The organism is Larkinella sp. C7 (assembly GCF_006149005.1).
In the GTDB taxonomy this organism is placed as follows: Bacteria; Bacteroidota; Bacteroidia; order Cytophagales; family Spirosomataceae; genus Larkinella.
On sequence record NZ_VBSL01000021.1, the window covers coordinates 1 to 57671 of the forward strand.

52 protein-coding genes and 2 pseudogenes (1 of these 54 running past the window's edge) are annotated in these 57671 nt (G+C 45.7%); 31 read left to right on the forward strand and 23 right to left on the reverse strand.

Translation table 11 applies throughout. The features are described from left to right. The 3 genes and pseudogenes from FH871_RS28850 to FH871_RS28860 form a co-directional block, all read right to left on the reverse strand. Positions 1–1842, reverse strand: a pseudogene (locus tag FH871_RS28850) (hypothetical protein); the annotation flags it as partial. Positions 1843–1856: 14 nt separating this feature from the next. Further along, positions 1857–2780, reverse strand: a complete 924-nt coding sequence (locus tag FH871_RS28855) for an ABC transporter ATP-binding protein (protein WP_114408603.1) — start codon at positions 2778–2780, stop codon at positions 1857–1859. Positions 2781–2952: 172 nt separating this feature from the next. Beyond that, positions 2953–3639 carry a recombinase family protein gene (locus FH871_RS28860; RefSeq protein ID WP_114408604.1) on the reverse strand — a complete coding sequence of 229 codons (687 nt, stop codon included), beginning with the start codon at positions 3637–3639 and terminating at the stop codon, positions 2953–2955. Positions 3640–3812: 173 nt separating this feature from the next. Here FH871_RS28860 and FH871_RS28865 point away from each other — a divergent pair, with 173 nt between their 5' ends. From FH871_RS28865 to FH871_RS28880, 4 genes are all read left to right on the forward strand, one after another. Beyond that, a complete protein-coding gene (locus tag FH871_RS28865) occupies positions 3813–4466 on the forward strand; it encodes a recombinase family protein (protein WP_114408605.1) in 654 nt (217 codons plus the stop codon). Positions 4467–4583: 117 nt separating this feature from the next. Next, positions 4584–5501, forward strand: a complete 918-nt coding sequence (locus FH871_RS28870; protein ID WP_114408606.1) for an ArdC family protein — start codon at positions 4584–4586, stop codon at positions 5499–5501. A gap of 292 nt (positions 5502–5793) precedes the next feature. After that, complete coding sequence (locus FH871_RS28875; protein WP_114408607.1) at positions 5794–6075, forward strand: hypothetical protein; 282 nt, start codon at positions 5794–5796, stop codon at positions 6073–6075. Positions 6076–6186: 111 nt separating this feature from the next. Beyond that, the gene (locus FH871_RS28880) at positions 6187–6624 is read left to right on the forward strand and encodes a hypothetical protein (protein WP_114408608.1); all 438 of its coding nucleotides are present in this window, start codon (positions 6187–6189) and stop codon (positions 6622–6624) included. A gap of 290 nt (positions 6625–6914) precedes the next feature. Here FH871_RS28880 and FH871_RS28885 read toward each other — a convergent pair whose 3' ends face one another. After that, positions 6915–15050 carry a UvrD-helicase domain-containing protein gene (locus tag FH871_RS28885; RefSeq protein WP_138994892.1) on the reverse strand — a complete coding sequence of 2712 codons (8136 nt, stop codon included), beginning with the start codon at positions 15048–15050 and terminating at the stop codon, positions 6915–6917. Between the two features lie 71 nt (positions 15051–15121). Further along, positions 15122–16567, reverse strand: a complete 1446-nt coding sequence (locus tag FH871_RS28890; protein ID WP_138994893.1) for a sigma 54-interacting transcriptional regulator — start codon at positions 16565–16567, stop codon at positions 15122–15124. Positions 16568–16701: 134 nt separating this feature from the next. On the opposite strand from FH871_RS28890, the gene FH871_RS28895 reads away from it, so the two are divergent. The 15 genes and pseudogenes from FH871_RS28895 to FH871_RS28965 all read left to right on the forward strand — a co-directional run bounded on the left by FH871_RS28895 (position 16702) and on the right by FH871_RS28965 (position 35882). Beyond that, a complete protein-coding gene (locus FH871_RS28895) occupies positions 16702–17946 on the forward strand; it encodes a DUF2130 domain-containing protein (RefSeq protein ID WP_138994894.1) in 1245 nt (414 codons plus the stop codon). 48 nt (positions 17947–17994) lie between these two features. Further along, a complete protein-coding gene (locus tag FH871_RS28900) occupies positions 17995–20574 on the forward strand; it encodes an N-6 DNA methylase (protein ID WP_138994895.1) in 2580 nt (859 codons plus the stop codon). Continuing rightward, complete coding sequence (locus tag FH871_RS28905) at positions 20571–21482, forward strand: hypothetical protein (protein WP_138994896.1); 912 nt, start codon at positions 20571–20573, stop codon at positions 21480–21482. Before FH871_RS28900 ends, FH871_RS28905 begins: the two co-directional genes overlap by 4 nt. 10 nt (positions 21483–21492) lie before the next feature. After that, on the forward strand, positions 21493–23034 hold the full coding sequence (locus tag FH871_RS28910; protein WP_138994897.1) for a class I SAM-dependent DNA methyltransferase: 1542 nt from the start codon (positions 21493–21495) through the stop codon (positions 23032–23034). 44 nt (positions 23035–23078) lie between these two features. Next, positions 23079–23702 carry a hypothetical protein gene (locus FH871_RS28915; RefSeq protein WP_138994898.1) on the forward strand — a complete coding sequence of 208 codons (624 nt, stop codon included), beginning with the start codon at positions 23079–23081 and terminating at the stop codon, positions 23700–23702. Between the two features lie 49 nt (positions 23703–23751). Continuing rightward, entirely contained in the window at positions 23752–24897 is a 1146-nt protein-coding gene (locus FH871_RS28920) for a restriction endonuclease subunit S (RefSeq protein WP_138994899.1), read from the forward strand. A gap of 101 nt (positions 24898–24998) precedes the next feature. Then, positions 24999–25505, forward strand: coding sequence for a hypothetical protein (locus FH871_RS28925; RefSeq protein ID WP_229317687.1), 507 nt, complete (start codon positions 24999–25001; stop codon positions 25503–25505). A 150-nt stretch (positions 25506–25655) separates the two neighbouring features. Continuing rightward, positions 25656–26162 carry a helix-turn-helix transcriptional regulator gene (locus tag FH871_RS28930; RefSeq protein WP_138994900.1) on the forward strand — a complete coding sequence of 169 codons (507 nt, stop codon included), beginning with the start codon at positions 25656–25658 and terminating at the stop codon, positions 26160–26162. A gap of 2 nt (positions 26163–26164) precedes the next feature. Further along, positions 26165–26617 (forward strand): hypothetical protein, encoded by a 453-nt coding sequence (locus FH871_RS28935; protein ID WP_138994901.1) that lies wholly within the window; start codon positions 26165–26167, stop codon positions 26615–26617. 105 nt (positions 26618–26722) lie between these two features. Then, the gene (locus FH871_RS28940) at positions 26723–30130 is read left to right on the forward strand and encodes a DEAD/DEAH box helicase family protein (RefSeq protein ID WP_138994902.1); all 3408 of its coding nucleotides are present in this window, start codon (positions 26723–26725) and stop codon (positions 30128–30130) included. 132 nt (positions 30131–30262) lie between these two features. After that, the gene (locus FH871_RS28945) at positions 30263–32551 is read left to right on the forward strand and encodes a Piwi domain-containing protein (RefSeq protein ID WP_138994903.1); all 2289 of its coding nucleotides are present in this window, start codon (positions 30263–30265) and stop codon (positions 32549–32551) included. Beyond that, complete coding sequence (locus tag FH871_RS28950) at positions 32548–33423, forward strand: hypothetical protein (RefSeq protein WP_138994904.1); 876 nt, start codon at positions 32548–32550, stop codon at positions 33421–33423. The genes FH871_RS28945 and FH871_RS28950 overlap by 4 nt, the downstream gene beginning before the upstream one ends. A 70-nt stretch (positions 33424–33493) precedes the next feature. Further along, positions 33494–34513, forward strand: coding sequence for a restriction endonuclease (locus FH871_RS28955; RefSeq protein ID WP_138994905.1), 1020 nt, complete (start codon positions 33494–33496; stop codon positions 34511–34513). A gap of 9 nt (positions 34514–34522) precedes the next feature. Next, positions 34523–35044 (forward strand): hypothetical protein, encoded by a 522-nt coding sequence (locus tag FH871_RS28960; RefSeq protein WP_138994906.1) that lies wholly within the window; start codon positions 34523–34525, stop codon positions 35042–35044. Positions 35045–35569: 525 nt separating this feature from the next. Beyond that, a pseudogene (locus tag FH871_RS28965) lies at positions 35570–35882 on the forward strand (HigA family addiction module antitoxin). Here FH871_RS28965 and nadE read toward each other — a convergent pair. The 4 genes from nadE to FH871_RS28985 all read right to left on the reverse strand — a co-directional run bounded on the left by nadE (position 35865) and on the right by FH871_RS28985 (position 41355). Then, on the reverse strand, positions 35865–37934 hold the full coding sequence (gene nadE / locus FH871_RS28970) for an NAD(+) synthase (RefSeq protein WP_114408520.1): 2070 nt from the start codon (positions 37932–37934) through the stop codon (positions 35865–35867). The pseudogene FH871_RS28965 and the gene nadE sit on opposite strands and share 18 nt — an antisense overlap. Positions 37935–37949: 15 nt before the next feature. After that, the gene (locus tag FH871_RS28975; protein ID WP_114408521.1) at positions 37950–38744 is read right to left on the reverse strand and encodes a cation transporter; all 795 of its coding nucleotides are present in this window, start codon (positions 38742–38744) and stop codon (positions 37950–37952) included. Positions 38745–38754: 10 nt separating this feature from the next. Next, positions 38755–40974 (reverse strand): TonB-dependent receptor, encoded by a 2220-nt coding sequence (locus FH871_RS28980; protein ID WP_114408522.1) that lies wholly within the window; start codon positions 40972–40974, stop codon positions 38755–38757. Positions 40975–41046: 72 nt separating this feature from the next. Then, positions 41047–41355: a hypothetical protein gene (locus FH871_RS28985; protein ID WP_133299927.1), complete on the reverse strand. Its 309-nt coding sequence runs from the start codon at positions 41353–41355 to the stop codon at positions 41047–41049. Positions 41356–41447: 92 nt separating this feature from the next. On the opposite strand from FH871_RS28985, the gene FH871_RS28990 reads away from it, so the two are divergent. The 5 genes from FH871_RS28990 (at position 41448) to FH871_RS29010 (ending at position 44984) form a co-directional block, all read left to right on the forward strand. After that, positions 41448–41777, forward strand: coding sequence for a helix-turn-helix transcriptional regulator (locus tag FH871_RS28990; RefSeq protein WP_114408523.1), 330 nt, complete (start codon positions 41448–41450; stop codon positions 41775–41777). Between the two features lie 62 nt (positions 41778–41839). Beyond that, positions 41840–42703: an arsenite methyltransferase gene (locus FH871_RS28995; RefSeq protein ID WP_114408524.1), complete on the forward strand. Its 864-nt coding sequence runs from the start codon at positions 41840–41842 to the stop codon at positions 42701–42703. Position 42704: 1 nt separating this feature from the next. Next, positions 42705–43133 (forward strand): arsenate reductase ArsC, encoded by a 429-nt coding sequence (locus tag FH871_RS29000; RefSeq protein WP_114408525.1) that lies wholly within the window; start codon positions 42705–42707, stop codon positions 43131–43133. Then, positions 43126–44184 carry an ACR3 family arsenite efflux transporter gene (arsB, locus tag FH871_RS29005; RefSeq protein WP_114408526.1) on the forward strand — a complete coding sequence of 353 codons (1059 nt, stop codon included), beginning with the start codon at positions 43126–43128 and terminating at the stop codon, positions 44182–44184. Before FH871_RS29000 ends, arsB begins: the two co-directional genes overlap by 8 nt. Beyond that, positions 44181–44984 carry a metallophosphoesterase gene (locus FH871_RS29010; protein ID WP_114408527.1) on the forward strand — a complete coding sequence of 268 codons (804 nt, stop codon included), beginning with the start codon at positions 44181–44183 and terminating at the stop codon, positions 44982–44984. The genes arsB and FH871_RS29010 overlap by 4 nt, the downstream gene beginning before the upstream one ends. A gap of 180 nt (positions 44985–45164) precedes the next feature. On the opposite strand, the gene FH871_RS33300 is transcribed toward FH871_RS29010, so the two are convergent. The 3 genes from FH871_RS33300 to FH871_RS29020 are packed head-to-tail and all read right to left on the reverse strand — an operon-like array spanning position 45165 to position 46011. Beyond that, positions 45165–45320, reverse strand: coding sequence for a hypothetical protein (locus FH871_RS33300; protein WP_165841014.1), 156 nt, complete (start codon positions 45318–45320; stop codon positions 45165–45167). 24 nt (positions 45321–45344) lie between these two features. Continuing rightward, positions 45345–45749 (reverse strand): PIN domain-containing protein, encoded by a 405-nt coding sequence (locus FH871_RS29015; RefSeq protein ID WP_114408529.1) that lies wholly within the window; start codon positions 45747–45749, stop codon positions 45345–45347. Between the two features lie 13 nt (positions 45750–45762). After that, positions 45763–46011, reverse strand: coding sequence for a hypothetical protein (locus FH871_RS29020; protein ID WP_133299928.1), 249 nt, complete (start codon positions 46009–46011; stop codon positions 45763–45765). A gap of 155 nt (positions 46012–46166) precedes the next feature. Here FH871_RS29020 and merTP point away from each other — a divergent pair, with 155 nt between their 5' ends. From merTP to FH871_RS29035, 3 genes are read left to right on the forward strand one after another with little or no spacing between them, the layout of a single operon-like run. Then, positions 46167–46754, forward strand: a complete 588-nt coding sequence (gene merTP, locus FH871_RS29025; protein ID WP_114408531.1) for a mercuric transport protein MerTP — start codon at positions 46167–46169, stop codon at positions 46752–46754. A gap of 2 nt (positions 46755–46756) precedes the next feature. Continuing rightward, complete coding sequence (locus tag FH871_RS33835) at positions 46757–46966, forward strand: GDCCVxC domain-containing (seleno)protein (protein WP_114408532.1); 210 nt, start codon at positions 46757–46759, stop codon at positions 46964–46966. A 6-nt stretch (positions 46967–46972) separates the two neighbouring features. Further along, positions 46973–47704 carry an ankyrin repeat domain-containing protein gene (locus FH871_RS29035; RefSeq protein ID WP_114408533.1) on the forward strand — a complete coding sequence of 244 codons (732 nt, stop codon included), beginning with the start codon at positions 46973–46975 and terminating at the stop codon, positions 47702–47704. Between the two features lie 28 nt (positions 47705–47732). Here the strand turns inward: FH871_RS29035 and FH871_RS29040 are convergent, their stop codons facing one another. Next, on the reverse strand, positions 47733–48185 hold the full coding sequence (locus FH871_RS29040; RefSeq protein WP_114408534.1) for a MerR family transcriptional regulator: 453 nt from the start codon (positions 48183–48185) through the stop codon (positions 47733–47735). 81 nt (positions 48186–48266) lie between these two features. On the opposite strand from FH871_RS29040, the gene FH871_RS29045 reads away from it, so the two are divergent. Together FH871_RS29045 and FH871_RS29050 are read left to right on the forward strand one after the other, a co-directional pair. Then, positions 48267–48539 (forward strand): hypothetical protein, encoded by a 273-nt coding sequence (locus tag FH871_RS29045; RefSeq protein ID WP_133299929.1) that lies wholly within the window; start codon positions 48267–48269, stop codon positions 48537–48539. A 1-nt stretch (position 48540) separates the two neighbouring features. Then, positions 48541–48879 carry a YnfA family protein gene (locus FH871_RS29050; RefSeq protein ID WP_305036584.1) on the forward strand — a complete coding sequence of 113 codons (339 nt, stop codon included), beginning with the start codon at positions 48541–48543 and terminating at the stop codon, positions 48877–48879. 63 nt (positions 48880–48942) lie between these two features. Here FH871_RS29050 and FH871_RS29055 read toward each other — a convergent pair whose 3' ends face one another. From FH871_RS29055 to FH871_RS29070, 4 genes are all read right to left on the reverse strand, one after another. Continuing rightward, positions 48943–49560, reverse strand: a complete 618-nt coding sequence (locus FH871_RS29055; RefSeq protein WP_114408537.1) for a thioredoxin family protein — start codon at positions 49558–49560, stop codon at positions 48943–48945. A gap of 23 nt (positions 49561–49583) precedes the next feature. Continuing rightward, positions 49584–50075 (reverse strand): TlpA disulfide reductase family protein, encoded by a 492-nt coding sequence (locus FH871_RS29060; protein WP_114408538.1) that lies wholly within the window; start codon positions 50073–50075, stop codon positions 49584–49586. A gap of 64 nt (positions 50076–50139) precedes the next feature. Beyond that, on the reverse strand, positions 50140–50595 hold the full coding sequence (locus FH871_RS29065) for a hypothetical protein (protein ID WP_133299930.1): 456 nt from the start codon (positions 50593–50595) through the stop codon (positions 50140–50142). Then, positions 50570–50920, reverse strand: a complete 351-nt coding sequence (locus FH871_RS29070) for a hypothetical protein (RefSeq protein WP_114408539.1) — start codon at positions 50918–50920, stop codon at positions 50570–50572. Before FH871_RS29070 ends, FH871_RS29065 begins: the two co-directional genes overlap by 26 nt. Before the next feature lie 1014 nt (positions 50921–51934). Between FH871_RS29070 and FH871_RS29075 the strand changes: the two genes are divergently transcribed. Continuing rightward, complete coding sequence (locus tag FH871_RS29075) at positions 51935–52384, forward strand: LexA family transcriptional regulator (protein ID WP_114408540.1); 450 nt, start codon at positions 51935–51937, stop codon at positions 52382–52384. Continuing rightward, the gene (locus FH871_RS29080) at positions 52381–53652 is read left to right on the forward strand and encodes a Y-family DNA polymerase (RefSeq protein WP_229312280.1); all 1272 of its coding nucleotides are present in this window, start codon (positions 52381–52383) and stop codon (positions 53650–53652) included. The genes FH871_RS29075 and FH871_RS29080 overlap by 4 nt, the downstream gene beginning before the upstream one ends. A 416-nt stretch (positions 53653–54068) precedes the next feature. Here FH871_RS29080 and FH871_RS29085 read toward each other — a convergent pair whose 3' ends face one another. The 6 genes in view from FH871_RS29085 to traM are tightly spaced (at most 41 nt apart) and all read right to left on the reverse strand, a layout consistent with a single transcriptional unit that may run on beyond the window. Beyond that, positions 54069–54692, reverse strand: coding sequence for a hypothetical protein (locus FH871_RS29085; RefSeq protein WP_114408541.1), 624 nt, complete (start codon positions 54690–54692; stop codon positions 54069–54071). Positions 54693–54733: 41 nt separating this feature from the next. Next, a complete protein-coding gene (locus tag FH871_RS29090) occupies positions 54734–55717 on the reverse strand; it encodes a hypothetical protein (protein WP_114408542.1) in 984 nt (327 codons plus the stop codon). Positions 55718–55728: 11 nt separating this feature from the next. After that, positions 55729–56169, reverse strand: coding sequence for a TraQ conjugal transfer family protein (locus tag FH871_RS29095; RefSeq protein ID WP_114408543.1), 441 nt, complete (start codon positions 56167–56169; stop codon positions 55729–55731). Then, positions 56166–56753: a conjugal transfer protein TraO gene (locus tag FH871_RS29100; protein WP_114408544.1), complete on the reverse strand. Its 588-nt coding sequence runs from the start codon at positions 56751–56753 to the stop codon at positions 56166–56168. The genes FH871_RS29095 and FH871_RS29100 overlap by 4 nt, the downstream gene beginning before the upstream one ends. Continuing rightward, positions 56750–57610: a conjugative transposon protein TraN gene (gene traN / locus FH871_RS29105; protein WP_114408545.1), complete on the reverse strand. Its 861-nt coding sequence runs from the start codon at positions 57608–57610 to the stop codon at positions 56750–56752. Before traN ends, FH871_RS29100 begins: the two co-directional genes overlap by 4 nt. A 4-nt stretch (positions 57611–57614) precedes the next feature. Beyond that, positions 57615–57671, reverse strand: partial view of a conjugative transposon protein TraM gene (traM, locus tag FH871_RS29110; RefSeq protein ID WP_114408546.1) — the final stretch only. Its footprint extends 1188 nt past the window's final position; 57 of the gene's 1245 nt are visible here — the last part of the coding sequence; the start codon falls outside the window, past its right edge — the gene reads right to left on this strand; it ends in the stop codon at positions 57615–57617.

Below are 57671 nucleotides of genomic sequence, written 5' to 3' on the forward strand. Positions count from 1 at the left end.
CTGGTTCAGGACATTGGTGTTGTAGAAAATGAATCCGCCGAGTGCAAGGATGAGCACCACCGCCGTCCCGGCCATCCAGGGCGTTGAACCGACGAAACGGCGTCGCGCCATCAGAAGCCGAAACCGGAGGGCCTCTTCCCTGCCGCGTACCCAGAGGAGTCTCGCCACGACGGCCAGAAGCCCCGCCCAGGCCGCCCAGTAGAGCTTGAACCAGAGCCAGGGACCCAGCGAAGGGCCGAAGCCGCGCATCTCCGTGTACGACCACCCCGGACCAGCTCCGTAGACGAATAAATCATGATCGACTCCGAAGAGGGAGGAGAGGGTGATGAATACGTAAGTGATCGTCGCCACCAGGTGACCGACGTATTTCTGGTTCACCAATACGTGAATGACCAGAACGAGAAACGCGAAAAGGAGGTATTCGGGAAGTTGAAGTCCGAAGAGAATTTTCAGGTATAACGGCACGTCAAACGTATTGTAACCCAGTATCGCCTGAGCGAACAGGCCCGCAAACATCTGCAGCGTGGTGAAGGCGACGAGCAGGAGACCGAGCCCCAGGAATTTGCCCAGGAACGGCGCCCATTCAGACCCAGGCATTGCGTCGGTGATCTCGCCGAGTCGGGCTTCCCGTTCCCGCCAGATCAGTTCACCGGCAAAGAAAATGAGGAGCGCCGGGATGATCACCCAACGGCTCAGTTCGGCAGACAGCGGAGCGGTCAACTCGTTGATGACCCGCGTGGTCGTGGGAACCAGGGGAACGCCGTTGGATTCCATTTGATCGACCACCACCGGAATGGTCAGAAGTGGGATAACCGTCAGCAGGGCAAGTCCGGCCCAGCTCGTCGCGATCGTTTGGAACAACGTCCACGCAAGGGTGAGCGTCTGGCGGATGTGCATGCCGAAGCCGAATGTCCGTGGGATCACCGGAACCCAGATTGGTGTGCTGGCCCTGATACCGATCACCGGCGAATTAGTGGCATCCTCTCTGACCACCTGTGGTCTACGGAACAGAAGGCTCAGGCGTGTCCACCGCGACGTGCTCCCCAAACGATGGGTGAATCGAAAACCCAGATAGGTAACGGCGACTGAGACCAGACCGATGCTGAGCCACATGAGACGGTTCGTCAGGACAATACCCTCCAGGTTAAGCAGTCGCTCCTTCTTTTCAATGGTTGTCCACAAATGCGCAATGTCTTCTACGATGAACCGAATTCCAATCGGGTCCACTAGTGTCCCTAGACCCAGCTTGTAAAGTAGGAAAGACGCCACGAAAAAGCCCATGAAGAAGAGAATGAAACTGCCGAAGTAACTGGCCATGGCCCTTCCGCTTTGGATGGCAAGCCCGAATTGGAGTGCCGTCGCCACGAATGCGTTCGGCAGTGACAGAAAGGCGTAAGCGGTCAGAAAGGCAGCCGGTCGGAAGGGGCCAATCAACTCAGGATCCACGCCCGGCAAGTAGATCCCCAGCAGGATCCCCACCTGCACGGCCAGCAGGAGCAGGGCATTGAGAACGAATGCCGCCAAAAAACGCCCGCCGAGATACTGGGCCCTGGTGATGGAAGTGGTATAGATCAGTGGATGCATTCGGCTCCCGGCGTCCCGCGCGGCCGCATCGCCGGCTATGGCCGCGGCCATCATCAGCCAGATCAGGCCGCCAAATACCGTGGTATTTGCGATGAGAAATGGTGAGTTGATAAAAAATTCCTCGAAAAGAGCCTCGGAGACGGCCCGGTCTCTGGTCATCAGGAAATTCAAATAGACCAGAACAATTAAAAAGAGCCAGATATAAGGACGGCGGACCTGGTAGGCAAACTCAAAGCGAAAGATTTCCCGGAACTTCATGGCTATGGTTAGGCTTATTTCGGTTGGAGGCCGGCTCGTTGGGGATAATGACCTGCCATGGCGCTGAAGTAAACATCCTCGAGGTCAGGCGGCACCGACTCAAAACCAACCGGCTCTTCCCCGCTGTACACGTGGACGACCGTGCTTCCGCCCAGGAGTTTGGTGGAAATGATTTTATGCTCCAGCTCCACCTGCGGCAAGAGACTTTTTTCGATAATTTTCCGCCAAATCTTTCCTTTGAGTCCTTCTATGGCCTTCAGCGGTTCGGCCTCATGTATGATTTCACCTTTGTTGATGATGGCCATGCGCGTGCACAACTCACTCACGTCTTCAACAATGTGCGTGGAGAGAAGCACAACACTGTTCTCGCCCAGTTCACTCAATAAATTCAGAAAGCGTACGCGCTCGGCCGGATCCAGCCCGGCGGTAGGCTCGTCCACGATCATCAACTTCGGGTTACCCAGCAGCGCCACGGCGACACCGAAGCGTTGACGCATCCCCCCCGAATAGCCACCGAGTTTCTGTTTGCGGACGTCCCAGAGATTAGTTTGCCGCAGCAGTGCCTCGACGACCACCTGGCGGGACCTGCGGGTCGTGATGCCTTTCAGGATGGCGAAATGATCCAAAAGACTTTCGGCGCTTACCTTCGGATAGAGGCCAAACTCCTGGGGCAGATAGCCCAAAGTCTGGCGTACTTCGTCTTTCTGATTGACTACATCGATGACATGCCCTGAATCCGGGCTAGAGACTTCCAGGCTGATGGTCCCTTCATCGGGTTCCTGTAAAGTGGCCAGTATGCGCATGAGCGTTGACTTACCGGCACCGTTCGGTCCCAAGAGACCATACAGGCCATGGGGGATGGTGAGGGTTACGTTTTTAAGTGCCTGTACCGCACCGGTGGAATACGTTTTGGAGATGTTCGTAATTTTAAGGGTCATAGTGCCTGCGAATTATGGCTTCAGAATGCCGTTGAAAGAGCCCTGGAGGTTTTATTATCCAGCCGTCGTAAAGGTATTCCAAAGAACTTTGAATAACAAAGTAAGTTGTTAAAAAAATAGGCCTTTATCAACTGGAAACCCGCAGGGTTACGATGCAGATTATCTTTTAGTCCTAAGTCAATTCCGTTTTAACGAAACCTGCCCGTTTGGCTAATCGCATGACTTGCGTAGTTTGAAAATTTCCACCCCGTGCCGTTTGGAAGCCGGCACCGTTTAAGCGCCGGGCAATTTCGCCGTAACTCAAGTTGATCATCACCAGCGCGCGGATCAACTCGGTGGCCTTCCGGTTGTTTTCATTCGTTAGGCCTCTCTTTCGATTCGATTCGGCCGCTTTGGCCGAGACTGATGGGTGCAGAAAGGACTGGGCACCGTTACGCCATTGACCGACCTGGCGTAACTTTTGATCCAGTGCCTGTTTGGTACGATTACTGATCAGCTTACGTTCCTGCTGGGCCAGGGCGGCCAGCAGGTGAATGGTAAATTCATTGGCATCGGGCATATCTGCGCAAACAAAGCTAACCTTCGAATCCATCAGCGACGAAATAAACGTCAGGTTGCGGCTGAGTCGGTCCAGTTTGGCAATGACGAGCCGGGCCTGGTGAGTCTTGGCGTAGTGGATGGCTTTGAGTAGCTGGGGTCGCTGGTTGACCTTGCCCGATTCAATGTCGGTGAATTCCGCCAGGATCCCAGACGGATTTTGAACAAACCGTCGGACGGCCGACTGCTGGGCATCCAGTCCTAGCCCCGACTTTCCCTGCTGTTGGGTACTGACCCGGTAGTAAGCGACGAAGGTTTCCATGCGGCAAGATAGAAAAAAATACCATTACATATCTATTACGACCGTTGTGAAAACGTTATAAACATGAATAATTTGCTACTTTTATCCGTGGAACACCTTCAAGAGTCAAATTTTGTTGGAAAGGGAAAGAAGGGTTCATTTCCTCTCCCCATTCCAATACCTATATCTAAAGAATGAAATACGTACCATACTACCGGGTCTCAACGGCTGGCCAGGGAAAAAGCGGCCTAGGTCTTTCGGCTCAGCGCGAGATCGTAAACCGGTTCCTCAAAGCGGATGATGAACTCTTACCCGAATTCATCGAAGTGGAATCCGGCAAGAAAGCCAACCGCCCCCAACTATCGGCCGCTATTGCTTTTGCTAAACAACACCGGGCGCGTTTACTGATTGCAAAACTCGACCGGTTGAGTCGCAATGTCTCTTTTATCTTTTCCCTGCGTAATTCCGAGGTCGACTTTGTGGCCTGCGACATTCCCGATGCCAATACCCTCACCGTAGGAATCATGGCAGTTCTGGCCCAACATGAAAGGGAATTGATTGGGGAAAGGACCCGGGCCGCTTTACAGGCCAAGAAAGCCCAGGGACATAAATTGGGCATGCCCAATATCACACCGGCTATTACGCAGAAGGGTTTGGAAATCCGCCAGCAGAATGCTCGCAGCCATCAGGCCAATTTGCAAGCGGCTGAACTCGTCCGGTTGTACCGTAAAGACGGACTCACCTATGCTGCTGTTGCTGAGCGCTTAAATGCCATGGGATATCGGACCCGAAGAGGTAACAAATTCTTTGCCATGAGTGCCCAACGGTTGGATTCAAAAACGAATTAATCGGTTTTGAAAATTACCATATTACCATATTTTATGTGTAAAAATATTGTATTATATGATATAAATGTTTATATTTATATCATAATCAATGAGTTGAATACGTAAACATTGACCCCTATGCAACCCCAGAAATTAACCTCCGCTCATGACATTGATGTGTTTCAAAAGGTCACCAACCTGTTTATTGAAAAGCTCGAACACGGCGTAAACCCCTGGGTTAAATCGTGGTCGACGGTGGGTGTGGTTCCCCAGAATTATTTCAATAAAAACATGTATAAGGGGATTAATTTATTCCTGCTGTCGCTCAGCCCGTATGATGTGCCTTTCTTTTGCACCTTTAACCAGGCCCGGGAAAACGGTGGCACCATCAAAAAAGGGGCGAAATCATTGCCGGTTATTTACTGGAATTTTGTGGACAGCAAAACCGAAACGATCACGGGCCCCGATGGAACCGAGCAACCCAAGAAAAAGGCCTTTATCAAGTATTACAACGTCTTTAACATCCGCGATGTCGAAGGCATTGACTTTGTGTTGCCCGCCCACCCAACGAATCCGAATGAACCTATTCAGGTTTGTGAAACCATCGTTGCCCAGATGCCGCAAGCCCCCGCTATTCGGCACACCAACAAAGCCCGAGCCTATTACAGCCCATCGGCTGATTTGGTCAATATGCCGGATCAAGAACAGTTTTCCAGTTCAAAGGCGTATTACAGCGTTTTGTTCCACGAGTTGACCCACAGTACTGGCCATGAAAGCAGGTTGAACCGGGAGGGGGTCACACAGCTTTGCCCGTTTGGTTCGACCAATTATTCCAAGGAAGAATTAGTCGCAGAATTGGGTGCCGCCTTCTTGAATACGTTTACTGGCATCGCTGATGAAACCTTACTGGATAATTCAGCCGCCTACCTAAAAGGCTGGTTGAAGCCGCTACGGGACGATAAGAAATTCATTTTCTGGGCCGCTAAAGAGGCTCAGAAAGCGGTTCAGTTCATCGCTCCTGTCCTGAGCGATCTACAGCCCGAACCCCTTGAATAACGCCCGCCGAAGGCCCGCAGCAAAGCGGGCCACTTTTTTTCATAGTGCCCCGGCTTCGCCGGGAACCCTAAAAGAAGCAATCGGGTGAAAATTAGCGAATCGAGGGGAAAACCACTTGATTTGTTAGGGGTTTTGCCGATTGATCAGCAACCGACAGGACGCTTACATGGTTTTACGATTGCTGATGAAGAGCACCGTACGGACCGTAATACCGCTTACCAAACCGGGTAGCAAGGATTGGCACCTTTGTATCATCTTATGGGAAACCTAAATTTTTACCAGTAAAATCAGTATGGAGCAAACCCATTCAAATCACGCATTGCCCGTAAAAAAGCAACACCTCTGGCAAGTGGGCGACCTTGCCCGGAGTTTCCAGAAAGTGAACCAAACCGTTGCGATACTACTCGAACCCACTCGTTTTGTTTGGGTTACCATGGACGGTGCTTGTTGTCATATTCCACCGGATGAAATGGAATTCGTTCATAACACCGAATTACGATATCAGTACTCGGGAGAAAATGAGGTTTTGATCGATTTTGAATTAGATCTTTTCGCCCCCTACTTTAATCGGTAAAAAGGCCTTCCGAAGGCATTTAAAGGTTTATTGATATTCTGAAATTTGTGTTCAAGTACGGAATCGGTTTAGAAAACCAATTTGGTTAAACGGCAATTTCCGGTCAACACTATGGAATCACCCATTAAGCAGGCTTATATTGATTATCAGGAAAAATTACAGGCATTAGCGCAAACCATCAAGGCACAGGTCCGCGAGAATGCCAGCCTGAAAGCGGTGCAGACAGCACTGAAAATTACCGCATCGATGTACTACCAACGCTTGAAATATCCTCAGAATATCCCTGAACAGGAAATTGGTGCGTTGACAAAACTGGTGCAAAATGACACCATCGCACAGCTATATAAGGAAACCATTGAATTCGGCCAGCAGTTAAGTGAATCTATTGCCGAAAGTCTGAGAAACACGGATATTACCGTTACCTTCCTATGTAAGAAGTTAGGTATTGATCCATCGAGTTATCACCGGAAACAAAAAGATCCACGTTTGTGGAATCAGGCCGAAATCGAAAGAATTGCCCAAGTTATTGAAACCATTGAAAGGCTTTAAAAAAAGTAGAAAGTTTAGATTCACCTAAGCCGCTTTGGCTGAACGATTAAATGCCTTGGGTTATCGAAACCAAATAGGCATAAAATTATTTGCCATAAATGCATAGAAATGGATCTAAAAAAACTAATTATTTAGTTTCATAATACATTAATTTACAGCGATTTATGCCTATTTTTTGTGTTTTATAAATTTAATTATGTTAACCTAAATTTTATTAGCTCATACTTTAAAGAAATTCATTTATAATGCAAAATACTTATGAGTTGAAGTTTATATTGACTGATAAATTACTAATCTACTGGAACTCCAAATCCAGCAAAGTCTACCAAATAAATGTAACCTTGATTCCTTGCTTCCTGACACCAATCTCTTGCAAAATTTGTATCATTATCTGAATCGAATTTGCAAGTGTCCTCATATGACCAAACCACCACTTCGTTCACAACAAATCCTGAAACAGTTTGGTGGTCTCTGACAATATTGGCGTTACCCGCTAATTCTCCGATGGGTCTTGTTGTGTTTTCCTTTAGCAGTTCATGAACAATAAATTGTGTGCCGTTGTATGGAACAACTCTCCTTCTTACAAAAACAAAATCACCACTTTTGACCGAAGTATTAATATAACTGTTTACACCGCCATTAAAATTAAATGCTTTAGCAGCCCAGCCTATTTTTAGTTTTTTAATTTCCGGCTGTACAGGGATGCCAAGGCCCACATTTGCATTTTCAGGAATAACATAGCGGTTATTATTTGCTAACGCGATTTCTCTGAAATGTTTGAAGATTAGCAAACGATACCTTGCTCTTGTATAAGCTACAAATGCCAATCGTTTTTCTTCGTCTAACTGTTCATCAAGTTCAGCTTGAGTTAACAGGTCGTTGATTTTTAAAGGTAGATTTGAGAATGATGGAGGGATAATAACGCTATCAAATTCGAGCCCTTTAACCTTGTGCATTGTAGTTAAAACTATTTCCGTTTCATGAGTTGCAGCCGAAATTCTATCTAAATATTTTTCATATATTTTATACAACTGACCATCATCTTTATAGGTCAATTCGGTTATAAACTCTAATAAATTATCGAATACCTGACTTTCATCTTGTTCTTCCAAGTATTCCAAAACAAGTGCATGAATTACCCTAATGTAAAAATGATTCCAATTTTGGTTGTTGTTTATCAGGTCGTTTATAAATACACGAAAAGTTTGCTTAAAATCTAAAGGAATTTGTTGGCCTATTTTAGATTTTAAGAACAATATAACTGCATGACATTCTCTTATACGAGTGAACTCATAAGGTAAGCTACCTTGAATTCGGATTCTAATTTTGGGAAGATTAAGTCCTTTTATTTTTTGAAAGCCTCTATATACTTCGTTGTTTGTTCTGAAAAGAATTGCTATCTGCTTATATGGCCGTTGCCCAACTCTTTCTTGCATTAATATTGAAATCTGATCCCACCAATCAACCCTTTGCTGTGTCCTGTCTATGATTTGAGCATAATTAGCAATGAAATTCTCATCAGGAACTCTTGTTGGTCTTGGAATTAAATGTTGGTGCTCTTCCGGAAGTGTCAATATCTGACTTGCTAAATTCAAAATTGCCGGATAAGACCGGTGATTGTCATACAATTCAAATTGAGTTGGATTGAATATCTCATTAAAATCAGCATAATATGGCCAAGGGCTCATCCTTCCACCTTCTTTTATTCTTTCATAGCCATATATGCTTTGATTTGGGTCGCCTATAATAAACAAATGAGAATAGGTTAATTCATGCAGTTTGTTTAAAAGCCTAATTCTTACATTATTAATGTCCTGAAATTCATCTACCAAAATATGCTTTAATGGGGCTAATTGATTCATTATTTGCCCAGGAGCATTATTCAGTTGATCAAGTAAAATTGTTTCCCATTCATCAAATGGTTGACCTTTAATTTCATTTTGGCAATATCTTTTAGCCAAACCATGAAAGGTAAATATCTTGATTCTCTTAGCTAAATTTCCGTAACCCAAGTCGTTGAATAGGCGGCCTAACCTTTCTTTTAATTCAGAAACAACTGCTCTGTTATATGCCAGCACCAAAATTTCTTCTGGATTAGTCCCAATATGATGTACTAATCTTGCAACACGAAGAGTCAAAGTATGTGTTTTACCGGAACCAGGCCCTGCCATTACATTAATATGCTGGTTTATTTCGGCATCATAAACTTTTCGTTGTTCCTGATTCAAACGGTCTTCTTCAGTTTTTATCGCATCACCCCTCCATTTAACAAGCAATGGGTCATTCGGTGGAAGTTCATCCTGTAATAATTGCAATAAGCTTTCCAATGAATTACATCCGAAGTATCTCCTAATAAAAGTATCTTGCTTTTTTCTGACTGTACTTGCATCATTACCCAATCCACCTTTTTGGAATCCAGCCAACACCTCTAATGCAATCAATTTAAGTTCTCTTACTTTTCTGGTTTCCTCAAATTCTTCAAATATTTTTTTATCAAGTGATTGCAAATCTGTTTCGTCAATATTCTCGATTGAGGTAAGGTAAATCTCAATACCGGTAGGAAGTAAGCCTCCTGTTTTACTATATCCTAATACAGATAATATAAAGAGCAAGTTAGATAAGTATTGTACGTTCCCTTTGAAATCCAAATCGGAAATAATATCCGGCCAGTTGAAATTCTTTATGTTTTTATCAAAGTATTGCTTTGCTACATAATCCAATAGTTTTATGCAGTCTTTCTCTAATTGTGTGATTTTATTTGACCATTCTTCCTTTTTGTGATAGCCATTAAATATTGACTGCTTTATTCTGACTTTCCGGTTACCATCAGTAACCTTTTCCATTTTGGTTTCGTGTTTAGTCTTCCCCAACAATCGAATGATAGTAAAGGCATGTTTGCTTCTCTTTTTGAAAATATCCTTGATGTAATTGTTATACTCCTTTGTTTGAACTTCTGCATTGTCTTTCTTTGTCCAGGGTAGCTTCTTAAAGTTTAAATTTTCATTTACAGATTCTTTTAAGAAATCATCTAGTTCTTCTCCTTCAAAAAACTTGGAGCTGTTAGAAGGAACTGAGCTCAGTATTTTAGATGCTAATGAAAATACCACCTGCAGTGCTGGGTACTTTTCATTATCGTAATAAATATTCTTGCAATGATTTGTTTCATCTAAACGAATTTTAGTTGGCTCAATAACTACATCTTGCAATAGCTTTAATATACCCGCAGCATGATTTTTTAATAAAGCAGTAAATAGGTTTTCAAGACTTAGCTTTGAAATGCTTCGTAACGATGCAATAGAAAGTTGTACTACTTTATTAGATTGAGCATCACTTGGAAGTAATTCAAGTATAGCATGACATACTTTTTCGCAATCCTTATCCGGACATTTATTTATACGTTCGGCTAATTTGCTTAATGATGCAGAATCAAATTCTAAATGAGTAATTGTGAAATACCCTAATTTAATTCTTTCTAATCGTTCCAGCCAATGCAATGCAATTCTGAATTTGGTATCAAGGTCATCATTTACAGAACCTTTTTCATTTGAATATAGATTGAACGGCACTGCCACTGGAATTTCAGTATCCGGTGTCAAGTGTTTAAACCTTGCGATATATTCTTCCAATACCTGTTTAATATCCTTTACCTCATGCCATGAAATTCTGCTTTCATGTAGTTGGTCTTTTAATTTTGCGAAATCATTATTGGTGGTAAGGCAAAGTGTCTTAATCGGATTTTCACTTTTATTAAAACCTGCTTCTAATCGTTGTTTCTCGTTTCTACCAGCCCTTCCAACTTCTTGAAGAAAATCCTCAAACGTACTAGGTGGTGAATAATGGGTTACAAAATGAATATTTGGTATGTCCATTCCCATACCAAAAGCTTTTGTTGCAAAGAGTATTACAATCTCTTTAGTTTCAGAAAATTTTTCATATGTGTCCTTACGATCTTCTGCATCCATCCCAGCATGAAATGCTCCCACCTTATCTGCAAAAGGACAATCTGCTCCAAATACTTCTCTTAAAATATCCGACATTATCAATGAACATTCTTCAACCTTTTTTCGGCTCTTAACAAAAATGATTGCCCGGCTTAATTTTGGATTGAATTTGCCTGATTTTAAGTAATTCGCTACTTCAAGAAGCCTATCATCTTCAACCACATTATGTTTGAAATCCATTTTGATGTGGTCTCTTACCGGATTGTAACTTTTCTCTGTGCCTTCTACAGTTACAACGCCTGGCATGAGAATACTTATCTCTTCAAAAACCTGTTCGGAAATTGTAGCGGAAAATAGCAACTTACGCATTTGATAGACTCCGGAATAACCTGCAACTTTTCTGCCTGCATTCAAATAATCAGGACGAAACTCCTGACCCCATTGCGAAATACAGTGTGCCTCATCGAATACAACATATTCTAATCCACTATCAGCATCCAATCTTGTAAGAAGACAATTTTCAAATGAACGAGACCTAAACCGTTCTGGTGTTATATAAAGAAGAGTAACCTCGCCACCAGAAATCCTTCGATAAATATCTCTAATTTCTACATGAGATTTGTCTCCACTTAGGAACTCAACATTGCTATAAAAGCCCTTATTCCACAGGGCATCTACCTGATCTTGCATTAAAGCACGAAGTGGACTAATAACAATTGAAAGCTTACACGAAAATGCTGAACGGAATAAGGCCGGTCCTTGAAATAACAAAGATTTACCTGCTCCAGTTGGTAAGGAAATTAGCAAATCCTTTTTTGCCGGTAAAATTTCATTTAAACATGGGTGCTGGTAATCATGCCACGGATATGGAACACCCCCCTCTTCTGGTATCAAAAAGATTTGTCGTAGTATTTCTTTCGCTTCATCAATATTAAAGTCGGTGTCTGCATTCTCATGAGCTGATGAAAAGAACTCCGCTGCAATTTCCTTATCTGTATCGTAATCTGCTTCTTTAAACCACATCTGAGCACTTTTAGCATTAAGATTTAAACTTTTCTCAATACCATAATAGTCAGTCAGTCTTGTATCACAAAGAAATAGCTGCGAATCCGGATTATTATCATAAAGCATTTTATAGTAATAATCAATAAGTGGTTTGTGCAGTTTTATTAGCGAAAATAAATCGTAATCCTTTTGAACAGCATTAACGTCAGCCTGATAGTCATCTTCCTTTTGTTCTTCATTAGTTTCAAATTCTACCGGTATCTTTCCCTTCAACATTTGCAATTTCTCCTGTAGCAAAAAACTATCCCATATAAAATCTAATGGGCCAGTATAGTTGCTTGAAATTATTTTGTCTAAGGTTAGGAAAGAAGCTATTAAAAGTTTGTTAGGTGATCTATGTGTATGCAGTAATTCTACCTGTCTTGCCAATGAAGCCTTTGTATCAGGAATAAAATACCCTTTACGCCTTGCATAAGCCGACAGCTTTTCAGTTTCCAATTCATCGTTTACAATTAAAACTTTAGGATTATTTGTATTGCCAATACCCTCAAATAATTTGAATTGATATACCCAATATATTTTCCTATACAACGATTCAGGATTAACCCTTTTTTGTTCAGCTATATAACCAGACTTCCTGGCATCCGGCCTTATAATGAATGAATTTGTTTTTGTAAAGGTTTCATCTACCCAATCAATATAATGAGCCTCATTAATAGGCAAATCATTTATACAGGCCTCGAAGTTGAGATTACACCATACTTTGAATTTGCCCTTACCAATTTTTTCTAACCAAATATTTTGAACAAATTCTGGAAACTCTGTTATACCCAATTGCCTGCAATGACTTTGTTTGAGACTAATGAAACTTTTACCACCAGACATTTGCAGCCATATAGGTTCATTTTTTAATCTGTCGAAAATTGTCGCAAAATCAAAGTCTTGACCTAATTGTAATTTACTTGTTAGATTGTATAATTCATTTCCAACTACAATTACTTTTAAATCTGAAACTTGTTTACCATGCTGTTTTAGGATTTCTATATCAGTTGACTTAATGCAGATAGGCTTGTGATTAATATTTCCAAAGCCAACATTAATGTTGTCACATATTAACGTTGCTTGCTCACTGTTTAGCTTTAAACGTATGGCTATTGGCAGGTGCTGAAAATAAGGCTGCAACCCTTTTGAAATACATGAATCCACAAATCGAAAAAGGATAGCCTTGAGCAACTTATCAGCACCAAGAGTTGCTTCTATTTTTTCTTTATTTAAGCAAAAGCCTAAAGACTTATAATCCGAATAAAATGTGAGGTCAAACTGATGGGATAATGTATTCCAAAGAAATTCAGGAGCAATTACAACTTTGTTCCCCTCTTCGTTTAATTTTTCTGTGAGTTGATTAAATGTTTGTTTAGAAATATTCTGGTTCGTGGGATTAGGACGGAAAAACTCATTGGACTGTTTTACAAAATATTCATAATCCAATAATGCCCAATTTGAATTACTGCTAATTTGATTAATTGCTTCGATTGCTTTTGCAGGCAATAATTCTTTAAGACTATCTAAATTACGTTGCGAAACTATTATCCTTGATAATTGATTTTTGAATAAACGATAAGTGAGTTCCGTATCTGATGCTGCACTGTGTTGTGTTTTAAGTCCGTAACTAAATCTTTCTGGGTTAAGCAACATTTCAACATCGAGAGTATCCCAAATAAAATCAGAAGATGGCGAAGCCCCATGATTTGATAATACAGATAAGTCAAACTCCTTAATGTTCTGACCAATAATTAAAGAACCTGAATTTATAAGAGTTACCAGTTCTGCAATACCATCTTCCAACTTTTTAAAATCTGATTCGCTTTTAACGCCTAATCTGCTTTTCCAGGCAAACTCATTTATTTTCTCACCATCGGATTCTAAGTCGAAACACAAAAAGTCAATTTTTGAAAATTCGCTTTCAAGTATGCCAGCAATGTATTTTTCTTGATAATTTGACAGGGATGGAAAAGAAAAATAGTAAGATAGAATTTTATCAGACGGCAGCTTTTCTATGAAGCCAGCTTTTTCATCATCAGTCTTTAACTCTTCAATGTATTGCTTTGTACGAGCTTCCGAAAGCTCTTTTATTGAACCTGAATTATATAGTTCTATATAAAACTGATTGGCATTGCATCTATAATTAGTTTCTTCCAATGGGATGGAAGGGAAGGCTGTTTTAAATGCTTCCAGAAATATAGTAACAGCTTGCAGTTCTTCTTTACTGTTAATCTCCCAGCCTTGGCCAATTAAATACTTATATGATTCTTCAACTTGCTTTGTTGGACCTTGTTCAGAAAGAAGTTTTGTTAATACCTGTTGTAATGTCTTCCAATCTAATGATGGTAACACTTCAAATCGCCAAATGTCAACTTCTTCTTGCTTAGAGGGATTGGGTAACTTTTCAACTTCGCCCAGTGCCCACAAAACGAAGCTAATTTTATTTAGTGTTTTCTTCTTTTCTTCTAAGTATATTTTAAAGAATGAAATGTCCTTGATGTTCTTTATTTCCTTATTTATTTCAGGAATTGTCTTCTGCTCAAAATTGTTAATTACATCAATGTATATTGAATTTATTTCGGCTTCTTTGAGTTCTGTTTGTAACAATGATGTTAGCCATTCAATTGTGCCCTTATATTCATTAAGGTTGGGTAAAAGTTTTACAATTATGGCCTTACCAAATAAAATTGATTCTGCTTTTTGAATTATTTCAGAAGGTATAACCGAAGCCCTCCAACTTGATGTCCGATAATGAGCAGTCACTGTAGCAAAGCCAGTCTCATATTTCTCTGTTAAAGCAATTTCTTTTTCTAATTGATTATCTAAGAGTGGATAGGCAAAGGATTTTGACGAAGAATCTTTATTGAAAATAAAAACAGGAATTTTGTTAGAAACTTTGATTGCATCTAATTCTCCAGGCTTTTTTCTTGAGGCAACTGTTTCAAAAATTACTATATCATCCTCATCAATACCTGAGGTAATAAGTTTTGATACATGGATGAAACAATCTTTGTTATCCGTGAAACTATGGACATACCCAAATCCTTTTGTAGAATCAAAAAATTTGACTTTGCCAAGCTTTTTATTTATTGGAAGTTTTGGGCTCCGTAATTTAGGATTTAGTTCTGTAAGTTTATTTCTCAAATTTTCATTGGTACTATCTATTGCCTCTAAATTTTCAGTTCCGCTATCAGGATCAAGGTTATATAAATACTGTTTTTTTAAAAGCTTTTCAAGTTTTAGTCGAAGATCCATTTTTGTGAATTTACTCGTTTGTGGATTGATTTCAACTGCAATCTTAAATAACTCTATAAATTCTAAAATATTCCTCTGTTGAATGTTATCAAATTTGGATAAAGTAAATCCTATATGCTTCAAACCAACTTGAAGTTTTTCAATATTAATATTTTCACTCAGTAAAGAATTTTCAGTTAGCATTGCAATTGGGATTTTTGGTTTTGGCCACTTTGACTATTTGAACTTTTTTTAGACAAAGGAGAAGTCTCACCTTAATCATAGGGCAATAAATTATACTCGGCCAATTTTTTCTGTAAAGTATTAATTGAACCAAATCCTAATGCTTGATATGTCTTGTTTTTATTGCCATTGAATGCTTTTAATGCTCGTTGAATTAAAAGCTTTTCATGAAAACGCCAATTGTATGAATTAGAGGCTTCCTTTGGCTCACGCACCCACTCAGGCAAGTCAGCAACCTGGACTTTCTCCCCAGCGAAGACATAAAGTGATTCAATGAGATTTTCTAATTCACGTACATTTCCGGGAAATAAGTAAGTCTCTAAAAAATGCCAGGCTTCGGTTGTTATGGAAATCGGCTTTTTTCGCCGGAACTCCTTGAACTTACTCTTAAGGAAAAAGTTGATGAGATCGCGTTTTTCGGTTATTCCCCTCTCGGTGACGGTCGGTAATTTAATTTCGGTAGTTGAAAGTCGATAAAATAAATCCCATCTAAAAAGATCTCTAGCACATAAGCTACGTAAGTCTCGGTGCGTTGCTGAAATCAGTCGAAAATCAACCTTCTTAAGGCTTGTCGAGCCAACAGGCATAAATTCACCTTCCTGCACTACGCGTAACAGCGATTGTTGCATATAGGGCGAAATATCCCCTATCTCATCTAGAAAAATTGTGCCTCCATGAGCTTCTTCAAAAAGACCTTTTCGATCATTGGCCGCACCAGTAAAAGCCCCTTTCACATACCCAAACAATCGTGATTCCAATAATTCATTTCCTAAAGCTGAACAGTTAATAGCAATAAATGGTCGATTTGAACGCGATGATTGTTGATGTATATAGCGAGCTAAATGCTCCTTTCCAGTACCACTGGCTCCTTGAATTAGGCATGTGACCCGGTCAGCCTCAGCTACTTTGTCGGCTCTCAAATAAACGGGCTTCAACGAAGGTGTTATCAAATAATCGCTTGTGACACCTTGTTGACCTTGTAATTTTTCCTTAATTATTGCAGCTACAGGTTCGGGCCACAATTCAAGGTCAGTGTATACTAGCTTCGGAATACCTTTATTAAACTTGGGTGGTCGTGTTTGTAAAAGCTTAGTACGTAGGCCAAGTGATGCATGGCAAAAGTACCAGACCACCTGCATCGCCGGTGTGCCAGGTGAAATAAACAAGTCAATATCATGATCAGAAAATTCCTGAAGCAAGGCTTCAATTTTCGGTCGAATAGCTGCCGGGTTAATCACGTCATTATTACTTATATCCATATACCGTCCTTGAATGATCTCTCGGCGGTCTGGAAAATCATGAGCTAAACGGTTTAATAGTATATCAAGACGGGTATCTTCAGCCACTGCACTGGACAGAATCAGATGACGATCATGATGAAAAAAATTTTGATGAAATTGCATCGTGGGGCTATCATCTGAAATAGCTCCATCACGGAAATCATGTTGTAAAGCATACCAGGATATCAAAATTTTCATGTCAATATTTGATAAGTAATTTCATTTATTGCAAATCTCTCGAACCCAAATGTACCGAATTTGCGCTAAATTCGCACTGGCATGGTATTCGCCCTTAAGCTCGTATCGTTCAACCCTCCAAAACCCATACCGATATGATGGCTACACTTACCTGCCCACACTGTTCCGAAGCAATTGATTTCGAATCGACGCTGGTTCATCAAATAAAAAATCAATTAACAGAGCAACAAACAAGACAGTTTGCTGGACAACAGAAGGCTCTCGATCAGCGTGCAGAGGCATTGAAGCAGCAGCAGGCTCAATTAAATCAACAGTCTACAGCTCAACAGGAGGAAGTGGAGCGACTTCTCAGGGAGCAACGGGTTCAACTAGTTCAACAACTGAAAAAACAGCTTCAAGCCGAGCAGAATACCGAATTAGACCAATTGAAAGACGAACTTCGCGAAAAATCAACCCGTATTCGCACCATGCAGCAACAGGAGCTGGACCTTCGTCGGCAGCAGCGGCAACTGGAAGAGCAACGTGATGCAATGGGTCTGGAAGTGGAGAAACGACTACAGTCGGAACGGCAAACTATTGAGCAGAAAGCAATAAAGAAGGCACGCGACGAAAGTCAGTTTCATGCTGACCAACAACAGGGAATCATTGACAGTATGGCGTTGCAGTTGAGCGAGATGAAGCGCCGGATCGAACAGGGTTCTCAACAGGTTCAAGGCGAAGTTCAGGAAGTAGCCCTTGAAAAACTATTAGCGGATGCCTTCCCCTTTGACCAGATTGAAGAAGTCAGTAAGGGTATCTCTGGAGCCGACGTTGTACATACTGTTCGAAATGAATTTGGGCAGATTTGTGGACGTATTATTTATGAGAGTAAACGAACGAAAGCGTTTAGCCCGGCCTGGATCGGTAAACTAAAAAGTGATTTACAGGCGCATAAAGGCGATATTGCCGTGTTGGTTACGGAGACCATGCCCAAAGGCTCTTTGCAATTTGGCGATCACGAAGGCATTTGGGTATGCTCGTTTCAGGAAGTACGGGCGCTGGCGTGTGTACTCCGACAGGGCGTATTACGAGTAGCCGAAGTACAGGCTCTACGACAAAACCAGGGCGAGAAAATGCAGGTACTCTATAATTACCTGACCAGCACTGAATTTCGGCAGTGCATGGAAGGGATCGTACAAACGTTTCGGGCGATGCAGGATGGACTGGAAAAAGAAAAACGGGCTACAAAGCGGCAGTGGGCCGAACGCGAAAAATTAATAGAAGCCGTTATCGATAATTCAGCCTGTATGTATGGTTCCATGCGGGCTATTGCGGGTGGGGCTGTAGCGCAAATTGATGGTTTCGAGATGGAGGCTGAAGAAAATCCACTCCTACTTTGAACAAATTCTCTCATAATACAGAATCACTTTTACTCAATCATTGAATAGATGACTATAACAGATACAGTAGAACACATATTATCAGACAGCCGCCGTAGTCTTTTTGCTGAACAAATTGTAGAGGAAGCCATCCGAAAACATAGTATTTACATAACATCTGAGCAAGTTAACGCTGTTGTTGCACAAGAGCCTGAGCGATTTGACTACCAGTCAAATGGTAGTATAATGCTCCACTATGAGAAAGTGTTTTTAAGCATTGCCAATAGATTGCGAGATATAAATAGAGATTGGAGTCGCTACCAAAACGATAACGTGGCTTTAATTCTTTTTATAATTCGCCTTATAGGTCATCCTGAATTAATTAGTAAACTTGGCTTTCAGCCAGAAAAATACACAGGTATGTCTTTTGAGGAGGCTGCTAAAGACCTTATACAAGACCTTGTTAGGCATTCCGAATTGCCAGTAGATCAGCTATATAATTTCAATAAACAGGAATTACGTTTTAGCTGGAAAGATCTTGCAGGTTTTGAATCGGATATTCGATCTATTCCGGACTTCTATTTCGGCATTTACTTTTCAAACCTCTTTCGTTCAGGTGATCGTTATCACAATCAATACTTAGAACCAAATTCAACTTGTGCTGAATTAATAGCTTCTCTGGCATCCACTTTACCCGGTAATCATGTATTAGACCCTTTTGCTGGTATTGGCTCATTTATAATTGAGTTCGACAAACAACGAGATTTTACTAAGAAGAAAAGTTATTGGTTGGCGGATATTAATATAAATGCGGCAGTCTATGGAAAGATTAACCTTTTTTTAAATGGAATAGATGAATTTGTTTATATAAATACTGATTCTTTCCTCGAACCATCTATTGTTTCGCCGGATCTAATTATAACGAATCCGCCTTTTTTTCATAGTAGTGACCAAAGAGACGTTGTAGAACTTGTTCTTAATCAGTTAGCAGATGAGGGCCAAGCACTTATAATTGTACCCGACGGATACCTTTTCCACTCAAAAAATAAACGGCAGCGAAAGATGCTAATTGAGAGTGGGCAGATACGATCCATTATATCCTTACCGTCTAGTCTTTTTATGCCCTTTGTGACTGTAAAGACGTCAATCCTACATTTAGTTAAAACTTGTACTCAAAGTCAACCGGTCCTATTTATAAAGACGGATGACTTAACAATCGAAAATCTTCGAGAAAAAATACCAAGTCTTACTCAAGTATTCAGTGACCGTATGGCTCAAGAGGGTATTTCTAAGCTTGTATCGGTCGAGGAGATACTAAATAATGATACGAACCTAAGTGTACCTCTTTATTTTACTGTTTCATTCCGTGATTATGGGAATAATGAGCTTGGTCAGCTATTAAAGCCAGTCAAGAAAGGTGTGAGTTACCGCACTGTAGGCAAGGATTTACTTAATGAGGAAAGAATTGGCTTACCAGTAATTCGAACCAGTAGTTTACCAAATTCTTCTGAAGCAATTTATCTAAATATTGCCAACACAAAAAGTTATTCTAGTCAGCTTCCAGGGGTAAGGCTACCTAACAAAACTCTGCTTTTATCATTAGTTGGCCCAACACTTAGGCCGACTCTAGTTGATACAACTCAAGAATTGATACTCGATGGACGTTCTGTAATTGCCCTACAAGCAGACTCTGAAAAGGTACTTCCAGAATACTTAGCATATCACTTAAACGATGAACCAATCCTTGAACAAGTAAGGTCTTACTACCAAGGCCTTACCTCTCAGTATATTAGAAAAGAAGACTTGTACAAGATTAGGGTTAAAATTCCTGATCTTGATGCACAACGCCTTTATGTTGATGAAAAGCAACGTATCTTAGGTAAAAGTCTAAATCAAATTCGCGAGGAAATCTCTTATGAACGCTTTTCAACCCTTCAGCACAGCATGTCTCAGCCATTGCGAAACCTACGTGGTGATTTCGATACGCTGTTAGCCTATTTACAGGAAAAGAGTGAAGAACAAAGCGCTATTAGTTTCCTAGACTACACTGCTCCTGTCTTTGAGGATGAAACACCTGAAGAGTTGGACAAAACTCGGTTGATAAGTGTAACAAACCGACTGAACACAAGTATAAAGTATCTCCAAAATTCACTTAGAAAGGTAGATGCGCTTATCAAAACAAGTGAGCCTTTAGAGTCTAGCCCTGTGCAGATTCGTGAACTACTAGAGAGGGTCTTGGATATGAACAATAATAATACGTATTCATATAGGACGAAAGGGCCGGATGTTACTGTTCAGGCTGATCAATTTCTGTTAGATGCAGCATTTAGCTATTTAATTGAAAATGCCGTTAAGCACGGATTTGATTTCAGACAAGACAGTGAAAGAAATCAGATCGTCGCAGAAATAAGTGTGCGTAGATTTCAGAATGTCGAAATTATGTTAATGAACAATGGACGCCCAATGGCTGACGGTATTGGGAGTGAGCAAATCTTCGAAAAAGGGCGTACCTCGCATAAAAGATCTGGAAGTGGATTTGGTGGGTTTGTCATAAATGAAATTATCAAAAAGCATCAGGGTACAATTGAGCTAATCTCTAGACCTAGTGACGCTTACCCAGTGCAATTTAGAATCACTTTACCAATATGAAGACTGAAAACAAACCAATTAACGTACTCTTCATTGATGATGAATCAGCTGTTCGCGACTCCCTTTACACGGAAGCGAAGCGAAGGCAAATCCTTATTAAAGGAGTCGATAATTTGGATGATGGACTACTTGAAATAAGGAATAACCCTCGTATCAAATTTATTATTTTGGACGGTAAAGCCTACCGTCATCGTGGGCAGGTAAAAGGAACAGAAGGTGGTAACTTCGCAGTAAAAGCCGTTCAGGATATACCTCGCTTAGGCCACGAACTAAATCGTTACTTACCATTTTGCTTTTATACAGGATTTGCGGATTTAGCAGGCGACCTGAGTGGTGCAGACCACAAAGTGATTAATAAAAATGAAGTAAATGCTTCCACTAAGCTTTTTGATTACATCTGGCAAACCTATTATGATTCAGAAGAAGCAAAATTAAGGAATAGCTATAATGACCTTTTCGAGGCTGTTGAACTGATGAAAAGTCAAGAAGCAGAGGAAGTATTAATTAAGCTCTTAAAAAGCAACGAAAAATTACAGGTAGCTGATTATAAGTCTATACTGGTCAATGTAAGGAGCCTTCAAGAACTTGTCTATAAAGCTATTTATTCAAAAAATCAGTCTGTTATTGGCGATCATCATTTTAAGAATGACGGAATGGTAGACTTCACGGCGGTCAAAAAACAATTGTCTGGAAATAAAAACAAAGACAAGGATTATAAACCCGATACACAGGTGTATCAAAATAGCACGATTGAACATCTTACAACTTCGATATATCGGGGTTGTGGGGAATATATTCACGCTGATTTACGTCGTGATTATTACTTATCACAATATGGCCTCAGTTCGCTGGTAAACGGCGTTTTTGAGCAATTAATGTGGTTCAGACAATTGTATCCAACGATTTAAATAGTTTATAATGCTTACTGGCGAACTACGCACAAATATCGACCGTGTCTGGAATGCGTTCTGGACGGGCGGCCTTTCGAATCCCCTGACGGTTATCGAACAGATTACCTATTTACTCTTTCTTCGTCGGCTGGATGAACTGCAAACGGCTAAGGAAAGCTTGGCGAATGCGACACAAGCGCCAATTGATAATCCAATATATACCCCCGAACAGTACGATCTTCGTTGGAGCCATTTCAATGGCAAAGACCCGGAAACGTTGTACCGGCTCTTTACCCAGCCCAACGGCGTGTTTGAGTTTATCCGGTCGATGGGGAAAGAATCTGCCTTTGGGCGGTATATGAAAGGGGCTACGTTCATGATTCCAACGCCCCGACTGCTGGCTCAGGTGGTGGACCTGCTCAATCTGGTGCCCATGCGCGACCGCGACACCAAGGGGGATGTGTATGAGTATCTGCTGGCCAAGATAGCCACAGCCGGGCAGAATGGACAGTTTCGCACACCACGCCATATTATCAAAATGATGGTGGCTATTCTGGCCCCTCAGCCCGACGATATTATCTGTGACCCATCCGCAGGTTCGGCCGGATTCTTGGTGGCTGCGGGTGAGTATGTAGCCGAAACTCATAAGCAGTCATTGCTCAAAACGGCTACGCAAGACCATTATCGGCACCGGATGCTCATGGGTATGGAATTCGACCCGACCATGATCCGGATTGGGGCTATGAATTTACTGCTGCACGGTATTGAACCCGAGCAGTTAGCCGATGTCGATGCCCTTAGTAAAAGTAACGCCAGTTTTGCTGATTCGGCCACGATGGTACTGGCTAACCCGCCCTTTAAAGGGTCGCTGGATGCCGACCATGTAATGCCCGACCTGATCAGGATGGTAGAAACCAAAAAAACCGAGCTACTATTCCTGGCACTTATCCTCCGGGGACTTCGACCTGGTGGCCGGGCGGCTGTTATTGTACCGGATGGTGTCCTGTTCGGCAATAGCAAAGGGCATCGGCAGATTCGGCGCGAGTTGGTAGAACACCATCACTTACAGGCCGTGATCTCCATGCCGAGTGGGGTGTTTAAGCCCTATGCCGGGGTTAGTACGGCGGTATTGATTTTTACCCGTACCAATACGGGCGGCACCAATCAGGTGTGGTTCTACGACATGCGGGCCGATGGCTACAGCCTCGACGATAAACGAGCAGCTACAGGGCCCGATTTTGAAAAATTTGCCGATCTCGAACGGCTTATTACCCAAAACGAAGAAACGCCCATCACGACCACCGACATACCCGATATTATTAGCCGATGGCGTAACCGGGCGGCCGAAAGTAGCCGGGCGCGTACCGACCAGAGTTTTATGGTGCCGGTGGACGAGATTCGTGAAAACGCCTATGACCTGAGCATTAACCGCTACAAAGAGGTGGTCTATGCGCAGAAAAGCTACGACACGCCCGAAACGATTATCGCTCAAATCAACGCGTTGGATGCTGAACGGCAGGATGACTTAAAAGCCCTGGCGGAGTTACTAGCAGAGCCGGTGGCCGTTTAGCGTCGCCAGTGGAGGCAGGTTTTTCCCTGAACTTTAATAATTACATGGACTCAACGATTCTAGAACCCTTCAATAGTACGTATGATGACGTTGACCGACAGGCCGACGCACACGTCGAGAGTTTGTTAAATCTAATCAGAACCGATTTACAAGACATAAAAATTACGCTTTCTGGCGAGGATAGCCCCCTGGAGAACTGCTGGGACGAAGTTTGTGCCCATTGGCAGGGCGAAGAATTTCTCATTTGGGAACCCTATAGAATGACGATCGAAGGGGTGATTGAGGGGTGCTTTGACGACTTACCGCACAAGACACAGCTGTACATAAACTTTGCTGCGCTGGTAGCATCCGATTACCGTACGGAGGAGCATGACTATGAAGCAATTTATGAAGAGAGAATTCTGACCTTTCTTTACGACAAGGTGATGGAACTGGCCCTAAAAGATACCAACCCACGTATCGAAGCCTATCTCGACCCCTACACACCTGAAGAAGAAAGCCAGTATAATGCCGACGAATACCTGCTGTTGCGCATTGATCCGGCCCGGCGTGATGACTTTCTGGCCGCGTTAGACTTGTTTGGCTTTGTAAAAAACATAGCGATAGACGATGAGGGAATACCTTATCTGTTTGATCTGCTGGACCATGTCGATATACCTGAAAACTAATGAACTTCTCTCGCTAATGGTGCGAGAAATTCAATAACCCACACAACCCATGACCAAAACCGTTTCCTTAGGTGAAATTTGTGTAAAGATTATAAGTGGAGGAACACCGTCAACTGAAAAACCTGAATTTTGGGGTGGGAATATCCCTTGGATAACCAGTGCTGATATCAAAGATCATTACACCGCAAAAGCACGAAAGTTCTTGACCGAAAAAGCAGGTGTCGACATACTTCCTGCTGGTAATATATTAGTTGTCACCAGAGTTGGGTTAGGTAAGTTGGTTGTAAATCAACAGCCGCTAGCCTTTAGTCAGGATTTACAGGGGTTGATTTTAAAGCCGAATGTTGATCGTAACTATCTGGTATATGTTCTTTCGCAAAGGGTGAAGCGTTTCAAAGAAATAAGCAGAGGGGCAACTATCAAAGGTGTTACTAGAGACGATTTAGTAAAAATAAAACTTCCCCTTCCCTCCCTCGCCCGCCAACGCCAGATTGCGGCCATCTTAGACCGTGCCGATGCTCTGCGTCAGAAAGACCGCCAGCTTCTGGAGTATTACGAACAACTCGCCCAAAGTACGTTTCTGAATTTATTCGGCGACCCAATGAATAATGAGAAGGGGTGGGAGCGGGTAAAAATTCGGGACTTAGTGCGAGAAGTAAAATATGGAACCAGTAAACCGGCCGAGGATAAAGGTTCTTTTCCCTATCTGCGTATGAATAATATTACTTACGAAGGTCACTGGAACTTCACAGATCTGAAATACATCAATCTGACAAAAGCAGAAGAACCTAAGTATCTTCTCCAAAAAGGTGATTTGGTTTTCAATCGTACAAATAGCAAAGAACTAGTCGGTAAAACGGCGGTATATCAACTAGATGATCAGATGGCAATTGCAGGCTATCTAATACGTTCACGTGTAAATGAGAAAGCCATTCCTGAATATATTTCGGCTTATCTAAATTCAAAACATGGCAAAGCAACGCTGAGAGGTATGTGCAAGAATATCATTGGCATGGCCAACATTAATGCCCAAGAATTACAAGAGATTGATATTCTACAGCCACCCCTTCTTCTCCAACAGCATTTTGCCACAATCATTGAGCGCATTGAGCGTCAAAAAGCTGTAGTACGGCAGCAAATGGCCGCTAGCGAGGCCCTATTTCAACGGCTATTGCAGGATAGTTTTGGCGATTAGACCCCTTTTGAGCTAAGCGTTTAAGAACCTTTTACTATATATTTTACTTATAAGTAAAATCGGCACCGAACTTGCTTTAACTTTGTAGACCTAAACCCATTGTGAAACCGATCAGACGATTTGAGATTGTCGAGTTAAACGAATTTGATGGGTCAGGGGCAACTATTTACAGTATTGCGCTCAACGATGACGAAGAAACACTGTATGACCGGTTTCTGGCTGAATACAACGAGCAGTTCCCTGATGAACTTAAAGACATTGTGGACAGGCTCTACACAATCGCTGAACTGGGCGCACGGGTTAATTTCTTCAAAGAAAACGAAGGAGCTCTGGGTGCGGGTGATGGACTGGTGGCTTTATTCGATATACCAGGTAAAAACCTGCGGCTGTACTGCATCCGGTTTGGCACGTTCGCATTAATCATCGGTGGAGGAGGCCCCAAGGCGAAAACCATCCGGGCCTTACAGGAAGATCCGAAGCTGACAGCCGAAAACTACCTGTTACGGACGGTATCGGCTCAAATCAACCAGGCTATTCGCGACGGCGAAATATGGTGGGAGGGTAATCGGTTGGCAGGCCGATTACAGTTTGATGATGACAATGATTGACAGCAAATCTCCTGACTTATAACGGCTTGCTGTACGGTATAAACAAGGATTGAAACCAAGACCATACCTATCCGAAAAACTTAATTAGAAACCTGTGAAGGCCATTTCGGAGTAATTGATGCGTCATATATATAGGGATTGAAACAAAGTATGGAACCTAAGAAACGCAAACGCGGGGAGCTTAGCCGTCAGATTCTGGCTAGCATTACGCCCCAAGAACACGCCCGCACATTTAAACAAATGGCCATTGCGGCCCGTATTGCCGATGCTTTAGAAGCGAAAGGCTGGAGTAAGAGTGAGTTTGCCAGCCGCATGAATCAGTTACCATCGGTTGTTACGCGCTGGTTGAGCGGAACACAAAATTTCACGATTGACACATTATCTGATATTGAGGAAATGTTGGGTGTTCAATTATTAGTAACGGATGTAACGCGGCCAACTGCGCCAACCGCTGGCACGCCATTATTGAGCGAAGTGGTGGAATTAGGAGCCGAAACGCCAGCGGCTGTTGAACGGCTCCGCGAGCGCGTTATAGAACACCATTACGTTCCCGTATTTTACAATGCCGAACCTGTTGTGGACTCCTGCCAATGGACCGAAAGCCCCGGTACGATCAAGTATTGTCGAATTATTAACCCATCTCCTTCACTAAATTAGCCATGTCCGATACCACCGAATCGTTTAGCGTACATTTTCAAGGTATCGAAGTGCTGAACTATCGGTTAGAGCCGTTACTGCCTACTGAAATTAAGCCTTCGGTCGGTTTCTCTATTAATCTAACGCACCGTTTCGATGGTGAAAATAAACGTGTACAGGTTGAGCTTGATATTCAGATTGTCAACGTCGAAAACCAACAATCGGTAGGGGAGCTAAAAACCTGCTGCACTTTCGCCGTACAAGGCTTACAGGTTGATGATGAACAGCAAACCGTAACAGTCGATGAACAGCTAATCGACATGGTCAATTCGATTTCGTTATCAACAACGAGAGGAATTCTCTTTACATACTTTGCTAAAACCCATTTAAATCCATTAATACTACCCATTATCGATCCAAAAGACTTTAGACCACAACCAGAAATGCCTGGTACAGACGTGCCCAAAGAAAGCTAAATAATTGATTGCCTATGTATACTACAATCGGCGGGACTTCCGAATGAGCAGAATCATCGCTACTATATAAGCTGTTAATGTACCTTCCACACTGAACGTTTACTGATGAACTCGAACTTTACCTTTTTGAATGCTGAAACCATCCCTGCGGTGGGCGAAACTGCGCGATTGGCCGAACAGTTTACCGTATTACAGCCCTTAGTAGCCACGGGTCTATGCCGAAAGGCACTCGAAGAGTTGGTTATGTACATGTATGCCAATGACCCACGGCTCAACCCGTTCTTTCCTTCCGATCACAAAGAGCGGAATCTGGCCAGACTCATTGGCCATTACGAGTTCAAAAAAACGCTTTCACCCGCGCTGAAAGACCAGCTTTACCTGCTGAAGCAGTACGGTAACATGGCTCTGCACGCCAACGACCCTACTCAGCCCGCTACCGTACCCCTCACAGCCAACGAGTCGTTGATAGCGCTAAAGGCATTATACGGCGTAACGGCCAATGCCGTCAAAACATATTTCGGCCCGTCGGTACCTGTACCTCCCTTCGATTCGGCCCTGTTGCCGACCAAAGCGGTTTATCTTACAGTTGACCAGACGGTCGAATTGGATACCCGCCTGAACGAACAGATTTTGCTGGCCGACCTCCGCGCTGAGCAATTAAAGGAACAGGAAGCCGAGCTGAACAAGCTACGCGCCACACTCAACCAGCGTACGGCCACCCTGCAAACCTATACAGGAGCGTTCACGGAAGCCGAAACCCGCGAGTTATACATCGACAAGCTACTGCGGGAAGCCGGTTGGCTAGTGGCCAAAGAGCCGGGAAAAAGAAAACCCGGAGAGAACTGTTCTATAGAAGAGGTTCTATCCCCTTCGGACAGGGCCGACTATGTGCTATGGGGAGATGACGGATTACCATTAGCGGTCATTGAAGCCAAACGAACCAGTCGCGACGAGGAAGCTGGCCGTAGCCAGGCCGAACGGTATGCTGATGCACTTGAAAAACGATATGGTCAGCGTCCCCTGCTGTACTATACCAACGGCTACCACACTCAGTTTTACGACGACCTGCGATATCCGCCCCGTCTGGTGCAGGGTTTTCATAAAGCTGATGAATTGAAATTAATTATCAGTCGCCGAACCAGTCAAAAACCCTTTAGTACCGAAAAGCCGAAAGAAAAAATTGTCAATCGTTATTATCAAAAAGCGGCTATAACGCACGTAGGTGAAGCGTTTGATAAGAAATTACGTAAAGCCTTACTAGTGATGGCTACCGGAAGCGGGAAAACGCGTACGGCTGCGGCTCTAGTCGACGTAATGGTTCGTGCGGGCTGGGTTAAGCGGGTGCTCTTTCTGGCAGACCGGCGCGCGCTGGTCAACCAGGCTTGTAAAAATTTCGGTGAGTATGTAAATCACCTGACCGGCATAAACCTGGTTAAAGAAGAAAATATAGGCACCGCCCGCATCGTATTTTCAACCTATCAAACCATCCTCAATCGAATTGACAGCGACTGGCAGGGGGATGTGCGCAAGTTCGGGTCGGGTTACTTCGACCTGATCATCATCGACGAAGCCCACCGGAGTATCTACAAAAAGTACGGGGCCATTTTTGAGTACTTTGATGCACTCACAGTTGGCTTAACGGCTACACCCAAAGACGAAACCGACCGTGATACTTTCCGATTCTTTGAGCTACCTACCGACGAGCCAACGTATAGCTACCCACTCACTGATGCCGTAAATGATACGTACCTCGTGCCTTATAGAGGAGTAGGCGTGTCCCTCAAATTCCCGCGTGAAGGCATCCGCTACAACGACCTGACCGACGAAGAAAAAGCGGAATACGAAGAAACATTTGATGATGGAACGGGAGAAATGCCCGATGAGATTGATGCCGATGCACTCAACACCTGGCTTTTTAACCAGGACACCGTCGATAAGGTAATCCTGTACCTGATGGAGCGGGGGCTTAAAATTGAAGGGGGTGATAAATTGGGCAAGTCCATCATCTTTGCCAAAAACCATGAACACGCCAAATTCATTGTGAAGCGGTTCAATGACCTGTTTCCCCATTACCAGGGGCGTTTTTGCCAGCTAATCGACAATACGCTTCACGATGAAGCGGAACGGGTCATTTCAAACTTCAGCGACGAAACCAAAACGGAATTTCAGATTGCCGTTTCGGTCGATATGCTCGACACGGGCATCGACATTCCTGAGCTGGTCAATCTGGTTTTTTTCAAACGAGTATTATCGAAAGCTAAGTTCTGGCAGATGGTTGGACGCGGCACCCGGCTTCGGCCTAATTTATTCGGTCCCGACCAGCACAAAACCTATTTCAACATCTTCGACTTCTGCGACAATTTTGCCTATTTCGCTCAGAACCCCCGAGAAATCGACACGCCGGGACCGCCCAGCATCAATGAGCAAATTTTTGTAGCCCGGCTCCGCTTATCCCAGACACTTGACAACGAACATGCGGATGCCAATACGCTGGCCCTCCGCGCCGACTTGCTCGATACATTACACGGGCAGGTGCAGGCGCTAAATGAAGATAGTTTTCTGGTTCGGCGACAATGGGAACACGTCACCAAGTTCAAGGACAAAGCTATTTGGCGAGCGTTGTCAGTGGCAGATCTGGCCGAGTTGACCCAATATATTGCTCCGTTACTCATTGGGGAAACCGGTGGGCACCCCGAAACACGGCGGTTCGATTTGTTGGTTCTGAAAAACCAACTGGCACAGGTAACTGGAAACTCGACTGCGTTTGCCTCTACGGCGGATAAAATCAGGCGGGTGGCTAAGGGATTGCAGAAAAAGGGAAGCATAGAGACGGTTTCCCGACAAATGCCCGTCATTGATGAAGTAGCCACACCGGCATTCTGGCCTGAGTTACCGGCATCTTCTCTGGAACCGGTTCGGCTGGCTTTGCGTGGATTAGTAAGATACCTCGACAAAGAAACCCGCCCTGTCATTTACACCGATTTTACGGATGAGTTCAGCGGGCCGGAGCAAGTGTATGACCACCTGGTAGGGTATATTAGTAGTGAAGCCTACCGGGATCGAATGGAGCAGATCATCCGCAAAAACCTGAGTCATCTTACCATACGTAAAATACGGAGTAATGAATTAATCACGGAATTCGAACTGGGTGAGCTGGAACGAATGCTGTTTGATGAGGCTGCTCTTGAAACTAAAGAGCAGTTTGTATCTGCCCTGGGAGAGAAACCATTAGGAGTATTTGTGCGTCGCCTTGTAGGCCTGGACATTGGGGCCGCCAAAAGTGCGTTGTCTGCCTTTCTGGACAATGGCCCCCTTACCAGTACGCAAATTGCGTTTATGGATACGCTGGTCAATTACCTCTGCGAAAACGGTACCATAGAACCGAAGGTCTTGTATTCACCAATATTCACCGACATTGATAGCAGTGGAGTCGAAGGGGTATTTGGCAATCGGTCAGGCCAGCTGTTTCAGGTACTGAATAGCATTAATGAGAATGCTAAAATAACGGCCTGATGTTCCTATGCAGCTATATTAAAGTAAAAATGGCTCTACTTTTCTAAAAGGGAGCTGCCCAACAATTTTTTAGTAGTGAGCATGTTGTTGGTTATAATTTCTGTAAAACATCCCTAAACCAAATCTGTGTTGATGTTGACTAATTTCTATCCAATCAAAATTACTTTTGATGAATATGATGTTTGGCGAATCCCTTTCAAAGAGGGCCGCCTTAATAAATTAAGGGAATTGTACAACTCAACACATTCCTTCTTCCGGCATGAGGACTTCATTTATTGTTCTAATATGGAAGGAGACGAGATAAGAGGGGGACACTTTCACCGTGCAAAAACATTTGGGGATGAAAAAGTTACATCATCCCTTATTAAGCATATTTTCTTCCGCACGTTCAGAAAACAATTCGACGTAATTCCGCTCCAGTTTTATCCATTCTTAATTCAGTCTCGTAATAAAACGGATGACCTGATCCGTCATTTATTACCAAATGAACTTCAAGATCGAGTCGCTTTCAAGAAGCAAATTGAGCTTCAGCTTCGCTTGATTGAAACTCTAGAGGGGCAGCAATTTGGCTTTGTTATTAATTTGCCGAGAAAATGGGTATTTGATATTGATTGCGAAGAACTAGCTAATGAAGGATTTAACCTCATAGGGATGGAAGTCCTCCATTCAATGCCACTACCAGGATTGAAACACGTTCTGGCACCAGATGCAACGTTGGTTGGCAGAATACTATCGATCGAGGATCAGTGGGCTTCCATAGAAACTAATGAGGGGGTTCAGTCATACCCGCTGGTTGAACTACTTCCTCATAAAACTACGCGGAACATTTCTTCATATCTATCTTTCAAACTTGGAGCCGGTCAGGCAGCTGATATTGTTGAATACGTCAATGAAAGTAAAGAGACTATATATAATACAAAGCATATCCAAACTGAAATTCAGCAATTCGCAAGGAGGATTAGTTTAACTTCAGCACCTGAAAGAGCGACGATAGGTTATCTTAACAAGGACGGATTTTATTTTACAATATCCTCAAATTCAGAAGTTAAAGGAAAGAGTTATACGTTTAAAAGTCCATCATTTGTATTTGATGCCGCCAGAACCAAAGTATCTACTCAAGCCGATTTTGGTTTAAGCGATTATGGACCCTATGATTCCGATCTTTTTAGTCCCAAGGATCTTAAAGTACTTGCTATATGTAAGAAAGCGAATCGAGGGTTCTTTACGCAGCAATTGAACGCCTTATTCGATGGGATTCCAACATCGAAATATTTTAAAAAGGGGCTTAAGCGTAAATATGAATTTCAATCGATTCAACACACAATTGAGGAAGTATCTGAATTTAGATTTGAGGAATATGACAGGATAATCTCCCATTTGGACGAAAAGCCGGATATTGCATTTATTGAAATACCGGCAAGTTTTCGTCAGTATCGAATTGAAGACAATCCGTATTATTTAATAAAAGCGCGTTTACTAACGAAAGATATCCCGGTTCAATTCATAACCACCGAAGTTTTCAAAACTGCGAATGAGTACGTTTTAAACCAGGTTGCGCTTCAGATGTACGCCAAGTTGGGTGGAATTCCCTGGGTTCTTTCCTCTGCTCAGTCTGTGGATAGGGAAATTGTTGTAGGGATTGGCAATAGTTTTATATACAACAATGCCTATGTTGGCAATAACCAAGAACGTGTTGTTGGTATAACTACATTTTTCTCTGGTGATGGTCAGTACTTACTGTCTGACCGCGCTAAAGATGTACCCTACGATGAATATTTTGATGAGCTTTTGAAAAGCCTAAAGAGCTCTTTTAATGAGTTACAAAAACAACAAGGTTGGCGTGTGGGTGATACAATAAGACTCATATTTCACATCTTCAAGCCTATTAAAAATACTGAATTTGACGTTGTTAGTAATCTGATTCGAGACTATAGTGATTACAAAGTTCAATTTGCATTTGTCACAATCAGCAAGCAACACCCGTTCTTGTTATTTGATCCTGCCCAAGAGGGTCGTAAAGACAACTGGACTAAGAAGACTGTAGGCCAATATGTTCCATTACGGGGTACTAATATTGTTCTGAATTCATCTTCATGTTTAGTGCAGATGCTAGGAACAAAGGAAATGAAGACAGGAAAGCATGGGAGTAGCAATCCATTACTTATAAAAATCAGAAAACCGGAGGGCAATGCTAACTTTCAAGACATAGAGGAGCTATTATTTACTGACTTACATTATGTTGTTCAACAACTATATCAGTTTACTTATTTGTCGTGGAGGACCTTTATGTCAAATGAGAATCCGGCAACATTGTTGTATTCTACCCTGCTGTCTGATTTACTAGGCAAACTGAGACGCATCAGTTTTTGGCATCCTGATACAGTTAATACCAGTCTTAAACGCAAGAAATGGTTTCTGTGATTGACCGTCTAAATTACCGTGCGAAACTGTTGGGGACACCCAAAGTGAAGGCATTCTTGGATCTTATCGAGGTTGATACGCTGGAATTACCGCAGGTAAGCGAACAGTCAGAAGCAGACGCTTTGTATTATAGCGGGTTGTATGCATTATCAAGTGGGCACGGGGATGAATTTATTAACCTTTACAATGATTTTTCAAGAAGAGAGCCAGATGAAAGGGCACCATATATCAGAGATGATTACCTGTTATTCATTCTTATATGCTGCGCAGAGAAATTTTCTACCGATAAGGTGTGGCTGAATAAAGTACTCAACTGTCGGCTTTGTTCACAAGCGGAGTGCACACAAACTATAGAGACATTTAAAGCTGTTCTGCGTGGCGATACTCAGAATACGTCAAACTTGACAGCTATTGTCGTTCTTATTCAAGATATATTAAAACGTTCCTTACCTAACTCACAGGCACTAAAGAAAATGTACACGGAGTACATGAAGGAGGAGTTTCCCTTATACAGATCAGATTTTTTAACCATTACAGCTTTGCGGGCAATTGACATTGTAATTTCAGAAGCTGATATACCTGGGGATGGGAAAAATGCAGGGCTAAAACGATTTGAATCCATGTTCCTCAAAAGAACGGAATACGGAGCTAATTTTTTCTATTATTCAGCAATGTTTCTGATAATCGGTCTTGCGGCTTCCCTATACATACGGTATAAAGACCAAATGGATACTTTAAATACAATTGTTGGCTTGCTTGGCCTAGTCGGCTTAAGTGTACCCGCAGTATTTAAAAAGGAGTTTATTGTCAGCTATTTACACAAGAAAATACAAAAGCTATTTGGTTATTCAGCGGTGTTCAAAGAGGACTAACATTCCAGCGAATTTTGACCAAGATATGGATTGAGAAAGTAGAACAAGCTAGACTGTTTCAACTTCCTAAGTGAAATTTTCATTGCTTAATGAACTTTATAAAAATCAGATTAATAGAGCTATGCCCAATGTTTACTGTGTTCGCGCCATGTATGGCCAATATACAAGCCGCTTTCTCAAGGGTCATTATGCCGCGATAGGCTGGCTTGATGGTCGAGATCTTACAAATATTCAAGACCGAGAATCGATCAAACAGCTTTATCGTAACGCTAACCCTTCGGTAACGAGTAATCTTGTAATTGGCCAACAGGTTGGTCAGATCGCCCGCTTTCTTTTTGACATTAAGCCTGGAGATTACGTAATTACTCCAGCAGCCGATACCAACATATTACATTATGGGCAGGTACAAGATGATCCTTATTTCCTTGGAACTGATGCTGACGGGTGTCCATTCACACAAAGAAAGAAGATTAGCTGGTCCTTAGATATGCTACGTCGAGGCTCGTTGTCAATTCCCATGCAGAACACACTTGGGTCTAGCTTAACAGTTTTTCAGATTAGTAATGATACCGAATTCTTTGAGGCTATTATGCGACCTGAACTTGCTTCGCCGGTTGTCATCCAACAAAGCCATAATCACACAGAATTGGTTTTGAAGCGACTCTTAGAGCTTGATGCGACTGAATTTGAACTACTAGTTATGCATTTGTTAACCGCTGTTGGCTTTGAAGCCCAACATACAGGTCAGCCTCATGATGGCGGAGTTGATGTAAGAGGTCACCTTAACATAGCTAATATGGCAAAAATTCAACTGATAGTTCAAGTCAAACGATACCAACTTAACGCTCGTATAAACGCAAAAGATGTAAAAGCCCTACGGGCTAGTATTCCAGCTGGAGCACAAGGAGCATTTGTTACCACGGCTGACTTCCAAGCAGCAGCTCTTGACGTAGCGACTGAATCTGGTTATCCACGAATAGGTACCGTCAATGGTCGCCAGCTTGTTGATTTACTGACTGAACACTGGATTTCCATACCGGAGGACTTTAAAGACCGTCTTCAATTGAAGCCGGGATTGATTTTAGCCTAACAAGAAGCATTGAATTTAAGAACTATTGATTCTGCGCAAGACCTTATGACCAATGATAATAATGAGACTGACTCTTTAAAAATTGCTTTCAATAATTACTTTGAAGCACTTAAATCGCTAAAACGATTGGGTGTTGTTCCTAATAGTAAAGATTTCACCTCCCAGCTTGGAGAATGGTTGGTATCCACTCTTTTCGATGGAGAGAAGGCGATCAGCGGCATTCAAAAAGATTGGGATGTAAATGTCAATGGAAAACTGTTCCAAGTAAAAACGCATGCAAAAGCAAGCACGACCTCGGCTAGATGGACATCAATTAAATATAGGCCCAATGCAACCATTGATGAACTGGTAATAATTGTGTTCAGTGCTGAATATAAATTGAAAGAGTATTATTCAGTTCCATGGCCTGATGCTTTAGAGCACATCAGACAAAATGAAAGTGGGCATGTAATCTATTGGGACCATTTAGGTAATTACAAGAAGATTCTAGATTCTTTACCTAAGCAGAATATAGTTTCAGTGTTTAGATAGATACTTATATTAAAACACATACGACTAGTTAAAGGTCGTATGATGAGAATATCTGGATCATCAATTAATCGTCCAGATAAACCTTAACCCTGTCAAAAACCGTAAAGAACTAAACGTACGGATATATTGAACGTCTAAAAGGGTGTTTTAAGGTACTTCCCTCCTGCTCGACTTGCGTTCATGAAAATGTTTAATTTTCTAAATGGTGTAGACTGAAGCATTTTAACCTTGGTAAATTAAAAAACTCTGTATAAAAGAACACTGATATATATTGGGTTCAACAAGTTAGTATCATAAAAAAAATTGCAAAAATGTTCTGGTCCTACTTTTTGACCCTGAATTTTATGAAAAAAACGGATGAAAAGCTGGATTGAAGGGATGGTTCAGAAAGTTATAAGCTGACGGGCGATATGGCGGAATTTTGTCAATCACCATTACCCGAATTATCGGATCATTATCCGCTTTGAGGGTGGAGACATTTGCAACGTGGATTATGTCGATTATCATTAAAGAAAGGAATCAGCCATGAAGCGTAATTTGGCCCCCGTACATCCCGGCGAGATTTTGCGGGAAGAATACATTCAGGAACACGGCTTGACGATTACCGAGGTAGCGAAAGGCTTGGGCATTGCCCGGGCTGATCTGTCGGCTATTGTGAACGAACGGGCAGGTTTACCCAGAACTGGCCGTGAAATTGTCCGAGGCGTTCGGCAATACCGCGCAGTTCTGGGTAAACCTGCAAAAAAATTATGAATTGTGGCATGCAGAACGGAAAGTAAACCGATCCATAGTGCGTCATTTTTTTGCGTCCGCTAATCCATCACAGCAACCCGCTTGAGGCTTGGATCGAGGCAAACATTTCGGCAAGCTCTCGCTCGAAACCACCTGACAGAATCGGGAAACGGCACCAGGAACGCGGATCGAGATTGTGATCGTCCAGCATGAAGGAGGGCGCATAGCGTTCGCGTTTCCACTGATTGCGGCTCCACAGTTTGAAAAATCGTTCCACCCACACCGCCAGCATTGCCCGCTCGTACCGATCCGCGTACCGGGTTTCCAGCAGCGAGAGTACATCCAGCGGGGCTTGCTTGTCTCGAATAGCTGCATTCTCAATGGAATTGAGCACATCGTAAGGCATCAAATCATCTTCGTCGGTTTGCTTTTTGTCCAGTGGGCGTAGTTCCGCCGTGGGTTGCAGGTTGTTCACCGCATGAAGTCCCTTCACCCGAATCAGCTCATCGGCCCCGACCGGTCCCGTTCCCTGGCTGGTGCGATCCGTGGGAATGGTCTGGTTTTTGACGTTCAGCCCCACCGTTTCCAGCCAGCGCAGCCAGCCCCGGAGAAAATGCTTGTCGATGCCAGTAATCGGCGAAATGCTGCCCGCTGTATCGCCATCCATCGTGGCATAGCCTACCGCTGCTTCCGAGCGGTTCGACGTACTCAGCAGCAGCGCATTTTTCAGATTGGCGATCAGCCAAATGCCCGGAGCGCGCACCCGCGCCTGAATGTTTTGCAAAGCAATATCGTCCGTTTCCCAGGAGAGCACCCGGCCAAATTGCGCTTCGATCAGGCCGCGATAGGTTTCCACCAGGCCGTTGATGTTGATGCGCAGGAACGTCGCGCCAATGTCATCGGCGAGCTGTTTGGCCGAGTTGAACGTATTATCGGAGGAATTTTCTGTGCCCTGGTACATGACCGTCAATAGTTGGCCCATCATCGCTTCAGGCGAGTCGCAATCCTGAATGGCGCGTATGTAGGCCAGCTTTTTCTTAACCCCCTCCAGGCCGATAGTTTCCACCGCCATGCGGATCATCAAATACACCGTGGCGGCAATAGCCGAGGAATCGGCCCCGCCACTGAGCGACAGCACATAGCCTTGCGACCGGCTTTTGCGCAGGTAATCGAACAACCCCAGCGCGACCGCCCTGGCAAATTCTTCTTCTTTCAGATAGCCGCCCTTTTCCCAGGCTTCCAGCTCCGCTTGCTGCACCAGCGGGGCCACCCGTGGCCAGCCGAACCGTTCGACCACCCGCAATTCAGGGTGCATCCGGGTCAACTTGCCCCGGTTCTGCACCTGGCTCAACCGGGTTTGTTCGACATCCACCACCGCCGGAACAATCACAAAATCTTCGTAGCTGAGCCGTGCCCCGGACACCAGCAGCACCCCATTGGAAGCTACCATCGCATCCCCGTCATAAATCACCCGCCCGGCCTCATTGCCGAGCAGATTGGTATAGATGTAGCTCACGCCAAAAGCCCGCGATGCATCCACCACCAACCGTTCCCGCACTTCGGATTTGAAGAAGGCAAAATGGCTGGCCGAAGGATTGAGGATAATATCCACCCCCCGATCATAAAGACTTCGCCCCGGTCGCCCGGCGATCCAGGCATCCTGGCAAATTTCAAAGCCAATGCGGATACCGGAAACATCGAAGAGCAGATCACCAAATGGATAGGCCGTTGCTTCGTCCAGTAGGGTCAATTCATCACGCACTCCAGCGGGCCAGGGCTGAAACCACCGCTCTTCGTAATGAATGCCATCATTGGGCAAATGCTGTTTGCCCACAAATCCCAGGATGCGCCGGTTGCTTATCAGGCAAGCCGTGTTGATGGTTCGGTTGCCGTGGCGCATGGGCAGGCCGACCGATACGATTATATCCGCCGTATGCGGTACAATATCGAGCAGCGAGCGAATCGCCTGGTCGATGGTGTTTTGGGCATAGAAGGCATCTTCGCAGCCATAACCCGAAATGCAGAGTTCGGGCAGGCAAAGCAGGCTGATATGCTGAGCGCGGGCCGCGTCAATGGCATTGATGATGTTTTGGGTGTTGTGCGCCCAATCGAGCGGGGTTTGATTCAGTGCGCCAGCGGCTACTTTGATCAGTTTCATAACGAAAGAGTTTTCTTATTTGGCCAGTTGGAAAATACGCAATGCTCCCCGCGCCACGACCCCGAAAATCGCCAAACCGATAATCAAATCGGGATAAGGCGAATGGGTCAGATAGACCAGGCCACCGGCCAGAATGACGCCCATATTCACGACAATATCGTTCGAGGTGAAAATTTCACTGGCTTGCATGTGGACTTTGTCACTCTTTTCCCGGCGTAGCAGATACAGGCAGATCGCATTACCGATCAGGGCCAGCAGGGAAACCCCCATCATCAGCCCGAAGTCGGGCAAGGCTTCGCCCGTGATGAACCGGCGCACCACTTCCACCAAGCCCCCAGCGGCCAGAATCAATTGCAGATAGCCACTAATTCGGGCCACCTTTTTTTGTGAGCTTACGGCCTTGCCTACGGCATAGAGGGCTAGGCCATACACCAAGGCATCGGCCAGCATATCGAGAGCGTCAGCCACCAGACCCATCGAATCGGCCAGGATACCCGCCAGCACTTCCAGGGCGAAAAAGAAGCCATTGATGGCCAGCACCGTTAGCAGCAAACGCCGGTCGCGCGGGGCTTCTTCCGTCAGTTCGGCCAGGTCCGCATCTTCGGTTTCCAGCAACCGGCTATCCAGGCGCAAATCCGCCAGGGCGCGCGTAATGGATTCGGCATCCCCATCGTGCAACACCGTCACTTTGCGGTTGGGAATATCGAACTGAAGCTGCTCAATACCCGGCTTATCGGCCAGTTTCATACGAATCAATTGCTCCTCGGAAGGGCAATCCATCTTGGCCACGTTGTAGGTTGTTTTGTTCATGGTCTGATCGTCACAACATGAGTTTTATTCCACCATTTGCCACAAAGCCTTCCAGCGGTGCCCAGACTTCCCGGAAGGAAGGTTGGGCCACCGGAGGCAGCACTACCGGCTCAAAGCGATCCTGCCGGATATTGCCGATGTTTTCCAGGTTGGCAAAGATGCTGAAATGCTTCCACCGCCGTTCCCCCATAATACCCAATAACCAAAACGGACTTGAATATTCCCCGGTGGAAAGGGCTTTTCGGCCAATGTAATAGGCTTCCAATCCCAACCGAAACTTGCCTTCCAGTTCATACACAGCCACCAGGTTGACCCGGTGTTTGGCAGTGAGTGGAATCGGGCTGTTGTACGCTTCTCCGGCATATCTCCGGCGTGTATCCACCAGGCTATAGCCTGCATACAGCTTGAAGGCTTCATAGCCAATCCGCACGTTGGTTTCCAGACCCCGGCTGTCAATTGGGCCGTTGGCATTGGAAAACTGGTACACCGTTGAATTTGGCCCCGTGGGAATAATGGCCGGAATATCCAGCACCAGCGCGTTATTAAGCTGGGTGTAGAAGAATAATTGATTGATCGACACATCGAGCAAATCAAAAAGCCGGGTGCGGTAATTCACATCGAAATTGCCACCGATGGAGGTTTCGGCCTTTGCCGTGGCCTGATCAATCGGGCGCACATTGCGAAAGGCGACGCTTTCGGCATCTTCGGTGAAGATGGTTGGAGCCTTATAGCCCAGGCCACCACCCAGCCGGGAAGTCAGCCGGTCGGAGAGCTTGAACAGGGCCGACACACGCGGCAGCGCAAAGAAGCCGAAGCGGTTGTGGTAATCGCCCCGCAGACCCGTTTCCAGCGTCAACCAGGGCGCAAGCTGGGTGCTGTTCTGCACAAACCCTCCCACCGTCACATACTGATAATTGCGGCCCCGGCTGGATGGTCCATTGCTGGCCCCGGTTTCGGTGAATTGCTCCGTCCACAGATTGCCCCCGCCGATCCATTCGGAGCGTTCCCCGGTATGGCTGTAACTGGCTTCGGTGAAGCTGGCTACCTGGTGCCCGGCAAAGCGGTAATCGGGTTGGGTGAGCGTTCGGTTGAAATAACTCACGCTGTTTTTCAGTGTCAGCACCGAGCGTTCAAAGCGTTTATCGAATTGGAGCTGCGAGGCCACCCGATCCGAGCGGTTCCGCTCGAAATAGAGGTGGGTGTTGTCGGTGTTGCCATCGAGGACGGCCATATCTCCCCCGATCCGGTTTTCGGTATTGCCGATCACGCCCACCGTGAGCGTTGCCGTGGGATTGAGATAGAAATAAAGCCGGGGATTGACGGTATATCGCTCGTAATTGGGCAGAGCCGAAAAACCGATTTTGCCAGGGTCATATTCGCGTTGCGTGTTGCGAGCTGCAAACAGAGTCACACCGACTTTTTCCCACTTTTGCCCCCAAAAACCGCTTAGATCGAGGCCCCCCGCCGTGGTGCCGTTGGCCATGAAACTCAACTCGCGTTTTTCGCTCGGTCGCTTGGTAATCAGGTTGACCAGGCCCGCAATGGCCCCGCCCCCGTAGAGCGTTGAGGCCGAGCCTTTAATGACTTCGACTTGCCGCAGATTCAGCGGGGGAATTTGCAAAATGCTCAGACCAGCAGCAAAGCCGGAATAAAGCGGCAAGCCATCCTGCAAAATCTGTGTGTACCGCCCATCCAGGCCCTGAATGCGAATGTTCGCGTTTGCGGAAACGGGCGAGGTTTGTTGTACCTGAATACCCGTGCTTTCGTTGAGCTGCATCCGAATATCGCCCGGTCGCATGTTGGATTTTTCTTCCAGCTCTTCGCCGGTAATGGCTTCGATGCGGGTGGGAATGTCGTCAATGCTGCGATTGCTTCGGGTGGAAGTGACCACCACTTCTTCCAGCTCTTCACCTTCGGTTTCCCGGAGCTGAACCACCAGCGAATCAGCCGAAGCTTCGGACCGTCCCGGCAGTGTCAGGCTGTCGGTTTGGGACAGGTAGCCCACAAAGGAACAGGTGAGCGCGTAGCGGCCCGGATTGGGCACGGTTAGCACCAGCCGCCCGGCAGTGTCCGCAGCGGCCCCAATCCGTCCAGGGTTGAGCAAGGCGGTTGCACCGATCAACGGTTTGCCAGTTTCGGCATCCTGAATCAAAACGCGCAGGGAGCTTTGCCCCCAGGCTATGGGTAGTATGGAGAGTGTCAGCCAGAGCGACACAATAAGGGTTTTCATGAAAAGAATGTATTTTGGTTAGCAATAGCCGCCCGGCCAGTCAGAGCCGACCAGGAGCGAACAAAAAGAGAGCTAACCCAAACGGGGAGGTTGCCAGATCCGCCCCGATACATCGAGCGTATGCGGAGTCTGGTAGGAAGGCAGCACCGCCATAATAAGGGGATTTCCAGATGCGGCAACGCCGATCAATTGCGGAGCGTGCGTCAGCGTGCAGCCAGGACAGGTCGCGCAAAGGCAGAAGGGCGAACACCCCGCATCGTGGCTGTGATCGTCCGGGCGCGGGGCTTGTTGCATGGTAGGTTCATCGGGGCAAAAGGCTTCACAGGGTAGCCCCGAAAGCACCAGCACATACATCGCCCATATAATTCGCCACCATTTCACGATGCGAAGATACGAACGAATATGAGAAAGGGAGAAGGTTTTAATATTAATCGTAATATTGCAATGGATAATTATTCTGCTACCTTTGTGGCATGGGACTGACAAAAACTGAAATCTTCACCGACGAGCAAAATCGCATCGCGGATTTGGCCAAAGCCTTTGCACATCCCGCACGGGTGGCCATTCTGCAAATGCTTATAGCCAAGAAAGCTTGTGTCTGTGGTGATCTGGTGGGCGAACTGAACTTGGCCCAGGCAACGGTTTCCCAGCATTTGAAAGAGCTAAAACGCATTGGCATCATTCAGGGCGAAATCAACCCGCCCCGCGTGTGCTATTGCATTAACCCACCCGTATGGGAGGAAGCCCGCCAAGCATTTGGTGCCTTGATCGAGTCGTTCGATTCCGCAACCTGCTGCGCCTAAAAGAGCAGGTATTTTTTTGCCCTTATCAATCGTAATATTACAATAAATCAATAGGAAAAGTTATGGAAACCGCAGAGCAAATCAAAGAAGTCGTGCGCCAGAAATACGGCGCGATTGCCGAACAACCAGACGCCAATGGTTGCTGTGGCCCAACCTCATGTTGTGGCCCGGAGATCGACGCGAATGTGCCGATTGTCATGGCTCAGGACTACCAGGAGCTAAAAGGCTATGTGGCCGATGCCGATTTGGGGTTGGGCTGTGGCCTGCCCACGCAATTCGCCCAGATCAAACCCGGCGATACGGTCGTGGATTTGGGTTCAGGGGCTGGCAATGATTGCTTTGTGGCGCGTGCCGAAACCGGAGAAACGGGCCAGGTGATTGGCCTGGATATGACCCCACCCATGATCGACCGCGCCCGCAAAAATGCGAAAGCGTTAGGCTTTACCAACGTCGAATTCGTCTATGGCGACATCGAGGAAATGCCATTGCCGGAAAATCTGGCTGACGTGGTGGTAAGCAATTGCGTCATGAACCTGGTTCCCGATAAGCAAAAAGCCTTCTCGGAAACGTTCCGCATTTTAAAGCCGGGTGGCCATTTCAGCATTTCCGATATTGTGCTGAAAGGCGAACTGCCCGAAGGCTTGCAGCGCGACGCTGAATTGTATGTGGGCTGCGTATCGGGAGCCATCCAGAAAGACGCCTATTTGCAGCTCGTGCAGGATGCCGGATTCACCAGCATTCAAATCCAGAAAGAGCGGGAAATCACCCTGCCCGACGATGTATTGCAAAACATCCTGTCAGCCGCTGAGATAGCCGAGTACCGCCAGCAAGACCGAGGCATTTACAGCGTAACCGTGTTTGCGCAAAAGCCAACCGAAAATAACCAAGCCACTGACGCCTGCTGCGCGCCCGGCTGCTGCAACTAACATGAAAAATATCCTAGTGCTTTGCACGGGCAATTCCGCCCGTTCCCAGATGGCCCACGGCTATCTGCAACATTTCGCGGGCGAGCGCGCCCAGGTCTACAGCGCGGGCGTTGCTCCCCACGGGGTCAATCCCCTGGCAATTCAGGTCATGGGTGAGGATGGCATTGATATTTCCCATCACACTTCCAACCATGCCGACGAATATACCAGCCTACCGCTCGATTACGTCATCACGGTTTGCGATAATGCCCGCGAACAATGCCCGTTCTTCCCATCCACGGCCAAGAAGGTGCATCAAAGCTTTACCGATCCATCCCATGCACCCGGCGATGACAGGTTGGCGCAGTTTCGCGCGGTACGCGACGAAATCAAAGCGTACAGCCAACAATTCATCGAGGAGAATGTAACGAGCCAAGCCGCCCATGCCTAAACTTTCATTTCTCGACCGCTTTCTCACGCTATGGATTTTCCTGGCCATGCTGATCGGCGTGAGCATCGGGTATTTCTTCCCGCAGTCGCAGACCTTCATCAATCAGTTTAATTCCGGCTCGACCAATGTACCGCTGGCCATTGGGCTGGTGTTGATGATGTATCCGCCTTTGGCGAAGGTGCGTTACGAGGAATTGCCGAAGGTATTTGCCAACACCAAGATTCTGGGGCTTTCCCTGCTGCAAAACTGGATTGTCGGCCCGCTGCTGATGTTCTTTCTGGCAGTCATTTTTCTGCCCGACAAACCCGAATACATGACCGGCCTGATTATGATCGGCATTGCCCGCTGCATTGCGATGGTGATCGTCTGGAACGACCTGGCCAACGGCGATCGGCTCTATGCGGCCGGATTGGTAGCCTTCAACAGCATCTTTCAAGTGCTGTTCTATTCGGTCTATGCCTGGCTTTTCATTACCGTTTTGCCGCCTTTGTTCGGGCTAAAAGGGTACACCGTCGATATCACGATCGGCGAAGTAGCGCAGAGCGTGTTTATTTATCTGGGCGTACCGTTCCTGGCCGGGCTGTTGTCGCGGCTGGTCCTGACGCGCGTTTTCAGCCGTCAATGGTACGAGCAGATGTTTTTGCCCGCCATCAGTCCCATTACCCTGATTGCGTTGCTGTTTACGATCGTCGTCATGTTCAGCCTGAAAGGGCAGTTGATCGTTTCCATTCCGCTCGATGTGCTGCGCATTGCGCTACCGCTGACGATTTATTTTGCCATCATGTTTTTTTCGGCCTTCTACCTGTCCAAACGGGCCGGAGCTGATTATGCCAAATCCACATCACTGGCTTTCACCGCAGCGGGGAACAATTTTGAATTGGGGATTGCCGTCGCCATTGCGGTTTTCGGTATCAATTCCGGCGCGGCCTTTGCCGCTGTCATTGGCCCGCTGATCGAGGTGCCGGTGCTGATCCTGATGGTCAATTTTGCCCTGAAACAGCAGAAGAAGTTTGCGCCCCACTACAAAAAGACCTTTCAAAACCACCCATGAAAATTGCCCTGTTTTCCGACATTCACGCCAATCTGCCCGCCCTCGATGCGGTACTGGCCGACATTGACCGCCAAAAACCGGATGCAGTGTACTGCCTGGGCGACTTGGTGGGCTATAACATCTGGCCCAACGAAGTGATCGCCGAGATCCGCCGACGCAATATCCCCACCATCGCCGGAAACTATGATTTCGGTATTGGTCGATCATCGGATGATTGCGGCTGTGCCTACAAAACCGACGAGGAGAAAGCCAATGGCAAGGTTTCTATTGCCTACACCAATGCAACGGTGGGCGATGCAGAGCGAGCCTATTTGCGCACCCTGCCCGCCCATATCCAGGTGGATTTTCATTTGTCCAATGATCCGGAGCATTTATGGACGAACACCGAAACGGTGAGCCTTTTGCTGGTGCATGGTAGCCCCCGGCGCGTCAATGAATACCTGTTTGAAGACCGGGGAGATCGTAGCCTGGCGCGCGTTCTGGAAGGCGCGTCGGCCGATATTCTATGCTTCGGTCACACACACAAACCCTACCACAAGGTGGTGAATGCCTTGGGCGAAGGAGAAACACCTTATTGGCGACATGCCATCAATATCGGTTCCGTCGGCAAACCCAAAGACGGCGATCCGCGTGCCTGCTATGTGCTGCTGACCCTTTCCGAGACCGCCCGGCCGGGTTCGGCCGAAGGCGTGAGCGTCGAGTTTGTGCGAGTGCCTTACGATGTGGAACGCGCGGCCGTAGCCGTCGAGCAAAGCGAACTACCGGACGCCTATGCTCAGGCATTGCGTTTAGCCAAATAAACAACCGACGCGATGAGATCCGTTGCGCTGATTCTCTTCTTCGTCTTGCTGATTGCGAGCAAGAGTGCGGCAATCGGTGGAGCACCCTGTTTGAAAATCCGGCCCGCCCTACATCAGCAACTTTCTCTGTTGCTGACTTCCCCAAGGTTATCGGAAAAAAGCATTTCGGGAATCGTCGTCTTACAATTTCAGGTAAGCGAGGATTCCCGTATCTGTCGCGTCCAGGTGTTTAGTGGGAATGCGGTCATCGATGCGCATTTCATCCGTCGATTGACCGGCCGAAAGCTGCGGCTCTCGAATCCCGGTTTGGGCGAGGTCCACACCATCAGAGTGCATTTTCAACCGGTCGAACGTCCCCTTTTATAGGATGGTGACTTTAAGGCGCGTATGCTTCTGGATGCGTTTGAAATCGGCTTTATTGAAGGTGACCAGCTCAGTACAATGGGTTTCGGCGATGGCTGTGTGCAGACAATCGCTAATGTTTTGAAAACCGATCAGTTTGGCTAAAGCCAGGCCGCGTTTCATTTCATCGTGTGTTGATGAAACGGGTTCATAGGCCATCAGGGCATCAACCATCGCTTCAATGTCCGACGTTGGTTGGCCGAGCTTACGCAGGGTAAAGGCTGTTTCCAGAATGCAAAGCTGCGAAATGAAAAAACGCTCTTGATCAACAACCGATTGATAGAATTCTTTCGTGAATTGATGCTTGGCGGGATCTTGAGGGATCAGAAGATTGATCAGAACGTCCGTATCGAAATAGATCATGGGCGGGAGCTACTCATTCGCCGAACATCTCATTGGCTAAAGCGGACAAATCCAAGTTGGGATCGACCTTTACATGCGCGAACCGGTCACGTAGTGCCAACACGTTCTTTGCCAATTCTTTTTGGCTGACCGGTGCATCTGCTTCCATGTCCTCGATGGTCACACGCACCTTACGGCCAGCGCGCTTCGTGATTTCTGAAGCGATCCGTTGGGCGTCGGCCTGGCCTGCGTGGATTTCAAAGGTCTGTTGCATGGTTTCCATCCTTTCTACAAAGATACCACATTCCCCGCAATAACGTCAAAACATACCCATCAGATCCATTTGGGACTAACTTAGCGCTTTCAATTGTGCTGAATTGGAGCGTCTGTTTAACCCAAAGAGGGGTTTGCTCGCTCAGATTTTGTACCTTAGTGACTATGAAAACTGCATCGTTATTTGTCGGCATTTTTGCGGCTGTTGCATCATCGCTTTGTTGTATTGCCCCCGCGTTGGCCCTGTTGGCTGGGACCAGTAGCCTAGCAGGCTCATTTGCCTGGCTGGAACCATTACGACCCTATCTGCTGGTGTTCACTATCAGCCTGCTGGGATTTGCCTGGTATCAGCAATTGAAATCCCAACCCGTGGATTCCTGCGGCTGTGAATCACAAAAAAAGACCTTTATGCAGACGAAAATATTTCTAAGCGGTACGACCCTGGCCGCTCTGTTGCTGTTAACCTTTCCCAGCTATTCCGGGTTAATCTTTCAAGACAACACACCCAAACTACAATCAATCACATCGGCTCCCCAAACGGCCTTTGTAAGCATCAAAGGCATGACATGCGAAGGCTGCGAGCATCACGTCAAACAGGAGGTCAACAAGTTAAAAGGCATTGTCTCCGTGGATGTGTCGTATCAAAAAGGGAACGCTACCGTGAAATACGACGGGAGCAATACATCATTGTCGGAAATTAAAAAGGCTGTCGATGCGACCGGCTACAAAGCCACGAGTACTAGAATTCTTTGATTATGTTCGTTATCACCGAAGCCGTTATCACTTGCCCAAATTGTGAACATCAGCAGCAGGAAACGATGCCCCTGGATGCCTGCATGTACTTCTATCAGTGTCCGGGCTGTACCGTCTTATTAAAGCCACTGGCGGGAGATTGCTGCGTGTTCTGCTCGTATAGTCCGGTGAAGTGCCCTCCCCTACAGATCGGGAAAAGTTGCTGTGCTTAAATAATCATGGTCTATATCGATACCGAGGAACCACTAGCCATTGCGGTAGTCAAAGCCATTCAAACGGGCAATCTTCAGGAACTCAGCCGTTTGTTAGTTGAACATCCAGGACTATCCCAAGCCTGGCTTGGCGATGATGATTCTTGCGGTATGTCTCGTACACTCCTTCATGTCGCAACGGATTGGCCCGGTCACTTCCCCAATGTGGCGAGAACGATAGCCATGCTGATTGAAGCTGGGGCGGATGTAAATGCTCAGTTTATTGGCCCTCATATTGAGACGCCGTTGCATTGGGCAGCCAGTAGTGATGACATTGAGGCCATTGATGCATTGATTGATGCTGGTGCCAATATTGAAGCACCAGGGGCAGTTATCGGCGGGGGAACTCCGCTGGCGGATGCCAGAGCTTTCGCACAATGGAAAGCCGCGCATCGTCTGGTTGAACGTGGAGCACAAACGACACTTGCTGATGCTGCGACACTAGGCCTAATGGATCGCGTTGAAAGCTATTTCAATGGAGATTCAAAACCAGAAGCAGAAGCCGTAAATCATGCTTTTTGGGGGGCGTGCCACGGCGGCCAAAAAAGCACCGCTGCATATCTTCTTGGCCAAGGGGCTAACTTAAACTGGATACCGGAATGGGAAAATCTGACCCCTTTAGATGCCGCTCAGCGTCAGGGAGCCAATAGTTTGGTTGATTGGCTGCATACGAAGGGCGCAAGACCAGCACAGAACTAAGTCAGGTTAAAAGCTCTTTCAGTCTTCCTCAATACCCAACGCGCATTGACCCGTTTTTAACCTGACTTTGTTCAGCGAAGGTATCGGACGTTAATATGGGACAATTTTCATCCGGATTGGCTGGAGCGCAGTCTTGCAAACATTTTTCCACACTATTTGTCATGAGCGTTTTAATTTCCTGAAGCTGAGCAATTTTCTGATCGATCAAAGCGACTTTATCCGCAATCTTCTCTGACACGTTTCCGCAGGAAGCCTGGTTCATCTCGATCATATCCAGAAATTCGGCCGTTTCATTCAGGGTGAAACCAAATGCTTTGATCCGCTTGATTTGTTGCAGTCGCTCGACGGTGATGGCTGTATATTCTTTGTAATTATTGAACCGTCTTTCTTTCCGGCCCACCGGAATGAGTCCCTGTTTTTCGTAGAACCGGATCGTATCGCGGGATAGGCCGGTTTGCTTGGATAATTCGCCGATCAACATGATGAAATTTTTTTGGTTCTGGCTACTAACCGTGGCCTATACTCCACGGTTTAGCTTTGCTAAAATTTAAAATAAGAACCCATGAAAAATAGAAAAAGTGTCTGGTTAGGCGGGTTGAGTATCTTTGCCTGCGGTGTCTGCTGCTCGTTGCCGATTCTCGGCCCACTGATTGGTGTTGCCGTGCTGGCGTCACTGGCCACTTGGTTGGAAAGCCTTGCCATCCTATTGCTGGGCGTGGGCGTCGTGTTTTTTTTGCTGGTGCGGCTGAGAAAAAAGACGACTGGAGCGGTCTGTTCCACCGCTTGCAATTGCAACCCTAAACAAATCCGAGTCGATCAAACGACTGTTGGCTAAAATGTCCCTTATGATCGTTTTAAAATCCTTATCAGTTTTCGTTTTGGCGGGTCTCTGTGAGATCGGCGGGGGCTATCTGGTGTGGCTTTGGCTGAAAGAAGACAAGCCACTTTGGTATGGGATTTTGGGCGGTATCATCCTGGCACTTTATGGAGTCGTCGCTACCTGGCAACCAGCGGGATTCGGCCGGGTGTATGCCACCTATGGCGGAATCTTCATTGTCATGGCCCTAATCTGGGCGTGGAAGGTGGATGGTTTCAAGCCGGATAAATACGACCTGATCGGCGCGCTGATTGCCCTGGTCGGGGTCTGTATTATCTACTATGCCCCCAGAAAATAGCAGAACCACAAAAAGCGGAATGTCCCGTCATTAGGACATTCCGCTTTCCAGAGCGTCAATGATTTAAGCCTGCTTCCATCGAATACCGCAGCCGATGGCTTTAACGGTCGGTGTTTCTACTGGTTTACCCGCCAGGAGAGCATCCACAGCCTTCTGGACGTATTTTTCGCCCGCTTCGGATGGATTGTCCCGATTGTTATCGATCGCTCCAATGTAGCTGACGATAAAATCAGAGCCGGTACGCTTCACCACGTAAACCGTGGGTGTGCTGCGAGCGCCATAGGTTTTGGCAACTTCCTGCGTCTCATCGAGCAAATAGGGAAAAGCGTAGCCCTTGCTGGCACTCCGCTTTTTCATTTCGTCAAAGCTATCACCTGGTGAGAGCGTCCCGTCATTGGCATTGATCGCAATGACCGGGTAGCCCTTCGCGGCATACTGGTGGTTCAGCGCCATCATGCGATTTTCATAGGCTTGAGCGACCGGACACGTATTGCAGGTAAAAACGACAATGTACCCTTTCGTTGCCGAAGCATCACCCAGGGCCACCATTTTGCCGTCTACATTCTTGAGCTTAAAAAGCATGGCTTTATCGCCCACCTGGTAACCTTGTGGTGGTGTTACAAAACCCGACAGGGTCAATAATATCAGGCCGATGACACTTAAAAAAAATGGCTTTCTCATAATGAATTTGATCGTTTGATAATTTATTGAATGAACGGCCGCAATTCGGTTTCCAGCTCGGCCAGGGTAAGCCCTTTTTCAAAGGTTTTTCGCTGTTTCCGGCTGGGATCGATAATCAGCGTAAAGGGTAATGCACCCGACCAATCGGGCGAAACTTTGCCGATCCAGCTATTGTAGTCAGGCTCATCGAGCAAAAGCATTTCCGGCGATTTTATGCCGGTTCTGGCAATGAATGGTTGCACCTTTTTGACGAGCTGCCCGATCCCATCCAGGTTGACCAGAATCACTTTTACTTTGTCGGTGGCATGAGCCGCCGATAGCTGTTCAAAATACGGCAGTTCCGCCACGCAGGGAGCGCACCAGGTAGCCCAGAAATTAACCACGAGAACCGTATCGGTCGGTCGGGTCAATAACCGCTCCAAAGCGGGATATTTTATGACCGGCATGCGCTGGGCAATACTGGCCTGCCCTATCACCAATAAGGATAGGAGCAGCCACGTATGAATTGATTTCATAGGTCAGTGTTGGGAAAATATGCAAAGACATACCAGGCACCTAATCAAAGGTGGTTAAGCTGGTTTACGATATGACTAATGCCGTTTTTGGCGGGTGCCAGAAGTCAAAATGAGGGGCTGTGTAGGCAATTGCTGACTGCAAGATGGGTAAAGTACGTGCCACAGCCTGGGGAAAGAGCAGAAACACAAACCCTGCCGGTACAACCGACGCAGCACATTGAGAGCAGCCGTAAAACGGATTAACCGCCTGCGCGGTTTCCGCTGCCTTTTTGGGAGAAGATGACTTTTTAGGGCAGCAATGCGAGCAGCTTTTTTTAACGGATACCCAGCCCGTTGCTCCTGCCGCCGGTAAGAGCGATAAAAGCAAAACGTAACAGGCCAGTATGAAGGCGATCCGTTTCAAAATTGCGGCATGGATAGAAGGATAAAGGTAGAAAAAATACCCGAAATCGAAAGGATACCCCAAGCGGTAACCGTCCGGGGAAATACGGAATTCAGCGGGGTTTTCCGATTTTATCAATTTCCATCACCAGATTGACCATTTCCTTGGTTTCGGCCGAGTTGCCCATTTCCAATGTAATTGGGCCATCCCCCGGCTGGATGTTCAGTTGAAAGTTTAGCCAGGGGCAGCATAGCTGTTCAAATTTGATGAACTCAAATAGCTGGCCGCTCAAACTGCTATCCGGTTCCTGGAACACCAATTTGTAACTGTTCTTATTCTCGAGGGCTTTATCCACTTTTCTAAAAATGGTCTGATGCAGTTCGTTCATGCGTTTAATCTGCTCCCGGTCAGTGAGTTTGCAGGCCAGGGCGATTTTTTCTTTTAACTGGGCTGTGGATGCCATTTTCTTTGATGTCTGGGCCAAGCCGGATAAAGCAACAAGCCAGGCCGGTGAAAACCATTGGTTTCATGTTTTTTCGGTAAAGATAAACCGTGGACTATAGTCCACGGTCAAGACTACAAGCCGAAAATATTTTGATCCGACACGGCAGTACGAGCGTTTTGTTCAACACCCAACGTCTATATACTTATGAACTGACTTGTTGACCCAAAATAGGGTCATCATTTAAATCGAGGGGTGAAAGGTTCAAAAAGCAATAAATTTTGGCCGGAAAAGAAACCTTTCTCCCCCGCCGTTGCGACGCACCACTCTGATTCCAACCATCAGAAAAACGTATGGGGCAATTGCTGAGCGATTGAATGAATTTGGTTTAAAAACACTTAGGGGCTATCCGTTTCAAGGTAGGCAAGTTATGCGGTTGCATCAGCGAAGTATTGCGGCCATAAAAACAAAATAGTTGATTAAAATCGGGGTATCCTTTATCCCCTTTCCAATGGGAAGGATTTTATAAAAACGGAGGTTCGTCGATTAAAGTTAATTGACTCGTTCCGACGGCTATTTTTCAAAATCTGTGCTATTCAGAACTTGATTACTAAGTTATTCTGGCTCAGAAATTGCCTAACTTCGTTCGAAAGAACCTTCGAAATGCTACACTTCTTTGCCTATCATCCGGACGTGTATTTCATTGAATACACATCGGATGGGCCTGGCTATACAGTCATTCCATCGGCCGCGCTGATTTGTACCTGTGACCGCCAGGAGCTTACGTTTATGTTTACCTACAATTAATTAATACCGTAATGAGGAAAAACGATACCGAGCCGACGCTGGAAGAATTAGAGGAACAGATTCGGTACATCAATACTGTCTTCCCGCCCGAAAGCTAAAATAAACAGCCCGCATTCCCTTCGTATAACGTACCGCTATCTCGAAAATATAATATAATTATTACATGTATTTTGGTATTATGGTAGTTTTTGTGTTATAGTTGCACAGAGCACGTTAAAATATCCTACCATGATCGAATTTGAAAACCACATCCGTCTGGATGATATCCGCCGTATCGCCATCGGCAAGCGGCTAAAAATCCCCTTATTTTCCTCTTACGTTTCGGCAGGATTTCCCAATTCGTCGGAGCATTATATTACCAAAGTTTGTGATCTGAATGATCTCTGCATTGCCAATGAAGATGCCACCTACTTTGTCCGGGTGCGGGGTGACAGCATGTCTGGTGATCGGATCGATGATGGAGACTTCCTAATCGTCGACAGCTCGCAGGAGCCCAGCGAAGACAAGATTGTGGTGGTTATACTTAATGGAGAACATGCGGTCAAGCGCATCCATTATGTCGGCGAAATGGTGGTGCTGGAGTCTTCCAATCCGAAATACCTGCCCATTTACATTCACCCGGGGGATGATTTCCGAGTCTTCGGAGTCGTCACCCGCATCCTGGTCAAGCCCGTATGAACCTGGTCGGCATTGGAGACTGCAATAACTTCTACGTGAGCTGCATTCGAAGTTTTAACCCGAAACTAATCGGACAGCCGGTTATTGTTTTATCAAACAATGATAAATGTGTCGTCGCCCGTTCGAACGAAGCCAAAGCCCTCGGCATCCGAATGGGGCAGCCCTTGTTTCAGCTCAAGAGAAAGGTCAGTGATTATAACGTCCAGGTGTTCAGCAGCAATTATGAGCTTTTTGGTGATATGTCCCGGCGGGTATTCAATACAATTGGCCGCTTCATGGAACACACGTTTCCCTATAGCATCGATGAGCTGTTTTTTTCAGCCTCCGGTTATGAGTCGATTTACGGCAGCCACGCCGACATGGCCAGAATGATGATCAAAACCGTTGATCAGTGGACCCGCATACCGGTATCGATTGGAATTGGAGAGACCATGACGCTGGCCAAAGTAGCCAACCGACACGCCAAAAAACATCCCGAATACCAGGGCGTTTTTGTGATGGATAATCCGGAATTGCGCGAATCCATTCTGGCAGAATTTCCGGTGGGTGATTTATGGGGCATCGGCCGTCAGTATGAAGTCCTGTTAAAACAGAACGGCATCCGAACCGCCCTGGAACTAAGCCGCCTGCCCCACGACTGGATCAAACAGTTTATGACCGTGGAGGGACTACGGCTGGTCTACGAGCTTCAGGGCATTCAGTGCCGCGATCTGGATACGGAACCGCTCCACAAGAAATCCATCTGCGTTGCCCCTTCGTTTGGCCGTAAAGTCTGGAGCTATGGAACCCTGTGTGAAGCCCTGGCTACTTATTTAGCCCGCGCATCCGAGAAACTGCGTCGGCATTCCTCGGCCGCTGGTGTCGTTACGGTGTTTATTCACACCAACCGGTTTGATAAAGTTGGCCCACACCATTCAGCCAGCCAGTCCATTACCTTGCCGCATCCTTCCAGTTCTACCATGGAGCTATTGCAATATGCTGAACCGGTATTGAAGTCTATTTATAAAACCGGTTATGACTACCAGGAGGTCGGTCTGATTCTCAATGAGATTGTTCCGGAGGGCCACCAGCAACAGCTACTCTATAGCGACACGCCCAATCCCCGGCAGGCCCAGCTCAGCCAAGTGGTTGACAAGCTGAACGGGAAGTATGGCCGGGATAAAATTCGGCTCGGCCTTCAAGGTTACGATAAGTCCTGGAAGATGAAACAAGACCACCTGCCCCCCAGCTATACCACAAAATGGAGTGACATTATTGAGGTCAGGTAAAGATGCAACCGACCTTAAAAAGCAAGAAACTCCTCGATTTGGGTCTGACGAACCATTAGCCCCACATCCCGCAAATATTCTTTTGTTTGTCGCGCCCTCGAGTGTCTGTAGTGTTTTCGAATCAGTCGATTACTGTGGCTGGAAATATTGCGGTAAGTGATGCTAAAGGGGATGTGATTTTCATTGCCAGTCATGACCCACTTAAATTTGACATTGGGGGTAGTGTTTATAAATGATTTTGGCCAGCACCTCTATACACTCACCACAAAAATCTCAGGTTATCAACTGACCATGTTGGGTCTTTATGGTATCGCCACCGTTAAGCTCGCATTTTTCAAGAGGACATACCTCTCCCAGAGCAGAAGCTCTATAAGGAGCATGCTCAATGTATAACGTTAAAATAGAGGAAATTAGCTCTAATTACTGGCTACAGCCAACACGTCAAACGTGCCTGATACCTGCGGGTGTTTATTGGTGATACCAGTGCCATACCCGCCCAGTGTTGCATTAAAATTGCCACGGATCCGGTAAAGCGAATAGGTGCCTTCCTGACGAATAATTGTTGAAGATTCGACGGTTAAGCTGCCTTGTTCGGTATTGTAAAGTTGTGGCCCAGGTAGATTTAACACCAGGTCCGAAATTTCACCACGGGGATTTGGTTTCATTAAGGTGCCCATCGGGTACGTGCCGGCACTGATGGTTCTCATAATACTCAGAACCGCATTCGAACGAAATTCAGACGGAACCATCGAACTTTCGGCATAATTGCGAGGCTGATTAAACGTGGCATAGATAAAAACCTCATCTCCTGCCGATGCCGTAGCCTGCACTCCCGATATCTTCCCGCCATCCTGTACACGCTCCTGACCTTCCGCACTTACGGTAAGGTCGCCAGTTATCGAAACCCTTCCTGATCCCTTATAGCTGGCCAGGTTCGAAGGCATAACCAAATAAGCGGGTAGATCGGGTTCCGGCTCCTTATTACAGCCAGACAATCCCACAAAAAGCAACCCCACCAGCCAAATGCTGACCTTTTTCATACGATTGGTTTTAAATGAAACTACAAATACGAATCAATGAATTACTTTTTAGGACCATGCAGAATCAGATCGTTACGCTGCTCGGTAATCTCACCGTAACGCTTTTTGGCTTCACTGCTCATATTGGCTCCCAGAGCAATAGTCTGCTGATAGGTTTCTGACATCCGCATATGTAGCTCATCGATGATTTTGATACGCTCCGAATCGGTTAGCTTCAATGTTTCGGATGTATAGAACTCGGTAGGCATCTGAAAGTTATCAACAACATAGCCAACAAGCGTAGAAACAGCCTTTCCGGAAGACACGCCGGCCAGTACGTTTCCCAGACCAGGGGCAACGATGTTGGCCACAAGGGTTACGAGTTTACTGGCATTGCTGTTGCCCTTTATCATGGTTTGCCGGTACTGCTCATCTTTCAACTGCGCTACCTTCGTTTCCAGTTCCTGACGGGTTGTTGCATCTAACTTGTCCCAGTCTTCGGGTGCCAAAACGTTATATGAAGCCATCAAATCACTAATAGCCTGTGCCAGGTCATTAGCTGGATTCGATCCGTTATTCGAAGCGAAAGAGATATTAAAAACGGGCAACGGCGGCAACTGAATCATATTGCCGGACTTGGTAACCGTTTGAAGTTGATCTTTAATTGCCTTAGCCTTCGCCAGAGCGCCATTATACTGCTCCATGTACTTGAACGAAAACCCATTACCGGTTGTAGCGCTAAAACCCGAATTCCCTTGTTCCAGAACACTGGCCATGTTTACGTATTTTGACCTTAGACCCCACAACTCCGTGTGCATTTTCAGAATCTCATCCACTTTGTAGTAATTCGTTACGCCTTTGGAAACCACGATCCGGGAGTTAATTTCCGCAATGGTCATTTTCTGAATCCGCTCCTGAATGATGCGAATGATTTCCAGTTTGGCAGCGGCTTCCGTGTTGGCATCACCGGAAATATTGATTTGAGCCGAGGCTGGCACCATGGCCACTATCAGGGCAATCAGAAGGAATGTGAATAGCTTTTTCATGGGAATGGGGATTAAGGTTTAACTTGAAAATTCAGCCGTACCGTGTCAGGCCGGGTATAACCCCGCTCCTGCATGGCCACTAAAACAACTTTACAATCACCCGCTGCGGCAGGGGTGAACATCCAGCGGGATTTGCCCAATGGAAGCGGTACACCCACCTTTTGAGGGACGGGTATCGTATCCTGTCTCAGTCGACCTAAGCCGGTTTCCTGAAAAAAGACAAGCTGATAACCGGTTTCGGAGTAATACGAATCCGTTACCAATTGCAGATCGACCCAAACCGACTGCCCCACCTTGGGCACGTTGCTTTCAGCCGCCACATTGAGCTTGATTTTATAGGGGGCTACTATTTCCAGACTTTCCGATTGGCAGCCCGGTAGTGCCAAAAGAAGCACAGAAAGAAAAAAATGAATAGTCTTACCGTGGTAAGAGTTTGTGAATAGCTTTTTCATTCGTCGTCTTTGGATGGTAAAATGATTTTAATCCCCACGCCGGCATTAAACCGGGTATTGATGACTGATGATCGAAACAGATAGTGCTCTTTCACCCGGGCGATCAGGATTAAATTGCCGGTCAGCAGGTATTCCGCTTCGATTGCCGCAGTCGGACCAACCACCCATTTTGAACGGTTTCCAATCATAGCCCCTTCTACCGATCGGCGATCGCTGTTCACTGATTCATAGCCACCTGCTGCACCAATCCCGGCATTGATGATCAGCGACTGACTCACGCGGCCTAAAATCCGGGTATAAATTTCAGCGGTACCGAGCCACTGCTGCAAGGGAACGCGGTCCGCATCGTAAGCGTAGCTTTTCTGATTCATGTGAATCCCGGCTTTCCAGTAGAGGTACCGTGAATGGTATTTACTGAAGGCAATTCCGGTGAAATACCCAAAATTGTCTTGTTTGGGCAGACGAAAGCCATCCAATGCACCGACAGATACCTCGACAGCAGTCTGGCCAGTTTGGTGGAGTTGGGCATAAGCACCGGTACCGATGCCCGTCATAAATAGCGCGAAAATCCAACGTTTGATCATAACGGACGAGCTGAGGCTAATTCTTCGGTTCCGATGGGTAGCGTCAACATACGCCCTCCCTCCTTTTCATTGACCTGGACCATTAATCGACGATCCTTCTCCAGGGTCATCCGGCTTATGGCAATCACTTTGGTGATCTGTTTGCGATGAGGCACGCTGTTTTCTGATGTGTTGAAAACCTTGATCAGATCGATCGGCACATCCTGAGCAACGGAGCTTTCACCCGTTTTTTTGGACTGAGAGACAAATACGTGCATAAAATCCATGTCGTAATCCAGTTTCGAATCATTGTCCAGACCCAAAACCAGAAACATCACATCATCTTTGTAGAGGATGTTTTTCAAGTGCATATTCATGCCCTGCTGCTCAGTTCCAATGTGCTTGATACGACGTTTGGCAGTCATAGCCCGCTCTCCTAAACCATTGAGTTGATCAGCCAGGCGAGCCGGTGAACCGGTGCTTACTTTGGCCGTTTTGGGGACAACCGCGCCCATACCTACTTTGGTCAGGTCATAGGTTAGAACCAGCGGATTATCTTCATAGCTGACCAGAAAGCTGAATAGTCGGCCGTCGGACGTAATGACCGTTAAACTACTTTCCAGAAAAGAACGGCCTATAGCCTTTATCCGGAAGACATTGCCGGCACTGGCCACCGCTTCACCGAACAAATCTTTACTTCCCAGATCGGCATACTTGATTTCAAAAGGAAAAATCAGGTGAGTGGTTTTGTTGGAGCTAACCTTGATTGCATAGGAAGTCTGAAAAGTATTTTTATCCAGACTCTGCGAATAGGCAATCTGCGCGCGCGCGGCTCCTGCAGAAAGCAGTAATAGACCAAAAAGGAGTAGTGGTTTCATGGTGTTAGATTGATTTGAGGTAAAGATGATAGCCACCTTTCAAATGAATGGTAGATTGTCT

Coding starts and splice junctions, on each gene's coding strand:
- FH871_RS28855 (WP_114408603.1), bottom strand. CDS start 2,780: ATGACCCTTAAAATTACGAACATCTCCAAAACGTATTCCACCGGTGCG.
- FH871_RS28860 (WP_114408604.1), bottom strand. CDS start 3,639: ATGGAAACCTTCGTCGCTTACTACCGGGTCAGTACCCAACAGCAGGGA.
- FH871_RS28865 (WP_114408605.1), top strand. CDS start 3,813: ATGAAATACGTACCATACTACCGGGTCTCAACGGCTGGCCAGGGAAAA.
- FH871_RS28870 (WP_114408606.1), top strand. CDS start 4,584: ATGCAACCCCAGAAATTAACCTCCGCTCATGACATTGATGTGTTTCAA.
- FH871_RS28875 (WP_114408607.1), top strand. CDS start 5,794: ATGGAGCAAACCCATTCAAATCACGCATTGCCCGTAAAAAAGCAACAC.
- FH871_RS28880 (WP_114408608.1), top strand. CDS start 6,187: ATGGAATCACCCATTAAGCAGGCTTATATTGATTATCAGGAAAAATTA.
- FH871_RS28885 (WP_138994892.1), bottom strand. CDS start 15,050: ATGCTAACTGAAAATTCTTTACTGAGTGAAAATATTAATATTGAAAAA.
- FH871_RS28890 (WP_138994893.1), bottom strand. CDS start 16,567: ATGAAAATTTTGATATCCTGGTATGCTTTACAACATGATTTCCGTGAT.
- FH871_RS28895 (WP_138994894.1), top strand. CDS start 16,702: ATGATGGCTACACTTACCTGCCCACACTGTTCCGAAGCAATTGATTTC.
- FH871_RS28900 (WP_138994895.1), top strand. CDS start 17,995: ATGACTATAACAGATACAGTAGAACACATATTATCAGACAGCCGCCGT.
- FH871_RS28905 (WP_138994896.1), top strand. CDS start 20,571: ATGAAGACTGAAAACAAACCAATTAACGTACTCTTCATTGATGATGAA.
- FH871_RS28910 (WP_138994897.1), top strand. CDS start 21,493: ATGCTTACTGGCGAACTACGCACAAATATCGACCGTGTCTGGAATGCG.
- FH871_RS28915 (WP_138994898.1), top strand. CDS start 23,079: ATGGACTCAACGATTCTAGAACCCTTCAATAGTACGTATGATGACGTT.
- FH871_RS28920 (WP_138994899.1), top strand. CDS start 23,752: ATGACCAAAACCGTTTCCTTAGGTGAAATTTGTGTAAAGATTATAAGT.
- FH871_RS28930 (WP_138994900.1), top strand. CDS start 25,656: ATGGAACCTAAGAAACGCAAACGCGGGGAGCTTAGCCGTCAGATTCTG.
- FH871_RS28935 (WP_138994901.1), top strand. CDS start 26,165: ATGTCCGATACCACCGAATCGTTTAGCGTACATTTTCAAGGTATCGAA.
- FH871_RS28940 (WP_138994902.1), top strand. CDS start 26,723: ATGAACTCGAACTTTACCTTTTTGAATGCTGAAACCATCCCTGCGGTG.
- FH871_RS28945 (WP_138994903.1), top strand. CDS start 30,263: ATGTTGACTAATTTCTATCCAATCAAAATTACTTTTGATGAATATGAT.
- nadE (WP_114408520.1), bottom strand. CDS start 37,934: ATGAAACTGATCAAAGTAGCCGCTGGCGCACTGAATCAAACCCCGCTC.
- FH871_RS28975 (WP_114408521.1), bottom strand. CDS start 38,744: ATGAACAAAACAACCTACAACGTGGCCAAGATGGATTGCCCTTCCGAG.
- FH871_RS28980 (WP_114408522.1), bottom strand. CDS start 40,974: ATGAAAACCCTTATTGTGTCGCTCTGGCTGACACTCTCCATACTACCC.
- FH871_RS28990 (WP_114408523.1), top strand. CDS start 41,448: ATGGGACTGACAAAAACTGAAATCTTCACCGACGAGCAAAATCGCATC.
- FH871_RS28995 (WP_114408524.1), top strand. CDS start 41,840: ATGGAAACCGCAGAGCAAATCAAAGAAGTCGTGCGCCAGAAATACGGC.
- FH871_RS29000 (WP_114408525.1), top strand. CDS start 42,705: ATGAAAAATATCCTAGTGCTTTGCACGGGCAATTCCGCCCGTTCCCAG.
- arsB (WP_114408526.1), top strand. CDS start 43,126: ATGCCTAAACTTTCATTTCTCGACCGCTTTCTCACGCTATGGATTTTC.
- FH871_RS29010 (WP_114408527.1), top strand. CDS start 44,181: ATGAAAATTGCCCTGTTTTCCGACATTCACGCCAATCTGCCCGCCCTC.
- FH871_RS33300 (WP_165841014.1), bottom strand. CDS start 45,320: ATGCACTCTGATGGTGTGGACCTCGCCCAAACCGGGATTCGAGAGCCG.
- FH871_RS29015 (WP_114408529.1), bottom strand. CDS start 45,749: ATGATCTATTTCGATACGGACGTTCTGATCAATCTTCTGATCCCTCAA.
- FH871_RS29020 (WP_133299928.1), bottom strand. CDS start 46,011: ATGGAAACCATGCAACAGACCTTTGAAATCCACGCAGGCCAGGCCGAC.
- merTP (WP_114408531.1), top strand. CDS start 46,167: ATGAAAACTGCATCGTTATTTGTCGGCATTTTTGCGGCTGTTGCATCA.
- FH871_RS33835 (WP_114408532.1), top strand. CDS start 46,757: ATGTTCGTTATCACCGAAGCCGTTATCACTTGCCCAAATTGTGAACAT.
- FH871_RS29035 (WP_114408533.1), top strand. CDS start 46,973: ATGGTCTATATCGATACCGAGGAACCACTAGCCATTGCGGTAGTCAAA.
- FH871_RS29040 (WP_114408534.1), bottom strand. CDS start 48,185: ATGTTGATCGGCGAATTATCCAAGCAAACCGGCCTATCCCGCGATACG.
- FH871_RS29045 (WP_133299929.1), top strand. CDS start 48,267: ATGAAAAATAGAAAAAGTGTCTGGTTAGGCGGGTTGAGTATCTTTGCC.
- FH871_RS29050 (WP_305036584.1), top strand. CDS start 48,541: ATGTCCCTTATGATCGTTTTAAAATCCTTATCAGTTTTCGTTTTGGCG.
- FH871_RS29055 (WP_114408537.1), bottom strand. CDS start 49,560: ATGAGAAAGCCATTTTTTTTAAGTGTCATCGGCCTGATATTATTGACC.
- FH871_RS29060 (WP_114408538.1), bottom strand. CDS start 50,075: ATGAAATCAATTCATACGTGGCTGCTCCTATCCTTATTGGTGATAGGG.
- FH871_RS29070 (WP_114408539.1), bottom strand. CDS start 50,920: ATGGCATCCACAGCCCAGTTAAAAGAAAAAATCGCCCTGGCCTGCAAA.
- FH871_RS29075 (WP_114408540.1), top strand. CDS start 51,935: ATGATCGAATTTGAAAACCACATCCGTCTGGATGATATCCGCCGTATC.
- FH871_RS29080 (WP_229312280.1), top strand. CDS start 52,381: ATGAACCTGGTCGGCATTGGAGACTGCAATAACTTCTACGTGAGCTGC.
- FH871_RS29085 (WP_114408541.1), bottom strand. CDS start 54,692: ATGAAAAAGGTCAGCATTTGGCTGGTGGGGTTGCTTTTTGTGGGATTG.
- FH871_RS29090 (WP_114408542.1), bottom strand. CDS start 55,717: ATGAAAAAGCTATTCACATTCCTTCTGATTGCCCTGATAGTGGCCATG.
- FH871_RS29095 (WP_114408543.1), bottom strand. CDS start 56,169: ATGAAAAAGCTATTCACAAACTCTTACCACGGTAAGACTATTCATTTT.
- FH871_RS29100 (WP_114408544.1), bottom strand. CDS start 56,753: ATGATCAAACGTTGGATTTTCGCGCTATTTATGACGGGCATCGGTACC.
- traN (WP_114408545.1), bottom strand. CDS start 57,610: ATGAAACCACTACTCCTTTTTGGTCTATTACTGCTTTCTGCAGGAGCC.